This is a genomic window from uncultured Tateyamaria sp. (genome assembly GCF_947488715.1).
Taxonomy (GTDB): domain Bacteria; phylum Pseudomonadota; class Alphaproteobacteria; order Rhodobacterales; family Rhodobacteraceae; genus Tateyamaria.
Genome location: NZ_CANLAG010000005.1, coordinates 170,684 through 224,138 on the forward strand (window position 1 = coordinate 170,684; position 53,455 = coordinate 224,138).

The 53,455-nt window shown below is 62.2% G+C and carries 67 protein-coding genes and 1 tRNA gene (2 of these 68 cut by a window edge); 43 read left to right on the top strand and 25 right to left on the bottom strand.

Annotated features, from left to right (window positions below; translation table 11 throughout):
* The 5 genes in view from def (Q0936_RS13110) to Q0936_RS13130 are tightly spaced (at most 5 nt apart) and all read left to right on the top strand, a layout consistent with a single transcriptional unit that may run on beyond the window.
* Positions 1-204 carry the 3' end of a peptide deformylase gene (gene def, locus Q0936_RS13110; RefSeq protein ID WP_299295011.1) on the top strand. 321 nt of this gene lie to the left of the window's left edge, so 204 of the gene's 525 nt are visible here — the last part of the coding sequence; the start codon falls outside the window, past its left edge; its stop codon occupies positions 202-204.
* Positions 201-701 carry a peptide deformylase gene (def, locus tag Q0936_RS13115; RefSeq protein WP_299295009.1) on the top strand — a complete coding sequence of 167 codons (501 nt, stop codon included), beginning with the start codon at positions 201-203 and terminating at the stop codon, positions 699-701. The genes def (Q0936_RS13110) and def (Q0936_RS13115) overlap by 4 nt, the downstream gene beginning before the upstream one ends.
* Positions 701-1,201, top strand: coding sequence for a peptide deformylase (gene def, locus Q0936_RS13120; protein WP_299295008.1), 501 nt, complete (start codon positions 701-703; stop codon positions 1,199-1,201). Before def (Q0936_RS13115) ends, def (Q0936_RS13120) begins: the two co-directional genes overlap by 1 nt.
* Position 1,202: 1 nt before the next feature.
* Positions 1,203-2,120: a methionyl-tRNA formyltransferase gene (gene fmt / locus Q0936_RS13125; RefSeq protein ID WP_299295006.1), complete on the top strand. Its 918-nt coding sequence runs from the start codon at positions 1,203-1,205 to the stop codon at positions 2,118-2,120.
* A gap of 5 nt (positions 2,121-2,125) precedes the next feature.
* Positions 2,126-2,362 (top strand): hypothetical protein, encoded by a 237-nt coding sequence (locus tag Q0936_RS13130; protein ID WP_299142664.1) that lies wholly within the window; start codon positions 2,126-2,128, stop codon positions 2,360-2,362.
* A gap of 101 nt (positions 2,363-2,463) precedes the next feature.
* Here the strand turns inward: Q0936_RS13130 and Q0936_RS13135 are convergent, their stop codons facing one another.
* The 8 genes from Q0936_RS13135 to Q0936_RS13170 all read right to left on the bottom strand — a co-directional run bounded on the left by Q0936_RS13135 (position 2,464) and on the right by Q0936_RS13170 (position 6,687).
* Complete coding sequence (locus tag Q0936_RS13135) at positions 2,464-2,748, bottom strand: hypothetical protein (RefSeq protein ID WP_299142661.1); 285 nt, start codon at positions 2,746-2,748, stop codon at positions 2,464-2,466.
* A gap of 269 nt (positions 2,749-3,017) precedes the next feature.
* Positions 3,018-3,473 (bottom strand): ribonuclease HI, encoded by a 456-nt coding sequence (rnhA, locus tag Q0936_RS13140; RefSeq protein WP_299142657.1) that lies wholly within the window; start codon positions 3,471-3,473, stop codon positions 3,018-3,020.
* Positions 3,466-4,056 carry a class I SAM-dependent methyltransferase gene (locus Q0936_RS13145; protein WP_299295004.1) on the bottom strand — a complete coding sequence of 197 codons (591 nt, stop codon included), beginning with the start codon at positions 4,054-4,056 and terminating at the stop codon, positions 3,466-3,468. The genes rnhA and Q0936_RS13145 overlap by 8 nt, the downstream gene beginning before the upstream one ends.
* The gene (locus tag Q0936_RS13150) at positions 4,056-4,505 is read right to left on the bottom strand and encodes a DUF3429 domain-containing protein (protein ID WP_299295002.1); all 450 of its coding nucleotides are present in this window, start codon (positions 4,503-4,505) and stop codon (positions 4,056-4,058) included. The genes Q0936_RS13145 and Q0936_RS13150 overlap by 1 nt, the downstream gene beginning before the upstream one ends.
* Complete coding sequence (locus Q0936_RS13155; protein ID WP_299294999.1) at positions 4,502-4,954, bottom strand: YdeI/OmpD-associated family protein; 453 nt, start codon at positions 4,952-4,954, stop codon at positions 4,502-4,504. The genes Q0936_RS13150 and Q0936_RS13155 overlap by 4 nt, the downstream gene beginning before the upstream one ends.
* On the bottom strand, positions 4,951-5,565 hold the full coding sequence (locus Q0936_RS13160) for a LysE family translocator (protein ID WP_299294997.1): 615 nt from the start codon (positions 5,563-5,565) through the stop codon (positions 4,951-4,953). Before Q0936_RS13160 ends, Q0936_RS13155 begins: the two co-directional genes overlap by 4 nt.
* Before the next feature lie 277 nt (positions 5,566-5,842).
* Positions 5,843-6,259: a DUF6855 family protein gene (locus Q0936_RS13165; protein WP_299294994.1), complete on the bottom strand. Its 417-nt coding sequence runs from the start codon at positions 6,257-6,259 to the stop codon at positions 5,843-5,845.
* Complete coding sequence (locus Q0936_RS13170) at positions 6,256-6,687, bottom strand: SRPBCC domain-containing protein (protein ID WP_299294992.1); 432 nt, start codon at positions 6,685-6,687, stop codon at positions 6,256-6,258. Before Q0936_RS13170 ends, Q0936_RS13165 begins: the two co-directional genes overlap by 4 nt.
* Positions 6,688-6,762: 75 nt before the next feature.
* Here Q0936_RS13170 and Q0936_RS13175 point away from each other — a divergent pair, with 75 nt between their 5' ends.
* Positions 6,763-7,395 (top strand): HTH domain-containing protein, encoded by a 633-nt coding sequence (locus tag Q0936_RS13175; protein ID WP_299294990.1) that lies wholly within the window; start codon positions 6,763-6,765, stop codon positions 7,393-7,395.
* 49 nt (positions 7,396-7,444) lie between these two features.
* Positions 7,445-7,861 (top strand): VOC family protein, encoded by a 417-nt coding sequence (locus Q0936_RS13180; protein ID WP_299294988.1) that lies wholly within the window; start codon positions 7,445-7,447, stop codon positions 7,859-7,861.
* A 23-nt stretch (positions 7,862-7,884) separates the two neighbouring features.
* Here Q0936_RS13180 and ispH read toward each other — a convergent pair whose 3' ends face one another.
* The 3 genes from ispH to Q0936_RS13195 all read right to left on the bottom strand — a co-directional run bounded on the left by ispH (position 7,885) and on the right by Q0936_RS13195 (position 10,389).
* On the bottom strand, positions 7,885-8,835 hold the full coding sequence (gene ispH, locus Q0936_RS13185; RefSeq protein WP_299294986.1) for a 4-hydroxy-3-methylbut-2-enyl diphosphate reductase: 951 nt from the start codon (positions 8,833-8,835) through the stop codon (positions 7,885-7,887).
* 75 nt (positions 8,836-8,910) lie between these two features.
* Complete coding sequence (locus Q0936_RS13190) at positions 8,911-9,648, bottom strand: LuxR family transcriptional regulator (RefSeq protein ID WP_299294984.1); 738 nt, start codon at positions 9,646-9,648, stop codon at positions 8,911-8,913.
* A gap of 168 nt (positions 9,649-9,816) precedes the next feature.
* Positions 9,817-10,389 carry an NYN domain-containing protein gene (locus Q0936_RS13195; protein WP_299142613.1) on the bottom strand — a complete coding sequence of 191 codons (573 nt, stop codon included), beginning with the start codon at positions 10,387-10,389 and terminating at the stop codon, positions 9,817-9,819.
* Between the two features lie 100 nt (positions 10,390-10,489).
* On the opposite strand from Q0936_RS13195, the gene folK reads away from it, so the two are divergent.
* The 12 genes from folK (at position 10,490) to recO (ending at position 19,582) form a co-directional block, all read left to right on the top strand.
* Positions 10,490-11,101, top strand: a complete 612-nt coding sequence (folK, locus tag Q0936_RS13200) for a 2-amino-4-hydroxy-6-hydroxymethyldihydropteridine diphosphokinase (RefSeq protein WP_299294982.1) — start codon at positions 10,490-10,492, stop codon at positions 11,099-11,101.
* A 72-nt stretch (positions 11,102-11,173) separates the two neighbouring features.
* Entirely contained in the window at positions 11,174-11,527 is a 354-nt protein-coding gene (rpoZ, locus tag Q0936_RS13205; protein WP_299142609.1) for a DNA-directed RNA polymerase subunit omega, read from the top strand.
* 21 nt (positions 11,528-11,548) lie between these two features.
* Positions 11,549-13,699, top strand: coding sequence for a bifunctional (p)ppGpp synthetase/guanosine-3',5'-bis(diphosphate) 3'-pyrophosphohydrolase (locus Q0936_RS13210; protein WP_299294980.1), 2,151 nt, complete (start codon positions 11,549-11,551; stop codon positions 13,697-13,699).
* Between the two features lie 12 nt (positions 13,700-13,711).
* The gene (locus Q0936_RS13215; protein WP_299142605.1) at positions 13,712-14,371 is read left to right on the top strand and encodes a DUF2062 domain-containing protein; all 660 of its coding nucleotides are present in this window, start codon (positions 13,712-13,714) and stop codon (positions 14,369-14,371) included.
* A gap of 96 nt (positions 14,372-14,467) precedes the next feature.
* Positions 14,468-15,220 carry a pyridoxine 5'-phosphate synthase gene (locus Q0936_RS13220; RefSeq protein WP_299294978.1) on the top strand — a complete coding sequence of 251 codons (753 nt, stop codon included), beginning with the start codon at positions 14,468-14,470 and terminating at the stop codon, positions 15,218-15,220.
* On the top strand, positions 15,217-15,531 hold the full coding sequence (locus Q0936_RS13225; protein ID WP_299294976.1) for a Dabb family protein: 315 nt from the start codon (positions 15,217-15,219) through the stop codon (positions 15,529-15,531). The genes Q0936_RS13220 and Q0936_RS13225 overlap by 4 nt, the downstream gene beginning before the upstream one ends.
* Positions 15,528-15,935 (top strand): holo-ACP synthase, encoded by a 408-nt coding sequence (acpS, locus tag Q0936_RS13230; protein WP_299294974.1) that lies wholly within the window; start codon positions 15,528-15,530, stop codon positions 15,933-15,935. The genes Q0936_RS13225 and acpS overlap by 4 nt, the downstream gene beginning before the upstream one ends.
* Before the next feature lie 126 nt (positions 15,936-16,061).
* Positions 16,062-16,886 (top strand): signal peptidase I, encoded by an 825-nt coding sequence (gene lepB, locus Q0936_RS13235; RefSeq protein ID WP_299142597.1) that lies wholly within the window; start codon positions 16,062-16,064, stop codon positions 16,884-16,886.
* Positions 16,883-17,569, top strand: coding sequence for a ribonuclease III (gene rnc, locus Q0936_RS13240; protein ID WP_299142596.1), 687 nt, complete (start codon positions 16,883-16,885; stop codon positions 17,567-17,569). Before lepB ends, rnc begins: the two co-directional genes overlap by 4 nt.
* Positions 17,566-18,474, top strand: coding sequence for a GTPase Era (gene era, locus Q0936_RS13245; protein ID WP_299294972.1), 909 nt, complete (start codon positions 17,566-17,568; stop codon positions 18,472-18,474). The genes rnc and era overlap by 4 nt, the downstream gene beginning before the upstream one ends.
* Positions 18,475-18,525: 51 nt before the next feature.
* Positions 18,526-18,855: a DUF1491 family protein gene (locus Q0936_RS13250; RefSeq protein WP_299294970.1), complete on the top strand. Its 330-nt coding sequence runs from the start codon at positions 18,526-18,528 to the stop codon at positions 18,853-18,855.
* 1 nt (position 18,856) lies between these two features.
* Positions 18,857-19,582 carry a DNA repair protein RecO gene (recO, locus tag Q0936_RS13255; protein WP_299294967.1) on the top strand — a complete coding sequence of 242 codons (726 nt, stop codon included), beginning with the start codon at positions 18,857-18,859 and terminating at the stop codon, positions 19,580-19,582.
* On the opposite strand, the gene Q0936_RS13260 is transcribed toward recO, so the two are convergent.
* The 5 genes from Q0936_RS13260 to Q0936_RS13280 form a co-directional block, all read right to left on the bottom strand.
* A complete protein-coding gene (locus tag Q0936_RS13260; RefSeq protein WP_299142586.1) occupies positions 19,566-19,958 on the bottom strand; it encodes an META domain-containing protein in 393 nt (130 codons plus the stop codon). The two genes, recO and Q0936_RS13260, sit on opposite strands and share 17 nt — an antisense overlap.
* Positions 19,955-20,479 (bottom strand): TetR/AcrR family transcriptional regulator, encoded by a 525-nt coding sequence (locus Q0936_RS13265; protein ID WP_299142583.1) that lies wholly within the window; start codon positions 20,477-20,479, stop codon positions 19,955-19,957. Before Q0936_RS13265 ends, Q0936_RS13260 begins: the two co-directional genes overlap by 4 nt.
* A 123-nt stretch (positions 20,480-20,602) precedes the next feature.
* Positions 20,603-21,193, bottom strand: coding sequence for a LysE family translocator (locus Q0936_RS13270; protein WP_299165147.1), 591 nt, complete (start codon positions 21,191-21,193; stop codon positions 20,603-20,605).
* Between the two features lie 73 nt (positions 21,194-21,266).
* A complete protein-coding gene (locus Q0936_RS13275) occupies positions 21,267-22,955 on the bottom strand; it encodes an acyl-CoA dehydrogenase family protein (protein ID WP_299294964.1) in 1,689 nt (562 codons plus the stop codon).
* Positions 22,956-23,338: 383 nt separating this feature from the next.
* Positions 23,339-23,698, bottom strand: coding sequence for a helix-turn-helix transcriptional regulator (locus tag Q0936_RS13280; RefSeq protein WP_299142575.1), 360 nt, complete (start codon positions 23,696-23,698; stop codon positions 23,339-23,341).
* A gap of 155 nt (positions 23,699-23,853) precedes the next feature.
* Here Q0936_RS13280 and Q0936_RS13285 point away from each other — a divergent pair, with 155 nt between their 5' ends.
* Positions 23,854-24,777: a LysR family transcriptional regulator gene (locus Q0936_RS13285; RefSeq protein ID WP_299142572.1), complete on the top strand. Its 924-nt coding sequence runs from the start codon at positions 23,854-23,856 to the stop codon at positions 24,775-24,777.
* A 95-nt stretch (positions 24,778-24,872) separates the two neighbouring features.
* Positions 24,873-25,589 (top strand): hypothetical protein, encoded by a 717-nt coding sequence (locus Q0936_RS13290; protein WP_299294961.1) that lies wholly within the window; start codon positions 24,873-24,875, stop codon positions 25,587-25,589.
* A 46-nt stretch (positions 25,590-25,635) separates the two neighbouring features.
* Here the strand turns inward: Q0936_RS13290 and Q0936_RS13295 are convergent, their stop codons facing one another.
* Complete coding sequence (locus Q0936_RS13295; RefSeq protein ID WP_299142567.1) at positions 25,636-27,234, bottom strand: phosphoenolpyruvate carboxykinase; 1,599 nt, start codon at positions 27,232-27,234, stop codon at positions 25,636-25,638.
* A gap of 347 nt (positions 27,235-27,581) precedes the next feature.
* Between Q0936_RS13295 and Q0936_RS13300 the strand changes: the two genes are divergently transcribed.
* The 7 genes from Q0936_RS13300 to Q0936_RS13330 all read left to right on the top strand — a co-directional run bounded on the left by Q0936_RS13300 (position 27,582) and on the right by Q0936_RS13330 (position 32,913).
* Positions 27,582-28,283, top strand: a complete 702-nt coding sequence (locus Q0936_RS13300; protein ID WP_299142564.1) for a response regulator transcription factor — start codon at positions 27,582-27,584, stop codon at positions 28,281-28,283.
* A gap of 36 nt (positions 28,284-28,319) precedes the next feature.
* Positions 28,320-30,014, top strand: coding sequence for a sensor histidine kinase (locus tag Q0936_RS13305; protein WP_299294959.1), 1,695 nt, complete (start codon positions 28,320-28,322; stop codon positions 30,012-30,014).
* 6 nt (positions 30,015-30,020) lie between these two features.
* A complete protein-coding gene (locus Q0936_RS13310; RefSeq protein ID WP_299294957.1) occupies positions 30,021-30,446 on the top strand; it encodes an HPr kinase/phosphorylase in 426 nt (141 codons plus the stop codon).
* On the top strand, positions 30,443-31,324 hold the full coding sequence (gene rapZ, locus Q0936_RS13315) for an RNase adapter RapZ (protein ID WP_299294955.1): 882 nt from the start codon (positions 30,443-30,445) through the stop codon (positions 31,322-31,324). Before Q0936_RS13310 ends, rapZ begins: the two co-directional genes overlap by 4 nt.
* Complete coding sequence (locus Q0936_RS13320) at positions 31,321-31,716, top strand: PTS fructose transporter subunit IIA (RefSeq protein WP_299142554.1); 396 nt, start codon at positions 31,321-31,323, stop codon at positions 31,714-31,716. Before rapZ ends, Q0936_RS13320 begins: the two co-directional genes overlap by 4 nt.
* 3 nt (positions 31,717-31,719) lie before the next feature.
* Positions 31,720-31,989: an HPr family phosphocarrier protein gene (locus tag Q0936_RS13325; protein WP_299142552.1), complete on the top strand. Its 270-nt coding sequence runs from the start codon at positions 31,720-31,722 to the stop codon at positions 31,987-31,989.
* Positions 31,990-32,055: 66 nt separating this feature from the next.
* Complete coding sequence (locus Q0936_RS13330) at positions 32,056-32,913, top strand: lysophospholipid acyltransferase family protein (protein ID WP_299142551.1); 858 nt, start codon at positions 32,056-32,058, stop codon at positions 32,911-32,913.
* Between the two features lie 4 nt (positions 32,914-32,917).
* Here the strand turns inward: Q0936_RS13330 and Q0936_RS13335 are convergent, their stop codons facing one another.
* A complete protein-coding gene (locus tag Q0936_RS13335) occupies positions 32,918-33,793 on the bottom strand; it encodes a 3-hydroxybutyryl-CoA dehydrogenase (RefSeq protein ID WP_299142549.1) in 876 nt (291 codons plus the stop codon).
* Between the two features lie 150 nt (positions 33,794-33,943).
* Here Q0936_RS13335 and Q0936_RS13340 point away from each other — a divergent pair, with 150 nt between their 5' ends.
* Positions 33,944-34,765, top strand: a complete 822-nt coding sequence (locus Q0936_RS13340; protein ID WP_299142547.1) for a DUF6473 family protein — start codon at positions 33,944-33,946, stop codon at positions 34,763-34,765.
* Positions 34,766-34,825: 60 nt separating this feature from the next.
* On the opposite strand, the gene Q0936_RS13345 is transcribed toward Q0936_RS13340, so the two are convergent.
* The 6 genes from Q0936_RS13345 to Q0936_RS13370 form a co-directional block, all read right to left on the bottom strand.
* The gene (locus Q0936_RS13345; RefSeq protein ID WP_299294952.1) at positions 34,826-35,752 is read right to left on the bottom strand and encodes an FAD-binding protein; all 927 of its coding nucleotides are present in this window, start codon (positions 35,750-35,752) and stop codon (positions 34,826-34,828) included.
* A complete protein-coding gene (locus tag Q0936_RS13350; RefSeq protein WP_299142541.1) occupies positions 35,752-36,510 on the bottom strand; it encodes an electron transfer flavoprotein subunit beta/FixA family protein in 759 nt (252 codons plus the stop codon). The genes Q0936_RS13345 and Q0936_RS13350 overlap by 1 nt, the downstream gene beginning before the upstream one ends.
* A gap of 243 nt (positions 36,511-36,753) precedes the next feature.
* Positions 36,754-37,329 carry a cob(I)yrinic acid a,c-diamide adenosyltransferase gene (locus tag Q0936_RS13355; protein ID WP_299294950.1) on the bottom strand — a complete coding sequence of 192 codons (576 nt, stop codon included), beginning with the start codon at positions 37,327-37,329 and terminating at the stop codon, positions 36,754-36,756.
* Between the two features lie 4 nt (positions 37,330-37,333).
* Positions 37,334-37,540, bottom strand: coding sequence for a twin transmembrane helix small protein (locus Q0936_RS13360; protein WP_299142536.1), 207 nt, complete (start codon positions 37,538-37,540; stop codon positions 37,334-37,336).
* Between the two features lie 73 nt (positions 37,541-37,613).
* Positions 37,614-38,444, bottom strand: a complete 831-nt coding sequence (locus Q0936_RS13365) for an SDR family NAD(P)-dependent oxidoreductase (RefSeq protein WP_299294948.1) — start codon at positions 38,442-38,444, stop codon at positions 37,614-37,616.
* A 55-nt stretch (positions 38,445-38,499) separates the two neighbouring features.
* Positions 38,500-39,108 (bottom strand): SH3 domain-containing protein, encoded by a 609-nt coding sequence (locus Q0936_RS13370; RefSeq protein WP_299142530.1) that lies wholly within the window; start codon positions 39,106-39,108, stop codon positions 38,500-38,502.
* A gap of 238 nt (positions 39,109-39,346) precedes the next feature.
* On the opposite strand from Q0936_RS13370, the gene Q0936_RS13375 reads away from it, so the two are divergent.
* Genes Q0936_RS13375 through Q0936_RS13385 form a run of 3 tightly spaced genes read left to right on the top strand, consistent with a single transcriptional unit; the run spans position 39,347 to position 44,002 of the window.
* Positions 39,347-41,641, top strand: coding sequence for a DNA topoisomerase IV subunit A (locus tag Q0936_RS13375; protein WP_299294946.1), 2,295 nt, complete (start codon positions 39,347-39,349; stop codon positions 41,639-41,641).
* A 7-nt stretch (positions 41,642-41,648) separates the two neighbouring features.
* On the top strand, positions 41,649-42,920 hold the full coding sequence (locus Q0936_RS13380) for a DUF898 family protein (RefSeq protein WP_299295109.1): 1,272 nt from the start codon (positions 41,649-41,651) through the stop codon (positions 42,918-42,920).
* The gene (locus Q0936_RS13385) at positions 42,917-44,002 is read left to right on the top strand and encodes a M48 family metallopeptidase (RefSeq protein ID WP_299294944.1); all 1,086 of its coding nucleotides are present in this window, start codon (positions 42,917-42,919) and stop codon (positions 44,000-44,002) included. The genes Q0936_RS13380 and Q0936_RS13385 overlap by 4 nt, the downstream gene beginning before the upstream one ends.
* Here Q0936_RS13385 and Q0936_RS13390 read toward each other — a convergent pair.
* Entirely contained in the window at positions 43,999-45,363 is a 1,365-nt protein-coding gene (locus Q0936_RS13390; protein ID WP_299294942.1) for a cytochrome P450, read from the bottom strand. The two genes, Q0936_RS13385 and Q0936_RS13390, sit on opposite strands and share 4 nt — an antisense overlap.
* Positions 45,364-45,476: 113 nt before the next feature.
* Here Q0936_RS13390 and Q0936_RS13395 point away from each other — a divergent pair, with 113 nt between their 5' ends.
* From Q0936_RS13395 to Q0936_RS13445, 11 genes are all read left to right on the top strand, one after another.
* Positions 45,477-46,070: a hypothetical protein gene (locus Q0936_RS13395; RefSeq protein WP_299294940.1), complete on the top strand. Its 594-nt coding sequence runs from the start codon at positions 45,477-45,479 to the stop codon at positions 46,068-46,070.
* A 24-nt stretch (positions 46,071-46,094) separates the two neighbouring features.
* Positions 46,095-46,676: a hypothetical protein gene (locus tag Q0936_RS13400; RefSeq protein ID WP_299294938.1), complete on the top strand. Its 582-nt coding sequence runs from the start codon at positions 46,095-46,097 to the stop codon at positions 46,674-46,676.
* Between the two features lie 92 nt (positions 46,677-46,768).
* Positions 46,769-47,944: an elongation factor Tu gene (tuf, locus tag Q0936_RS13405; RefSeq protein ID WP_299378182.1), complete on the top strand. Its 1,176-nt coding sequence runs from the start codon at positions 46,769-46,771 to the stop codon at positions 47,942-47,944.
* A gap of 237 nt (positions 47,945-48,181) precedes the next feature.
* Positions 48,182-48,257, top strand: a tRNA-Trp gene (locus Q0936_RS13410).
* A gap of 294 nt (positions 48,258-48,551) precedes the next feature.
* Positions 48,552-49,238 (top strand): hypothetical protein, encoded by a 687-nt coding sequence (locus Q0936_RS13415; RefSeq protein WP_299378185.1) that lies wholly within the window; start codon positions 48,552-48,554, stop codon positions 49,236-49,238.
* 81 nt (positions 49,239-49,319) lie between these two features.
* Complete coding sequence (gene secE, locus Q0936_RS13420) at positions 49,320-49,517, top strand: preprotein translocase subunit SecE (protein ID WP_299142512.1); 198 nt, start codon at positions 49,320-49,322, stop codon at positions 49,515-49,517.
* A 166-nt stretch (positions 49,518-49,683) separates the two neighbouring features.
* Positions 49,684-50,217, top strand: coding sequence for a transcription termination/antitermination protein NusG (nusG, locus tag Q0936_RS13425; RefSeq protein WP_299142510.1), 534 nt, complete (start codon positions 49,684-49,686; stop codon positions 50,215-50,217).
* 295 nt (positions 50,218-50,512) lie between these two features.
* Entirely contained in the window at positions 50,513-51,718 is a 1,206-nt protein-coding gene (locus Q0936_RS13430; protein ID WP_299294477.1) for an OmpA family protein, read from the top strand.
* A 185-nt stretch (positions 51,719-51,903) separates the two neighbouring features.
* The gene (rplK, locus tag Q0936_RS13435) at positions 51,904-52,329 is read left to right on the top strand and encodes a 50S ribosomal protein L11 (protein WP_189370389.1); all 426 of its coding nucleotides are present in this window, start codon (positions 51,904-51,906) and stop codon (positions 52,327-52,329) included.
* A gap of 1 nt (position 52,330) precedes the next feature.
* A complete protein-coding gene (gene rplA / locus Q0936_RS13440) occupies positions 52,331-53,029 on the top strand; it encodes a 50S ribosomal protein L1 (RefSeq protein WP_299142502.1) in 699 nt (232 codons plus the stop codon).
* 128 nt (positions 53,030-53,157) lie between these two features.
* Positions 53,158-53,455 carry the 5' portion of a molybdopterin-dependent oxidoreductase gene (locus Q0936_RS13445; RefSeq protein ID WP_299294479.1) on the top strand. The gene runs 212 nt beyond the window's last position, so only the first 298 of its 510 coding nucleotides appear in the window; the start codon lies at positions 53,158-53,160; its stop codon lies beyond the right edge, outside the window.

Genomic DNA, 53,455 nt, shown 5'->3' on the forward strand with positions numbered 1-53,455 from the left:
AAACAGGTGCAGGTCCGCTGGATCGACCGCGACGGTGTGGAGCAAACCGAAGAGATGGACGGCCTCTGGGCCACCTGCGTCCAGCACGAGATCGACCATTTGGACGGCAAGCTTTTCATCGACTATCTCAAGCCGCTCAAGCGTCAGATGATCACGCGCAAGATGGTCAAACTGAAACGCGAACGCGCCCGCGAAAAGGCATGAGCCTGCGCCCGATCCTGACATGGCCACACCCCGGCCTGTCGGTCGTCTGCACCCCGGTTGACGCGATTTCCCCGGCGATCCGCACGCTGGCGGCTGACATGCTGGACACGATGTATGACGCACCGGGCCGTGGCTTGGCCGCCCCCCAGGTGGGCGAGACGCTGCGCATGTTCGTGATGGGCCCCGGTTGGAAAGACGGCGCGCGCACCCCGATGGTGTGCATCAATCCCGACATTCTCGACCGTGGCGAGATCCACGAGACGGGCGGCGAGGGCTGCCTGTCGCTGCCCGGTGTGACGGCTCAGGTCACGCGCCCGACAACCGTGCGCATGGTGTGGACGGACCTCGATGGGCTGGTCCACGACGAAACACTGACGGGTTTTGCCGCCCTGTGCGCGCAGCACGAACTGGATCACCTCGACGGCATCATGACACTCGACCGTGTCGACACGACACAGCGCGCCGCCCTCATCGCAGACTACCAAGAGGCCCCCTGATGCCCATCCGCCCCTTTGTCATGTGGCCGGACAAGCGGCTGCGCACCCCCGCCGCAGACGTGGCCGAAATCACCGACGACATCCACGCCATCTGGGCCGACATGGTCGACAGTATGGACGCGATGCCCGGCTCCGGCGTGGGTCTGGCCGCCCCGCAGATCGGCGTGATGCTGCGCCTTGCCGTGGTCGATGTGACCCCCGACCGCTCCCGCCGCATCCTGCTTGCCAATCCCGAAATTCTGAGCACCGGCCCCGACACCGCCAAAGGCACCGAGGCCAGCCCCTGCCTGCCCGGCGTGGACGCCCAGATCCTGCGCCCGACCACCGTGTCGGTGCGCTTTCTGAACGCTCAGGGCATGATCGACCGCCGCGACTTTTCCGGGCTCGAGGCACGCTCCGTCCAGCACCAGATCGACCACCTCGCCGGGCGGATGTATTTCGACAATCTGGGCCGGGTGAAACGCGACATGCTCCTGCGCAAAGCGCGAAAGGCCAAGTGACATGCGCCTGATCTTCATGGGAACACCCGACTTTTCCGTGGCCGCCCTCGATGCGCTCCACGGCGCAGGCCACGACATAACCTGCGTCTACACACAACCCCCGCGCCCCGCAGGCCGGGGGAAAAAGGACCGGCCCAGCCCGGTGCAGGCCCGCGCCGAGGCACTGGGCCTCACCGTCCGCCACCCGGTGTCCCTGCGCACCCCCGAGGCACAGGCCGAATTTGCCGCCCTTGATGCGGATGTGGCGGTGGTCGTCGCTTACGGCCTCATCCTGCCGCAACCGATCCTCGATGCGCCCGCGCACGGGTGCCTGAACATCCACGCCAGCCTGCTCCCGCGCTGGCGCGGGGCGGCGCCGATCCACCGCGCGATCATGGCCGGGGACGCCGAAACCGGCGTCTGCATCATGCAGATGGAGGCGGGGCTCGACACCGGACCGGTCCTGCTGCGCGACGCGATGCCCATCGGGGCCACTGACACAACCGCCGACCTGCATGACCGGCTGGCCGTGATGGGCGGGCGCATGATCGTGCAAACGCTCGACCAGTTGACCGACCTCACACCCACCCCGCAACCCGATGCGGGCGTCACCTATGCCCACAAGATCGACAAGGCCGAGGCCGCGATCGACTGGTCAGCCCCCGCCACGGATGTCGACCGCATGATCCGCGGCCTGTCGCCCTTTCCCGGCGCGTGGTTCGAACAGGACGGCACACGGATCAAGGTGCTGGGCGCGCGCCTTGGCACCGGCACAGGCACCCCCGGCACCGTGCTCGATGACGCGATAACCGTGGCCTGTGGCACCGGAGCGGTCCAACTGACCCGCTTGCAACGCGCAGGCAAAGGCGCGCAGGATGCAGAGGTGTTCCTGCGCGGCCACCCTCTGCCACCCGGCACCCGACTTCAGACCAAAGGATAACCCCCATGTTCCCCACCCTGATCGGCACCGTCGTTCTCGCAGGCATCGTGGGCTACCTGTCCGAGAAAACCCGCTTCACCCACAACGGCATCCTGCAATCCATCATCATCTGCATCGGTGGCGCGTTCCTGTTTTACTTTGTGCGGCTGATGTTCGGCTTTGGCTTTGCCAGCCCCGGCCTCAACGCCATTGCCGCGTCCGTGGGTGCGCTGATCATTGTGCCAACCCACTGGCGCAAATAGCGCCGCTGCAAATTACGAACGGCTCAAAAAGATAAACGGCCCAGAGTTGCCTCTGAACCGCCTACCTCGTGTGTGCTGAAACGGGAGGGGGGAGCCCTGGGTTAGAAGAGCTTTTTCAGCAGCAGTTTCTTCTTCAGGTCATGTTTGCTCACGTGCTTTTTCTTTTTCGGCGCGTGGTGCTTGAACCCGTGGTGTTTATAGCTGTGGTGCTTGAAGGCTTTGTGCTTCTTGACCTTCAGCTTGAAATTCGCAGGCACCACCTCGGCGACTTCGGTGTCGGCGCTGACCCAATAGGCATTGGCGTTGGCCGGGCCAAAGGTGGACAGGGTGACCGCGGTGGCCATGGCTGCAATCAAAAGCGGGGTTTTGCTGGCTGTCAGTTTCATTTCAAATTCTCCTCTGCGGGTCTGTGTGTAAATCGGCGTCGTTGCCGTTCGTCTTGCAAAAGAGATAGCGGAAAAGGTCTGTAACAATAAGGGACCAAACGGTCACAAACTGTCATGGAAATGGTAGCGATGTGTGAGCGTTGCAGCGTTGTTCTGCGAAATTAACCATCTAAAACAATGTCTTGATTGTCAGGAAACTTGTAACATTTGCCGTGAGACGATGGCCAAAGATCGTCAAAACAGGCGCAAAAACGGTTCGTGACCCGGCGTCACTTGCCCTTGAAGGGTGCCATGCCTGCACGGGCCAGCTCGTCTGCGCGTTCATTTTCGGGATGACCCGCGTGGCCCTTGACCCATTTCCATGTCACGTCGTGCCGCGCCTGCGCCTCATCAAGGCGCCGCCACAGATCGGCATTGGCGACGGGCTTCTTGGCGGCGTTCTTCCAGCCGTTGCGTTTCCAGCCATGGATCCAGCTTGTGATGCCGTTCTTGACGTAGTTGCTGTCGGTAACGACCGTGATGCTGACGGGTTTGTCCAGCGCTTCAAGCGCAGAGATCGCGGCCATCAGTTCCATCTTGTTGTTGGTGGTCTGCGCCTCGCCGCCCTTCAGCTCACGTTCCTTGACGATGCGCGCACCCTCCATCGCACGCAGCAAGGCACCCCATCCCCCCGGACCCGGATTGCCGGAACATGCGCCATCGGTATAGGCAAACAGGTCAGGCATGGGCTTGCACCACGATAAAGGGCGCGATCTCGCCGGACAGACCGGCCTCTTCGCCGGTGTGGCTGTAAGTGATGTTGAAACCGGTGGTGGTGAACAACTCGGTCAGCTCCGCCTCGGTCATGTAGGAATAGAGCCGCCCGATCTTGTCGCGCGACTGCCCCGCGCCCAGCTTGGTGCCAAAGTGGAACAGGCCGTCGGGCTTGAGGGCGCGGTGGATGGCGGCAAATTGCGCGGGCCAGTCTGCCAGCGGCGTGTGCAGCATCGAAAAGTTGGCCCATATGCCGTCATAGACGTCTGTTGCGGTCAGGTCCGCATAAGTACGTTCCTCTGCGGTCACTCCGGGTCGCGCGGCGGCCATGGCGACCATCTCGGGCACCGGGTCCCAGGCATGCGCCTGCATCCCTGCCGCCGCCATCGCCCCGGCGGCAAAGCCCGGACCACAGCCGATGTCCAGCGTGGTGGCCCCGCGGGGCAGAGCCTCGATGAACCGTAACAGTGTCGGGTCTGTGTCCGCGATCTTGACGAGGTCGGCATATTCGGCAGCCTTGGCCGCGTAGATGGACAGGGTTTCCGGGTCGCTCATCAGATCACCACCGTGGTCAGGCAGGCCACAACAATGGCCGTCAACAAAAGGCGCAGACGCATCCACCATTCAGGTGTCAGCCCCCAGCGGGCAAAGGCATAGTCCAGCATCAACAGCCCGACAAAGCCAAAGATCAGGTTCGTGGCCGCTCCGGTTGGACCACCCCCCGTCATGAAAAAGGCCCAGAGCGCGGGAATGACCGACAGGGCATAGCCGGTCGCGGCCTGCGGGCCGGTTGCGCGGGTGGCAAAGCCCCAGAGCACGCCGGACATGAACGACAGAATGACCGAGCCATAGAAGAGCTGGATATAGGGGCCGACAAAACGTGGGCCCAACAGGTCGGCGCCCAGGGTCGCCAGCGGTGTGCTGTACAGGGTCACGGCACCCCAGAGAAACGGGATCAGACCGGCAAGGCCAAGAAGGAGAGGGGCGCGTGGGATCGGGGTCATAGCTCGGAAATCAGGGCGGCAATACGTCTGGCGCGGGTGTCTGCTCTTTTGGCGCTGTTGACAAGATGCAAGCGACCACGCTGTTGTCCCGCGCTCAGCTTTGACCAGTCCGCCGTGCGACCGCTGGCATGAAGCGCAGCGGTGACGTCTTCGGGGACGTCGACCGCGTCCGGGTCAGCCGGCCTGATCCGTGCGTCGAAGGCGACGCCGGGTTCCAGGCCGCTGTCACGCAGAAAAGACTTGCCGGTATAGACAAACACACCTTCGAGGACGGGGGCCTTGGTCAGCGCGAGGTTCACGGGATGATCGCCAAACTCGCCCTCGACCCTCTTGGTGCGTTCGGGCAAACGGCGTGTCACGTCCGGCGGAATGCGCAGGATGGTGTAGGTGTTGCGGCCCCATTCCAGAGGTTCGATCATGCCCTCGAAGTCGATCCAGTCGGGTGTCATGCACGCTCCAGCGCGAGGCGGGCGGCCAGTGCGGCAAAGATCGCGGCAAAGCTGCGCGAGAGCCACTGCATCACCACTTCGGACCCGAGGATCCATTGCCGCGCGGCGGCTGCGAACACGCCGTAGAGCACGAACACCGCAAAGGTCATGGCCATGAACACGAGGCCGAGGGTTGCCATCTCGAGCGTCGCGCTGGCCGCATTGCCAGACAGGAAGGGCGGCAGGAGTGCCAGAAAGAAGATCGACAGCTTGGGGTTCAGGATGTTGATCAACGCCCCGCGTCGGGCGATGTGCCAGCCCGGTTCGGCCTTGGTGTCCGAAGAGATTGCCAACGCCCCGCCGCTGCGCAGGCTGCCCCATGCAAGATAGAGGAGGTATGCCACGCCCGCGAACTTGACCACGTTGAACAACAGCGCAGAGGTGTGAAGGATCGCGGCCAGCCCCAACGTCGCCGCCGCGAGGTGCGGCACAATCCCGAAGGTGCAGCCCAACGCCGCCCACAAGGCCGCGCGACGCCCTTGGCCCAGACCCAAAGCGAGGGTGTAGATGACGCCCGTTCCCGGCGCGATGACAACCACAAGCGCGGTCAGAAGAAACTGGAGAGACAGCATGAAAACCCACCTTTTGAGATGCGGTTAGGCTAGGGCGCGCGGGTGGGTTTGGCAATCTGTCCCCGCGGGGACAAGGCGTGCGGTGGAATCATAAGATATAGAGGTCTCGGTAATTTGCCTGTAAAGCGAATGGCTTGGCCGCCGTGCGGTTGCGTTACCGTGTGTTAAGCAGAGGCGGGACATGCTGCACACCGAAGGCAGGCGGCGCCCCGGCACACCCGAAACACGGGGGTGGCGGGGCGCCTGAACGCCGGGCCCGCCACCGCCCCATGGCGGCCTAGAGCGCGCGCAGACGGTTGTTGCGGGCGTTGTGCTCAAGCTCGACCAAGCCCAACAGTTCGAGCACGGGTGCCACGTAGTTGGCAAACCGGCCCCGGTACCCTTTGCGCAGGCCGTAATACCCGCCCACAGGGTTGTCGTCGGCGCGCGCCCACTGTTCGAAGGTGCCATCCTTGACCGGCTTGCCCTCGTCCGCATTGCCCAGCGGCATCCAGTCTCCATGGGACTTGAGCATCGTATGCGCGTCCACGATGCAGCGCAGTTGATAGGAAAGCTGGGTCTTGCCCACTTGCACCACCAGGGCGGGTGGGTCGCGGGTGTCGTCCTTCCATGCGAGGAACTCGGACGACAGGGGCGGGGTTTTGAGAATCCATGGATCGTCGGGGGTGCCGGAGCCGTAGGTGACGTCGGTCATGTGCGTTCTGCCTCTTGTTTCAGTGTGTTGGCAAATTTGACAAAGCTGGGTGTCAGGTCGGGGATGGAGCTGGAGATCACACCGGCCAGCGGCCCGGAAAACTGCTCGCGCATCTCGAACATGCTGCCGGTGCCGTCAGGTGCAATCGAAAATTGCCGGGTTCCAACAAAGAGGCCCAGCGGCATGCCCCCGCGCCATGTCATGCGGGTGGGGGCGTCGAAGGTGGTGACAGTCAGGGCAAAGGCCCGTTTGGGGGCAACCTCGGACCAGAGTTTGATTTTGGCACCAAGGGTCAGTGCCCCGTCCAGGCGCAGGATGCCGTAGTCTGTTGGGGCCTTGGGCATGGTCTGGGTCAGCGTGTGCCATACACGTGCGCAACTGGCGTTGATCTTGATCTGGGTTTCGTAGGTCTGCTTTGGGGTTTGCACTGGGTGTCCTCATCTTGACGCCCTGCGGGTCTAGCACCCCTAATATGACATCTTCTGTCATGTTAGGATTCGCTTGTGCGGGCATCTCGGCTTCTTCAGATTTTGTTGCTTTTGCAGAACCGTGGACGCCAGACATCGGTGCAATTGGCCGAAGAGCTGGAGGTCGCGCCGCGTACCATTTTGCGCGATGTGGATGCGATGACCGAGGCGGGGCTGCCGATTGTTGTGCATCAGGGCAATCAGGGGGGCATCGAGTTGGGGTTCAACTATCGGACCCGTTTGACGGGTCTGGCGCGGGATGAGGCGCAGGCGCTGGGCCTGATCCTGGCGGCGCAGAATCCGATGATTGCGGCGCTGGGGTTGGAGCAGGCGGCGCGGCAAGCGCGGGCCAAGTTGGTCGAGAGCCTGCCCGACACCACGCGGCGGCACAGTGCAGACGCCATGGCGCGATTTGTTTTGGTTGAGGACACACCGGTTGCCAATGACCGGGTGCGGGCATTGGCAAAGGCGGTGGCGGCGCGCACAGTGGCGCGGATCCGGTTTGCGACGCAGGCGGAACAGGTCATTCACCCGATCGGTCTGAAATTGGACGCCGCGTGTTGGTCCGTGCATGATGGCGCGACGGGCCTGCACATACCCGAAGCTGATTGGGGGCGCATCAACATGTCCAGCCAGCGGTTTGAGCCGCCAGATGCGGTGCCGCGTTGAGTGGGGCCGTCGGGTGGCGTAGGCAGGCAAAGCAAAGGAGCCGTGCAGCATGATCTCATATGTCACCGTTGGGGCCGACGACATGGCCCGCGCCAAGCGGTTCTATACCGCGTTCCTGCCTGCATTGGGCTATGGGTTGGAAGAGGGGGCTGAGGGCCTGAGCTTTGCCCTGCCGGTGGCAGAGGGGGAGCGGCCGGTGTACCCGGATTTCTACGTCAAGCCGCCCTTTGACGGGCAGGGGGCGACGGTTGGGAACGGGGCCATGGTTGCGTTTGAGGCGTCACGTCAGAGCGAGGTGCGCGCGCTGCATGCCGCCGCTGTTGCCGCCGGTGGAACGGATGAAGGGCCGCCGGGGTTTCGCGCGTCATACGGTGCGCATTTCTATGTGGGGTATCTGCGGGACCCGCAGGGCAACAAGATTGCGCTGTTTTCCAGTGATCCCAGCGAGCCGGGGCGCGACGACTAGAGCGCCCCTGTCGCGGAATACTGTCAGGCGGGTTCGCGCAGGACGCGGGGCACTTTGAATTCCACGTTCTCGACTGCGGTTTCCACCATCTCGACGGTCACATCGTAGCGGTCGCGGAAGGCGTCGATCACTTCGTTGATCAGCACTTCGGGGGCGGAGGCCCCGGCGGTGATGCCCATGGAGGTGATCCCGTCCAGCGCGCGCCAGTCGATGTCGGTGGCCCGTTGCACCAGTTGGGCATAGGCGCAGCCTGCGCGGGCGCCGACCTCGACCAGCCGTTTGGAGTTGGACGAATTGGGCGCGCCCACCACCAGCATCGCGTCGCATTTGGGGGCCATGGCCTTGACCGCTTCTTGGCGGTTGGTTGTGGCGTAGCAGATGTCTTCCTTGTGCGGGCCGACAATGGCGGGGAAGCGGTTGTGCAGGGCCGCGACGATGTCGGTGGTGTCATCGACCGACAGGGTGGTCTGGGTGACAAAGGCGAGGTGTTCGGGGTCGCGCACGGTGACCTGTGCCACGTCCTCGACCGTTTCGACCAGCAGCACGTCGCCGTCTGGCAGTTGGCCCATGGTGCCCACCGTTTCGGGGTGGCCCGCGTGGCCGATCATGATCATCTGGAGGCCATTGTCGGCGTGGCGCTGGGCCTCGATATGCACCTTGCTGACCAGCGGGCAGGTGGCGTCCACATAGATCATCTCGCGGGCCTGTGCGGCGGCGGGCACGGATTTGGGCACGCCATGCGCCGAAAAGATCACCGGGCGGTCATCGGGGCATTCGGTCAGTTCCTCGACAAACACCGCGCCTTTGTCGCGCAAGCCGTCGACCACGAATTTGTTGTGCACGATCTCGTGGCGGACATAGACGGGCGCACCCCATTTCTCGATGGCCATTTCGACGATCTTGATCGCCCGGTCAACGCCCGCGCAGAACCCGCGCGGGGCCGCAAGGTAGAGGGTCAGCGGTGGCTTGGTCATGGGACGTCTCCGGCAGTGTCGGCCCAGAGTTAAGGTGTCCGGGCGCAGGCGTAAAGGCGGGCGCGGCAATTGGGTCTAGGAGGGGTCGGCACCTGCATAGATCAGCCGGGCCACTTCGGCGCGGTTGCGCACGCCCAGCTTGCGGTAGGCGTTCTTGGCGTATTCGGCGACCGTGTGTTGGCTGATGCCGCAGGTGCGGGCGGCTTCCTTGCGGCTCATGCCACGGGCGAGCAGGTATATGATCTCGGTCTCGCGGGGGCTGAGATCCTGGAGCGAGATGGGCATGTCAGGCGCGATCAGGGCGGGCTCAGGGCTGGTGCCGTGGCCTGCGAGGTCTTCGAGGCGGCGGTGGATCAGCAGACAAAACAGCCGGAACTGTTCGGCCGTGGGCCACATCTGCGCCATGAAGGCATCGCGTTCCAGCGTCGTGCCTAGGTTAAAGCCGCCATAGCGCGCGGCCCCGCGCAGCCGGGTGGGAATGCCGAAACCGGTCAGGAACCCGTGCGCCCGCGCGGTGGCGATAAAGGCGCGCGACTGTTCGGTGAGGTAGTCGTAGGCGGGCAGAAATTCGGGGCCGGTCGCGGTGATGTCGTAGCTGTCGCAGCAATGCAGCAAGAACGGATCATCATCCGGGCGCGCGCCCTCGTAAAGCTCGGGAAAGGTGGTCAGGACGCGGGTGTCGCCCGCAGGCACACCAATCGCCGTGATGTAGATGACCTGGTGGATACCGTACCGCCGCAGGCAGTCGACAACACCGGTCCAAAGCTCTTCGATTGTTTCGGCTTGTTCCAGCTCTGCCGCGTCTTGATACATCTATCCCCCCAATTGGGGGGATGTTGGCACAACGCCTCACAAATTAGAACACAGTGTGGCGCAACGTCTTTTTGGCGTGCGCCGCCTATTTCAGAACCAAGACCTTTGAAACGACGACGGGCAGCGGATCGTGAGTGCCGCTGCCCGCTTCTGTCTTTTGGGGATGTGTCAGGTTTCGGCCTGCATCCGCATTTCGCGATCCGGCATCGGTTCGCGCGGCGGACGGCCAATCACATCCTTGAGTTCGTCCAACTCGATGAAGTTGTCGGCCTGACGGCGCAGGTCGTCCGAGATCATCGGGGGTTGGCTGCGGATGGTCGAGACCACAGAGACGCGCACGCCCTGGCGTTGCAGGCTTTCCACGAGGGGGCGGAAATCTCCGTCCCCGGAAAACAGCACGATGTGATCGACCCGTGGGGCCAGTTCCATCGCATCTACAGCCAGTTCGATGTCCATGTTGCCTTTGACTTTACGCCGGCCCATGGAGTCGGTGTATTCCTTGGCGGGCTTGGTCACCATGGTGAAGCCATTGTAATTCAGCCAATCCACGAGTGGTCGGATCGGAGAATACTCGTCGTTTTCAAGCAGCGCGGTGTAGTAAAATGCACGCAGCAACTTGCCGCGGCGCATGAACTCTTGTCGCAAAAGCTTGTAGTCTATGTCGAACCCAAGCGCTTTGGCTGCGGCGTAGAGATTCGAACCGTCAATGAACAGCGCAAGCCGTTCGTCTTTGTAAAACATAAAATGTCCTTCCGAAAATTCGGGTACCGCCTGTGATTTCCGTGAGTGAATGCGTAAAAGCGCGAAAAGACGGTATGCGGAAAAATAGGTGGTTTTTTAAATGTCGCAAGACGCAATACAGAGCCAATCCGGCGGAAACCTGCCTCAAAACCAATCAACTCTGCTGATTGCCCTTGGGTCAAACATGTCATCTGACGTAGGGTCACCCGCCGAAATCCTACATAAAGCTGTCACCGAGATCGAAAATGCGGGTGCAGTGATTCGGTCAAAAAGCGCGTTTTACAGCACGCCAGCGGTGCCCGCGGGCAGCGGCCCGGACTTTGTAAATGCAGCGATTTCTGTGGCTGCGACATGGGCGGCACCGGAGGCGATTGCCATTTTGCATGGGATCGAGGCCCGTCTTGGGCGGCGGCGTGAGGTGCGTTGGGGGCAGCGGATCGTCGATCTGGACCTGTTGGCCGTTGACGGTCTGGTGCGGCCAGACGTTCCGACGTTGCGTCACTGGATGAATTTGCCACTGGAAGAGCAGCGCGAAAAGGCACCCGGACAGTTGATCCTGCCGCATCCGCGTCTGCACGAGCGCGCCTTTGTGCTGGTGCCGCTGGCGGATGTGGCGCCGGATTGGGTGCATCCTGCGCTGCGCAAGACGGTTGTGCAGTTGCGGGATGGCTTGCCCGCTGCGGATCTGAAGGCCATCACCCCGCTGCAATAGCGGCTTGTCATTCTGGCCAATCGGGCCTAGATACACGCCTTCTATCCCTTATTGCTGATCTGGAGCATCCCCATGGCCCGCGTGACCGTTGAAGACTGCGTTGACAAGGTTCCGAACCGTTTCGAGCTTGTGATGCTCGCCGCGCATCGCGCCCGCGAAGTGTCGTCCGGTGCGCCGATCACCGTGGATCGCGACAACGACAAGAACCCCGTCGTGTCGCTGCGTGAGATTGCCGAAGAGACACAGAGCGCCGACGAGCTGCGCGAGCGTCTGATCGAATCGAACCAGAGCCAGATCGAGGTGGACGAGGCCGAAGAGGACGCCATGGCGCTTCTCATGGGTGCCGAGCAGGACAAGCCTGACGAGGACAGCATGTCCGAAGAAATGCTGCTGCGTCAGCTCATGGCGGCTCAGGGCCAGGGTTAACCCCATTAAGGTGCGGACTGGATGATCTCTGCCGACGATCTGATCGCGCTGGTCCGCAACTACAATCCCAAGACAAACGAAGACCTGATCCGCCGTGCCTATGTGTTCGGCGGCCAGATGCACGAGGGCCAGTTCCGCCATTCGGGCGAGCCCTATTTTACACATCCCGTCGCTGTTGCCGCCATTCTGACAGAGCAGCAGTTGGATGATGCGACCATCGTCACCGCCCTGTTGCACGACACGATCGAGGACACCAAGGCCAGCTATTCCATGGTGTCCGAGCAGTTTGGCGAAGAGGTGGCCAAGCTGGTGGACGGGGTCACCAAGCTGACCAATCTGCAGTTGTCGAGTGTCGAGACCAAGCAGGCCGAGAACTTTCGCAAGCTGTTCATGGCTATGTCAAAGGACATGCGTGTCATTCTGGTCAAGCTGAGTGACCGGCTGCACAACATGCGCACGATCCGGTCGATGCGCGCCGAAAAGCAGACCCAGAAGGCCCGTGAGACCATGGACATCTTTGCCCCGCTGGCCGGGCGCATGGGGATGCAGTGGATGCGCGAAGAGCTGGAGGATCTGGCCTTCAAGACGTTGAACCCGGATGCGCGGTCTTCGATCATCCGGCGTTTCATCACCATGCAGCGCGAGACCGGCGACGTGATCCAGCGCATCACCGGCGACATGCGTCACGAGTTAGAAAAAGTGTCGATTGTGGCCGAGGTCTTTGGCCGCGCCAAGAAACCCTATTCGATCTGGCGCAAGATGCAGGAAAAGGATCAGTCCTTTTCCCGGTTGTCGGACATCTACGGCTTCCGGGTTGTCACCGACAGCGAAGAGGATTGTTACCGTGCGCTGGGCGCGATCCACCAGCGGTGGCGGGCGGTGCCGGGGCGGTTCAAGGATTACATCAGCCAGCCCAAGACCAATGGCTATCGGTCGATCCACACCACAGTGTCGGGCCGTGATGGCAAGCGGGTCGAGGTGCAGATCCGCACCCGCCAGATGCATGACGTGGCCGAGACAGGTGTGGCCGCGCATTGGTCTTACCGCGACGGGGTGCGGTCGCAGAACCCCTTTGCCGTGGATCCGGCCAAGTGGATTGCGCAACTGACCGAGCAGTTTGACGGCGAGGACGATCACGAGGATTTCCTCGAGGCGGTCAAGCTGGAGATGTATTCGGACCAGGTGTTCTGTTTTACGCCCAAGGGCGAGGTGGTGAAACTGCCGCGCGGGGCGACGCCCATCGACTTTGCCTATGCAATCCACACGCGGATCGGCAACGCCTGTGTGGGTGCCAAGGTGGACGGGATGCGTGTGCCTCTGTGGACGCGGGTCAAGAACGGGCAGTCGGTCGACATCATCACTGCCGAGGGGCAGACGCCGCAGGCCACGTGGCTGGAGATTGCCACCACCGGCAAGGCCAAGACCGCCATCCGTCGGTCCCTGCGCGAGGCGGACCGCGAGCGGTTCATCACGCTGGGGCGCGAATTGGCGCGTTCGGCCTTTGCGCATGTGCGCAAGAAGGCGACCGACAAGGCGCTGGAGGCCGCGTCCAAGCAACTGCGTCTGGGCGGGGTGGATGACGTGCTGGCGCGGCTGGGATCGGCGGAGTTGACCGGACGCGAGGTGGTCCAGTCCATCTATCCGGACCTGACGCCGAAACCGGGCAAGGAAGTTGACGCGCGCCGGGCTGTCATAGGCCTGCTGCCGGGGCAGAATTTCCAACGGGCCAAGTGTTGCGAGCCGCTGCCGGGTGAGCGGATTGTCGGCATCACCTTTCGGGGCGAGGGTGTGGTTGTCCACGCCATCGATTGTGGCCGTCTGGTCGAATACGAAGAACAGCCCGACCGCTGGGTGGACCTGCACTGGCACGAGGGTGCGCACCCGGCTGTTTACGGGGTGACGCTGGAACTGACGATCGGGAATGACGCGGGCGTATTGGGGCGTATTTGCACATTGATTGGCGAAACGCGGGCCAATATCTCGGACCTGGAATTTCTGGATCGCAAACCTGACTTTTACCGACTGCTGATCTATGTGGAATTGCGGGACGCGCCGCATCTGCATTCGCTGATGGGCGCGCTTCAGGCCGAAAGTGATGTTGCAACCATCGGGCGCCACCGCCGTATTGTGCCGCCAGACGCACAGGCGAGCGCCGCGTCGCAAGGCGAATAAGAAAGGCAGACAGTGGTTTTCAAGCGCCGCGACCCCAAACCGTTTCTGCGCGCCGTGCTGGAGTTCCTCTGGCCACGGGGCGGATGGGCGCGTGCGTTTCAATACGTCAAACACCGGGTCCGCCGGCTGCCCGACACGCCAGAAAAGATCGCGCGCGGCATCTGGGCGGGCGTTTTCACCACGTTCAGCCCGTTTTATGGCATGCATTTCTTTGTCGCGGCGTTCATCGCCACGGTGATGCGGGGCAATATCCTGGCCTCGTTGATGGCGACGTTTTTCGGCAACCCGCTGACCTATGTGCCGATTGGCATCATCTCTTTGCAGACCGGCCACTGGTTGCTGGGCTCGGAGATGCAGGAAGGAACGACGCGGTCCTTTGGCGGCAAGTTTGTGGATGCGGGCGAGGATTTGTGGCTGAACCTCAAGCATATGTTGCTGGGTGAGCCGCGCGACTGGACCGGATTGTCGACCTTTTACGACGAGATATTCTTTCCCTACCTGGTGGGGGGGATCGTGCCGGGCATCATTGCGGCCACGATTTGCTATTACCTGTCGGTGCCGGTGATCCGCGCCTATCAAAAGCGGCGTCGCGGCGCGATCAAGGCCAAGTTCGACGCGCTCAAGGCCAAGGCGGCGGCCAAGGCCACAGAAATCAAGAACAAGGCGGACTGAGCGCGCGGCTTGGTACAATTTTCGCGCTTTGTCGGCATTTCCACGCGCGGTGCGGCGCACTAGGTTGCGGGGCAAGGATCACAAGGGACTGATGCCATGACCTCTCCGTTGGGCCGCCTGAGACTGGGCGTGAACATTGACCACGTGGCGACCGTGCGCAACGCGCGCGGCGGCGACACGCCGGACCCGTTGCGCGCGGCCAAGATCGCCGAGGCCGCAGGGGCCGACGGGATCACCGCGCATTTGCGTGAGGATCGCCGCCATATCTCGGATGCCGACATTGAGGGGCTGATGGATGTGCTGGAGGTGCCGCTGAATTTCGAGATGGCCGCCACTGACGAGATGCAGGCCATTGCGCTGCGTCACAAGCCGCACGCAGTGTGCATCGTGCCCGAAAAGCGCGAGGAACGCACCACCGAGGGGGGCCTCGAAGTGGCGCGCGAGGAAAACCGGCTGGCCCATTTCATTGCGCCCCTGCGCGATGCCGGGTGCCGGGTGTCGATCTTTATCGCCGCAGATAAACGCCAGATCGAGGCGGCGCACCGGATTGGCGCGCAGGTGATCGAGCTGCATTCGGGGGCCTATTGCGACGCCCATCATGAGGGCCGGTTCGAGGACCGCGACCGTGAGTTGGATGCGATGCGCGAGATGTCCGCCTTTGCGCATGGGTTGGGGTTGGAGGTGCATGTGGGCCACGGGCTGACCTATGAAACGGTTGCACCCGTTGCGGCATTTCCCGAGGTGATGGAGCTGAACATCGGGCATTTCCTGATTGGTGAGGCGATTTTTCTGGGCCTGGACCCTGCGATCCGCGAAATGCGCCGTCTGATGGACGAGGCGCGCGCATGATCCGGCATTGTGTGATGTTGCAGCTGGCGGCGGATGCGGACCGGGCGGTGTTGGACCGGGTGATGCTGGATCTGGCGGACCTGGTTGAGCGGCTCGAGGGCTGTGGCGGTTTTTGTGCCGGGCCAAACCGGGATTACGAGGGCAAGACGCCGGGGTTTGTCTACGGGTTTACCTTTGATGCGGACAGCCCGGCGGCATTGGCGGCCTATGCGGTGCATCCCGACCACGTTGCGCTGGGCGCGGAGCTGGTGGCGTTGTGCGATGGCGGTGGCGCGGGCATCCGCGTCTATGACATCGAGGCGCCGGCGTGATCCTGGGGGTCGGCACGGATCTGGCCAATATCGAGCGGATACAGGGCACGTTGGACCGGTTCGGCGACCGGTTCCGCAACCGTGTGTTTACCGATGTGGAGCAGGCCAAGGCCGAGCGGCGCAAAGACGTGGCGGGCACCTATGCGAAACGCTGGGCCGCGAAAGAGGCCTGTTCCAAGGCGCTGGGCACGGGGCTGCGCATGGGGATCAGTTGGCGGGACATGGCCGTCAGCAACCTGCGCACCGGGCAGCCGGTGATGGCGGTGACAGGTTGGGCCGCCGAGCGTTTGGCCGAGATGACGCCGCCGGGCCACGAGGCGATCATTCACGTCACGCTGACCGATGATCACCCCTGGGCGCAGGCCTTTGTGGTGATCGAGGCGCGCCCGTTGGGTCAGGGGTGAAACGCGGCTGACCTGTTCAATCCCCTGTGATGGCCATGGAGGCCACGCGCTCAGAGTGGTGCGCGCCTTGACACCTTGGGTTGTCACCCGCATGTAGCCTGAAACAACCTCGAGCAGGAGCGCCCCATGGCCGCCAAGGAAAAATCGCAAAACGGCGTGGTCGAGACGATCAAGACTGTTGTGTACGCGCTGTTGATTGCGGGTGTGTTCCGCACGCTGTTCTTTCAGCCGTTCTGGATCCCGTCAGGGTCGATGAAAGAGACGCTGCTGATTGGTGATTTCCTGTTCGTGAACAAGATGGCCTACGGCTATTCCTATGCCTCTTGCCCGTCGATCCCGATCATCGGGTTGGATGCCAAGAAGCTGTGCGGGTTCATTGACGGCGACAACACACGTATTCTGGCGGGTGAGCCTGAGCGCGGCGATGTTGTGGTGTTCCGCCACCCGGTGTCGGGGTCGGATTACATCAAGCGCCTTGTGGGCCTGCCCGGCGACACGGTTCAGGTCAAGGATGGTCAGATCATCCTGAATGGCACGCCCGTGCCGCAGGACCCCGCTGGCACGTTCACCGAGATTTTTGACCGTCAGGGGCCGCAGGGCCTGCGCCCGCGTTGCGAAAGCGGCGCAGTGGGTGAGGGTGCGGAATGCACCAAGGCGCGGTTTGTCGAGACCTTTCCGGATGGCAGCAGCCACGTTGTGCTGAATGTCGGTGTGCAGGGGTCGGACAACACGTCCGTCTACCGTGTGCCCGAGGGGCATTACTTTTTCATGGGGGACAACCGCGACAACTCGTCCGACAGCCGGTTGGCGCAGGTCGCGGGGGGCGTGGGGTACGTGCCTTACGAAAACCTGATCGGGCGCGCGGATCGGATCATGTTCTCGTCTGCGGGGCGGTCGATGCTGTTCTTCTGGACGTGGCGCGGGAACCGCTTCTTTAAGGGTGTTGAGTGAAACTGGGCGCGGATCTCAGGGCCTTTGAGGCGCGGATCGGCCATGTGTTTGCCACACCGGACTTGCTGATCGAGGCGGTCACGCATGCGTCGATGTCGTCGGCCACGCGGTCGGACAATCAGCGGATGGAATTTCTGGGTGACCGGGTGCTGGGGCTGGTGATGGCCGAGGCCCTGCTGGAAGCCGACACCGGTGCGGCCGAGGGGCTGCTGGCCCCACGGTTCAACGCGCTGGTGCGCAAGGAGACCTGCGCCGATGTCGCGCGTGAGGTTGGATTGGGCGATGTGCTGCGGTTGGGCCGGTCCGAGATGATGTCGGGCGGGCGGCGCAAGCAGGCGCTGCTGGGTGATGCAGCCGAGGCGGTGATTGCCGCCGTGTACCTTGATGCGGGCTTTGCCACGGCGCGGGACATGATCCTGCGGCTCTGGGGTGATCGTATCACGCGGGTCGAGCAGGACGCGCGCGACCCCAAGACCGCGCTGCAGGAATGGGCGCAGGCGCGCAAACTGGCGCCGCCGCGCTATGTGGAAACGGCGCGCAGCGGGCCGGATCATGCGCCGGTCTTTACCATCAGCGTGCAACTGGACACCGGGGCGGCCGCAGAGGCCACCGCCGGATCGAAACGGGACGCACAGCAGGCCGCCGCAAAGGCGCTGTTGGCGGAATTGGAGCAAGACACATGAGCACGCGCGCCGGTTTCGTCGCCCTGATCGGAGAGCCCAACGCGGGCAAGTCCACACTGCTGAACCGCATGGTCGGGGCCAAGGTCAGCATCGTGACCCACAAGGTCCAGACCACGCGTGCGCGCATTCGGGGTGTGGCCATGGAGGGCGAGAGCCAGATCGTGTTCGTGGACACGCCGGGCCTGTTCCAGCCGCGCCGTCGTCTGGACCGCGCGATGGTGGCCGCCGCGTGGGGTGGGGCCGCCGATGCGGATGTGGTTGTGCTGATGGTCGAGGCGCATCGCGGCGTGACACCGGGGGTGGAGCGCATCCTCGAAGGGCTTGCCGACATTGGCAAGGGCCGCACCGTTGCGCTGGCCATCAACAAGATCGACCGGGTCGAGGCGCCCGTTTTGCTAGGCCTGACCGAAAAACTGAATGAGGCCTATGATTTTGCGGAGACGTTCATGATCTCTGCCGAAAAGGGCCACGGGGTCGACACGTTGCGCGGCTGGTTGGCGGGGCAGGTGCCGGAGAGCCCATGGCTGTACCCCGAGGATCAGATTGCCGATCTGCCCATGCGGATGATTGCCGCCGAGATGACGCGGGAAAAGCTGACCCTGCGCCTGCATCAGGAACTGCCCTATCAGTTGACGGTGGAGACCGAGAACTGGGAAGAGCGCAAGGATGGGTCGGCCAAGATTGACCAGGTGATCTATGTCAGCCGGGATGGCCACAAGGGGATCCTGCTGGGTCACAAGGGTGAGACGATCAAGGCGGTGAGCCAGGCGAGCCGCGCCGAGCTGACCGAGTTCCTGGGCCGTAAGGTGCATCTGTTCCTGCAGGTCAAAGTGCGCGAGAAATGGCAGGAAGATGCTGAGCGCTATTCCGAAATGGGGCTGAATTTCAAAGATGGAAACGCCTGACATCTGTGCGGACCGACCCTCCGGGGGGCATATTGGGAGAACAATGAAGCCATGGCGCGCCTGACCTCTCGGTTCTGGGTGGATGCCTATTTGGCGCGGCTGCGGCTGGCGGATATTCCGGCCTTTGTCGTGGCGCATGGCGATGACACTGGCGGTGCGGTGTTGGTCAAGTTGAACACGCTGGACGGTCAGTGCGTGTTGTTTCAGCGGTCTTTTGATCTGATGTCGGACACGCGCGTCTGGGCCACGCTGGCCGAGGGTGCAGAAGCGGATGTGGATGCGGCCATTGCGCGGCAGCGGGGGTTTGATCCGGATGTCTGGGTGATCGAGGTTGAGGACCGGGCCGGGCGGCATTTGCTGGATGAGCCGGGGTTGACCTGAGATGGAGTGGCGCGACACGGGCATTTTGTTGAGTGTGCGCCGTCACGGTGAGACCAGCGCCATTATCGATGTGTTCACGCCGGATCGTGGGCGGCATGCGGGCGTTGTGCGCGGTGGCACCAGTCGCAAGATCGCCCCGATCCTGCAGCCGGGTGCGCAGCTTGACGTGGCGTGGCGGGCGCGGCTGGAGGATCATATCGGCAGTTTCGCCGTTGAGCCGGTGCGCAGTCGGGCCGCCTTGGTCATGGGGGATCGTTTGGCGCTGGCCGGGTTGAACGCGGTCACGGCGCTGTTGGCGTTTTGCCTGCCCGAGCGCGAGGCGCATCTGCCACTTTATCGCCGGACGGAGCAGTTGCTGGACCTCTTGGGGCAGAACGAGGTTTGGCCGCTTGCCTACCTGCGTTGGGAGTTGGCATTGCTGGAAGAGATGGGGTTTGGTCTGGACCTGTCCTGCTGTGCGGTGACGGGTGGTGTGGATGATCTGGCCTATGTGTCGCCCAAGTCCGGGCGGGCGGTGTCGCGCGCGGGCGCCGGGGATTGGGCGCAGCGGTTGTTGCCCCTGCCGCCGGTGTTGCGGGGTGAGGGCGATGCGCCGGACATCGAGATTGCGCAGGGGTTCGAGACCACGGGATATTTTCTGGCGCACCATTTGGCGCCGGATCTGGGCCAGCGCCCCTTGCCCGAGGCGCGGGGGCGGTTTGTGGACGCGTTCAGCCGGGGCTTGTGAACTTCATCTCCTGGCCTGCGTCGTTGCGCAGGAACAGCGTGTAGGGTCGGACCTCGGATTGGGTCATGGCGGCAAAGGCCGTGAAGAACCGCGTTTCGGCGTCGAGGTCGGGGCAGGCCCGTTTGGTCGCGGCGATGGGCGACAGTTCGAACCACGGATAGGGGACCAGATTTGTGGTGGTAAAGCTGTTGCAGGGCGCTTGGCCCGCGATCGGACCGCCGTCGGCAAATTCCAGCGTGACGCGCGCGTCAAAGGGTGCGCCATCCAGTTCCACCAGCGTCCATGTGACGCCACCGGCCCCGTAGCGCGCGACGGTTTCATCCGCCTCGCAGGCGGGGATCAACCCCACCAGCAGCAACGCAGACAGGCGGATCACTTGAGCGCCATCACCAGATCGACCAGCGCGGCAAAGGCCACCAGCGCGTCACCATCGTCCGAGTGCATCTGCTTGAGGCCCACCAACGCGCCGTAGGCCGCCTTGGCAAAGTCCTCGTTCGTGACGCCGATGCCGGACATCAGGGCGATCAGGCGGGTCATGCGGGCAGCGTCGACCTGGGCCACGGCCTTGGACACGGTGGCGTCGGCGTGCGCCCATGCGCGCAGTGCGGGGCCTGCGGTGTCTTCCTGTACGGATTGGCCAAAGCGGATCATCTTGTCCGTGTCGGACCCGTCCATGCCTGCATCCGTTTCCAGTTGCGTCAGGGCGCGTGCCTTCCACTCGGCCAGAAGGGCCTCTTGAAAGGCGGGGACGTCCTTGAAATGCCAATAGAACGAGCCCTTGGACGTTTTGAGGTGCCGGGACAGGGGTTCTGCGCGCAGGGCCAGGGGGCCCTCTGCGGTGAGCTGTGCCAGACCGGCGTCGATCCATGTTGCGGGGGAGAGGGGTGTCTTTGCCATGGGTCCGCGATACGTCCGAGTATGCTGGGGCGCAAGGGAAAGGCGGGGCGGGGTCCGGTTTGGGCGCTTTGTCGCACATTCCGGCGGCGGGCATGCGCAGATTTGCGGCAGGGTGGGACGCGGTCAGAACGCGGACAGCACCGCGAGCCCCACCACCAGCAACATGGAGGCAGCCATGGCGTAGTTCACTGTTCTTTGGCGGGCGGGGGGCAGGTTGAGGGCCTTGAGCCGTCCGCCGAACCAGACCCAAAGCACGTGGATCGGGATCCAGACCGCGTTTACGACAAAGAGTTTCCACAGGGCCTCGGCCACCAGCGCGTCCGGAAAGATGGAAAAGCCGGAAAAGAGGGCGGTGTTGACGGCGTAGGCCTTGGGATTGATCGGTTGCAGCAGGATGCCCGCCAGCACACCGGGTTCGGACGTGGCGGGCTGAAAGGCCAGTTTCGAGCCGGCGAAGGCGATGCGCAGCGCGAGGTAGAGCAGGTAGGCCGTCGACAGCACAAAGAGGGCGGTGCGGATGACCGGATCGGCCAGTACCAGCGCGGCCAGACCAGAGACGACGGCGAGAATCACCAGGTTGTTGCCGATGAACAGGCCCAGCACATAGCGCAGGCCCGGCTGCATCCCGTAGGCCGCACCCACCCCCGCGGCGGACAGGACGCCGGGACCGGGTGTGATGATCAGGAAAAAGACGGCAGCGGCAAAGGCGATCATGCGCCCAGATTCAGGGTTTTGCCGACCACGTCAATGGGCGCGCATGGTGGAACACGCGCGCCCGAAGTTTTGTTCACCCGAGCAGACGGCGGGCGATGACCTGAGCCTGAATTTCGGCGGCACCTTCAAAGATGTTGAGGATGCGGGCGTCGCACAGCACGCGGGAAATCTTGTATTCCAGCGCAAAGCCGTTGCCGCCGTGGATTTGCAGCCCGTTGTCCGCAGCCGCCCACGCCACACGCGCGCCGAGCAGTTTGGCCATGCCCGCCTCGACGTCGCAGCGGCGCCCCTCGTCCTTTTCAAAGGCGGAGAAGTAGGTGAGCTGCCGCGCGACCATGATTTCGACCGCCATCATCGCCAGCTTGTTGGCGACGCGGGGGAAGTTGATCAGGGACTTGCCGAATTGTTTGCGGTCCAGCGCATATTGCATCGAGATGTCGAGCGCGGATTGGGCGACACCGATGGCACGGGCCGCTGTCTGGATGCGCGCGGATTCGAACGTTTCCATCAACTGCTTGAAGCCTTTGCCCTCTTCGCCGCCCAGCAGGTTTTCACCCTTCACATGGAAGTTGTCGAAGCCCAGCTCGTATTCCTTCATGCCGCGGTAGCCCAGCACTTCGATCTCGCCGCCGGTCATGCCCTCGGTGGGGAAGGGTGCCTCGTCCGTGCCGGGCGTCTTTTCGGCCAGGAACATCGACAGACCTTTGTAGTTGGTTGTGGCGGGATCGGTGCGCGCCAGCAGGGTCATCACCTGCGTCCGGGCGGCGTGGGTGATCCAGGTCTTGTTGCCGGTGATCTTGTAGTCGCCGTTCTCGTCCTTGACCGCGCGGGTGCGCAGGCTGCCCAGGTCAGAGCCGGTGTTGGGTTCGGTAAAGACAGCCGTGGGCAGGGTTTCGGCGCTGGCCAGTTGCGGCAGCCATTTCTGTTTCTGCTCTTCGGTGCCGCCCGCAATAATCAGTTCAGCCGCGATTTCGGACCGGGTGCCGAGCGATCCGACACCGATGTAGCCGCGCGACAACTCTTCAGAGACGACGCACATCGACGCTTTGGACAGGCCAAAGCCGCCGTATTCCTCGGGGATGGTCAGGCCGAACACACCCATTTCGGCCAGTTCCTCGATCACCTCCATGGGGATCAGTTCATCGTTGAGGTGCCAGTCGTGGGCAAAGGGTTCGACCTTGTCCACGGCGTAGCGGCGGAACTGTTCGCGAATCATTTCCAGTTCGTCATCCAGACCGGACGCGCCAACGGTGATTTCGGCGCTGCGTTCCTGCATCAGCTCAACAAGGCGCATCCGCGCGGCCTGTGTGTTGCCGGATTGGGTCAGGGTCATCACGGCGGGGTCCATCATGCCGCGCATGTCGTCCTGGGTCAGGCCCATGTCCTGCAGGCGCAGCACTTCGCCCTGGTTCATCTGGATGCCGCCATAGACCTGCCAGAGGTATTCGCCAAACGTGATCTGGAGAATCAGCGCCTCGACCTCGCCAAATTTGGACTGAGCGTCGAGGTTGGTGGCCCATTTGTGCATCTGGCGCAGCGATTCCGTGTAGGTCGCGAGCCATGCGAGGCCGTGGGCGGCGGTCTGGTGTTCCTCAACCAGCGCGCCCGAGACGCGACCATCAACGCTGAGTTGTTCGCGCAGGCGGGTGCGGGCAAGCTCTGTTATGGATTCGACCGGGGCGATGGCCTGTCCGGTTAGAGCAAGAAGATCATCAAGTAATATAGGTGTCATTCCACCCAAATCCTGTCCGTCATGTGCCATGGCGCTGCTCCCTGTTCGCGGTGTCACGCCTGACTATCTACTTTGCAGGTGCAGCGCAATTAATATTCATTCTACTGCGGCCATTTGTTCTATTCTTGCGCGGGTATTCCGCTGCATTGCGGCGCACGGCGGCAGGCCTATCGCTGTTGATCGCGTACTATAGTGCAACAGACATGCGTCTGGCGCCAAGGGAATTGGGGCGATGCAGCGGGCAAGTGATGTGGTGGAGATCGGGAAAGATGTCCGCCCAGCCTGGAGGTATCACACGGGCCATTCTAGGCCACAGGCTGAGCGAAACATCATATAGTGCAATGAGATAGGCACCTTTGGCACGGTCCCGGCCGTGCCGTGAAGACAGGGAACAGGCCCCTGCCGCCGGTGTTTCAGGACGCGCGGCGGGCCACGGTCAGGCCGGACACGTCTTCGATGAACGTCACTATACGCGACTTGATCTTTTCATCTTCGATGGCGGCCAGCGCGTTCACGATGTCCATGCCGTTGTCGCGGCGCGGCGCGGGATCGGCATCCAGCAGACCTTCGAAGAAGTAGGACGTTGGGACGTCCAGAATGCGCGACAATTCGAACAGGCGGCTGGCTGCGATCCGGTTGGATCCGATTTCGTATTTCTGGATTTGCTGAAAGGACAGTTCCAGGCGTTTGGCCACATCGGTCTGCGACATGCGGCGCAGCGTGCGGATTTGCTTGAGACGTTTTCCTACGTGGACGTCGACGGGATGCGACATGAAATGGTTACCTCCGGTTGTTTCAACCAGAGTGATCGGCGATCCGCGATATTGGTTCAATTGAGAAGATATAACTCAGAACCACACGTAAATGTTGCATTGTTGTATGATTGGTTTACCCTTATGGTGTTACCAGTCATACATTGAGGCACTGCGTGAACGCTCCTTTGACCAATCTTGCGGATACAAACCACCCTCTGTTGTTCGAGATGATCCGCTCGTTCACGACGCTGGCGCGCACGCTGAACCTGTCGCATGCGGTGTCGGAGTTGAACAGCACGCGCCAGACGGTGCGGCGGCACATTGCACAGCTTGAGGTGATGCGCGGTCAAAAGCTGTTTCGGGTCAATGACAGGCGGTACGAATTGACGTCAGCGGGGGATGCGGCGTTGCCTGAGGCGCTGGATCTTTTGATGCGGTCCAAGGTCTGGTCGCGCGGTCAGACGGGGTCGCATGGCGCGTTGCAATACCTCAAGGCGCGCGAGGGCGACTGGGTGTTTTACCAGCAACAGCAGCCCATGGGCAGCATCTGGTCCGACGAATCGGTTCTGTTGCGCGAGACGTACCGCGCCTGGATGATGGCGGCGTCACAGATCGAGAGCCCGGCGTTGGCCCATGTGCGCCCCTATCTGATGGTGTATCGGCACGGCGAGGCGGGGTGGATCTGTGTCGAGTTTGGCGAACAGTCGGCCTATGTGAACTGGTTCGGGCGCGACTATGCCCGGTCCAGCATCGGTCGGCCGATTGCCCGCCTGCCCGCGGGCGAAGAATTTGGTCGGATGCTCGACCAGTCCTTTCACGACATCCAGACCACGCAAATGGCGCGTCTGGACCACGTTTATACAAGGATGCCCGAGCGTTACGACGAACGGCAGGCCACGATGGTCTACCAACGTCTGATGATGTCAGGGTTTTTTCCGGATGGCTCGCCTGCGGTGATGACACTGGTTGTGCCGACGGCAAAGGTGAATATCGCCGACCTCGAGGACGAACAGCGGGACGCCATCACCGACATTGTCCCCCCGAACTTCGACCCGGCCAACGCCGTTTTCGAGGTCGCTGCAAAGGAGTGGCAATAGGGCGCATTAAGCATCACCACCTTTACGAGAGATAATTACGGGTAATTTTCATCGCATTGTTCTAAATTTGTCCTGTGTGGCAAAGGAGACATGGGATGACGATTCAATTTTCGGGAAATGCGGCCCCGTTCATAGCGACCAGTCGCGATATTCTGGTGGCGCAGGGCATCAAGCTGACCATCGGGACGGATTTCGAGGAATATCGGGATATCGTCGCCGAGGAGCGCCCGATGCAAAAATTGGGTGCCCCCTTTGATCCGTCGCAGCACAGCCTGACATCGGCCAATGCGTTCTGGCTGATTGGCCGATCCGAAGACGGGACGTTGATCCACACGCAAGCGGCCAAGCGCATCCGTCTGTCGGGCCGTCCGCTCAGCAGTTACCTCTTGCGCCAGTTCCGGGCATTTCCGCCGCCCCTCAAAGGCGTTGATCAGCGTCGGTCGCGGTTCCGCGCGACCCCAGGCACACACCGGATCGAGGGTACGGTCGCGTATCACGGCGAATTCTGGGTGGCCCCGGAACGTGGCAAATACCGTGGCGTCGGATTGGCACCGGTGCTTGGCCGTACGGGCATGCTCGAAATGATGCAAAAGTGGGACCCGGACTGGATCTACGGGTTCATCCTGAACGTGGTGGCGTTCAAAGGGTTCGCAGCCCGCATCGGGTATCTGCATCTTGAGCCGAGCGTTTTGAAATGGGTGGTCGATGGGCGGGACGCGCCGATTGACACGTTCCTTGCCTACAACAGCCGCGAAGACCTGGAATACCTGTTGGATATTCCGCTCAACGACGTCTTGCCGGAAGCGGCCTGATGAAAGACTGCCAGAGGCTGCGACATGCGGCCTCTGGCGTGGTTGTTCAGCCAATCGCGGCGGCGCGCACGTCGTCGTCGATGTGGGGCAGGTACTGGGCAAAGTTGTTCGAGAACATGTCCACCAGCTTGGCCGCCTGTGCGTCATAGGCCGCACCATCATCCCAGGTGCGGCGCGGATCGAGCAGGATGTCCGCCACGCCCGGCACCGACACCGGCACGTCAAAGCCAAAGTTGGGGTCCTTGCGGAATTCACCCTTGGCCAAAGTGCCGTCCAGCGCCGCGGTGAGCAGCGCGCGGGTGGCGCGGATAGGCATGCGGCTGCCTGTGCCGTAGGCGCCGCCGGTCCAACCGGTGTTCACCAGCCAGCAGGTTGCACCGTGCTTGGCGATCTTGTCTTGCAGCAGTTTGCCGTATTCCTCGGGACGGCGCGGCATGAACGGCGCGCCAAAGCAGGTGGAGAACGTGGGCTCAGGCTCGGTCACGCCGCGTTCTGTGCCTGCTACCTTGGAAGTAAAGCCAGAGAGGAAGTGGTACATCGCCTGCGCAGGCGTCAGGCGCGTTATCGGAGGCAGCACACCAAAGGCGTCGCAAGTCAGCATGATGATGTTCTTGGGGTGACCCCCCAGCGCGCTGGACGACGCGTTCGAGATGTATTCCAGCGGGTAGGCGCAGCGCATGTTGGCGGTCAGGCTGTCATCCTCGAAATCCAGTTCCATCGTGTCGGGGTTATGGACCATGTTTTCGATGACCGTGCCGAATTTCTCGGTCGTGGCGTAGATTTCCGGCTCTGCCTCGGCGCTCAGGTTGATCGTCTTGGCATAGCAGCCACCCTCGAAGTTGAAGGTGCCGCGGTTTGACCAGCCATGTTCGTCGTCGCCAATCAGCGTGCGACCGGGATCGGCAGACAGGGTCGTCTTGCCGGTACCGGACAGGCCAAAGAACACGGCCGTATCGACAGGGTTGCCGTGCGCGTGGTTGGCCGAGCAGTGCATCGGCATCACGCCTTTTTCCGGCAACAGGTAGTTCAGCAGCGTGAACACGGATTTCTTGTTTTCACCGGCGTATTCCGTGCCGCCGATCAGGATCATCTTGCGGTCAAAGTTCATCGCGATCACGGTTTCGGACCGGCAGTTGTGCTTGGCCGGGTCCGCCTGGAAGGACGGGCAGTTGATCACGGTGAAATCTGCGATGAAGTCGGCGAGGTCCTCGGCATCGGGACGGCGCAGCATGTGGCGGATGAACAGGCCGTGCCAGGCCAGCTCTGTCACCATACGCACGTTGATCGAATAGGATGGGTCCGCACCGCCCACGAGGTCCTGAACGTAGTATTCGCGCCCTTTCATGTGGGCGATCATGTCTTCGTAGAGGGCGTCGAACCCTTCGGGCGTCATTGCGGCGTTGTTTTCCCACCAGATGTGGTCTTCGACGCTGGGCGTTTTGACGACATGTTTGTCCTTGGGCGAACGACCGGTGAACTTGCCAGTGGTGACCAGAAACGCGCCGCCCTTGCCCAATGTGCCCTCGTCACGGGCCAGGGCCCGTTCGATCAGCGCGGGTTCGATCAAGTTATAATAGACATCGCCCAGCCCTTTGATCCCTTGATCTTCGAGGCGGAACTGCGGGTTTACCCGTCCAAATGTCATGTGAACTCTCCTGATGCCGCGCTGCGGCTTTGGTGTCAGAGGTGGGGCATGGCGCCCGGAAACGACATCATGTCGCTCCGTTCCGGCGTCTTAACATGCGGATTCTGCACATGAACAGATGGGGGACCTCAGGTTAGCGCCACCATGACGACCGGTTGCGCAAACAGGGTTTCCATTAGGCACACTCAGGACGCGAATGTGCGGCAATTTAGCCATTCCTAACCAATTTCTGGCGAGTCTAGGGCGGCAATCACGCCCTGATTCGCACTTATTGATTGATTCGAAAGGCCAAAAACGGAACAATGGCGGAAAAATCAAAAATAACGAGCAGCACAAGGAAACAGGCAATGTCAAAGATTGCATTGGTGGATGACGACAGGAATATCCTGACGTCCGTCTCCATGACTCTCGAAGCCGAAGGGTTCGAGGTCGAAACGTATAACGATGGTCAAGCCGCTCTCGACGCATTCAACAAGCGTCTGCCGGATATGGCTGTTCTCGACATCAAGATGCCGCGCATGGACGGGATGGACCTGCTTCAGCGGTTGCGGCAGAAAACCACGATGCCGGTGATCTTCCTGACGTCAAAGGATGATGAGATCGACGAGGTGTTGGGCCTGCGCATGGGCGCCGACGACTACGTCAAAAAGCCGTTTTCCCAACGGCTTCTGGTGGAACGCATCCGCGCGCTGTTGCGTCGTCAGGATGCCGTGGCCGGGGATGTGGTTGGCGACACCGAAGAGACCAAGGTGATGGAACGCGGCGATCTGCGCATGGATCCGTTGCGTCACGCGGTGTCCTGGAAGGGGCGCGATGTGTCCCTGACGGTCACCGAATTCCTGCTGTTGCAGGCACTGGCACAGCGTCCGGGTTTCGTAAAATCGCGGGATCAGTTGATGGACGTCGCCTATGACGATCAAGTCTATGTGGATGACCGGACCATCGACAGCCACATCAAGCGTTTGCGCAAGAAGATGCGCAGCGCGGACGATGATTTCTCTGCGATTGAGACACTGTACGGCATCGGCTATCGTTACAACGAAGACTAGGACGATGCCGGAATGGCTCTGGTCGAGGGGACCATCATGCGAGACATGAGCACCCCACCATCGCGCGACGGAGATGTCGTGCTGGGTGAGGATTGGGTGGCGCCGGAAACAGCCAGCTCCTCAGAAATGAGGGATGGTCGCGCCCGGCGCGGCCTCATGTCGTTGGGGGGATCGCCTCTGGCGCGCAAGATCATCACATTCAACCTGATTGCGTTGAATGTGCTCGTCGCCGGTATCCTGTACCTCAATTCGACCCGCGACAGTCTGGCGGTGCAACGCATCTCCGCCCTTGTGGCGCAGGCCGAACTGGTGGCCGACGTGATCGAGGCCAAACTCCCCAGCGGATCGCCCGTCGATCTGGCCACGGGCGACGCCATCGACATGGAGGCCACGCTGGCCGAGATGGACGTCCGGGAACGGCACGAAGTGTTCGTGTTCGACACGCAGACGGACCTCGTGGCCCAGACGCAGGGGACGTTGGCGCCGCTGCAACCCACCAACGAGGGCGAAGATCTGGCGCTGCTGACGGATAGCCTGAGCTGGGTCTGGAACATCGTGTCGCGCCCCTTTGCGTCCGAACCCGAAGACACCCCATCTGTCGAAGACCAGTTGCGCCCGCTTGTGGATCGGTCATTGGCCGGCGAAACGCAGGTGAGTGAAGGCATCGACGGCGCGGGTGGGGCGCTGTTCAGCGTCGTGACCCCGATCCAACTGGACGGTGCCGCCGTTGGCGTTGTCGCACTGACCAGCGCCTCAGGCGAAATCGACGCGATGGTGCGCAACGAACGCGAGCGGGTGCTACAGATGTTTGTGATCGCAACGCTTGTGTCCATCGGCCTGAGCCTCGTGCTGGCCTCCACCATTGCCAACCCGCTGGCTGATCTGGCCGCCGCGGCCGAGCTGGGCCGGGACAAGAACGCGCGCAAGGTCAATCCGGGCCGCATCCGCATCCCCGACCTGACTGCGCGGCCCGACGAGATCGGACGCCTGTCCGGTGCGTTGCGCGGCATGATCGCGGCGCTCTACAACCGCATTGACGGCAATGAACAGTTCGCGGCCGACGTGGCGCACGAGATCAAGAACCCGCTGGCATCCCTGCGGTCTGCCGTTGGCACGTTGCGCATGGTCAAGCGCGACGATCAGCGCGAAAAGCTGCTCGATGTGATCGACCATGACGTCCGACGCCTGGACCGTCTGGTGAGTGATATTTCCAACGCCTCGCGGCTCGACAGTGAGCTTGTCAAAGAGGAAGAGGAATCCTTTAACCTGCTCACAATGCTGGGCAATCTTGGCCAGTACCTCGGCGAAGATGCGCGCGGCAAGGGGATCGAATTTATCACTGATCTGCCAGACAATCCAATTGATGTGCAGGGCCTCGAGGCGCGATTGGCGCAGGTTTTTGTCAACCTGATCACCAATGCGATTTCCTTTTGCGAGGATGGCGACGCGATCCGCATCTGGGCGCGCAAACGTGAAAACCGGGTACTTGTCGTCGTCGAGGACACCGGCCCCGGCATTCCGGATCAGGCCCTGACCAAGATTTTCAAACGCTTCTACAGCCAACGTCCCGAAGAGCATTTTGGCAACAATTCCGGCCTTGGCCTCGCGATTTCGAAACAGATCGTCGAAGCGCATGGCGGCGTCATCTGGGCCGAAAACATTCGTCCCACCGATGCCGACATCACGTCTGAACCGCTGGGCGCGCGCTTTGTCGTGGGCCTGCCCGTCTGATCGGGCATGGTCGAGACGCTGCGTGTCCATGCCAGTGCCGTCGCGCTGGGGGATCGGGGTGTCTTGATCACGGGCGCGTCGGGGACGGGCAAATCGTCGCTGGCCCTCTCGCTCATGGCCTATGGCGCGACGCTGGTTGCCGATGATCAAACGGACCTCTGGACGCAGGATGGCGCGCTTTGGGCGCGTGCGCCGCACACCATCGAAGGGCTGATCGAGGCGCGCGGCACAGGCCTTTTGACCGCAGAGGCATCGCCCGCACGAATGGTCGTCGTGGTGGACATGGACAAAACCGAGCAAGAGCGCCTTCCACAATGGCACGAGGCGCGCTATCTCGGGCATGTCCTGCCCGTTCTGCACAAAGTCGAGAGCCCCGCTTGGCCGGCGGCGATCCTGCAATATCTCAAGGGTTCACGAAGGGATCCGCATTGACCCAAGCCCGCCGCCTTGTTCTTGTCACTGGCCCATCCGGGGCAGGACGATCCAGCGCCATCCGCGTTTTGGAGGACCTGGGCTATGAGGCCATCGACAACATGCCGCTGCGCCTGATCCGGGCGCTGTTGGACAACCCGATGCCGGACAAGCCGGTCGCCCTCGGGATTGATCCGCGCAACCGGGATTTCTCGATCACGGCGATCATGGACGCGATGGGGCAGATTGCGGCGCTGCCGGATGTTGTGCCTGAGCTTTTGTACCTCGACTGTGGCACGGACGTGCTGTTGAACCGGTTTTCGGAAACGCGCCGCAGGCATCCGCTGGCCGAGGCCGACCGGGTCGAGGCGGGCATTCAACGCGAATTTGAGCTGCTGGCCCCGTTGCGCGCGCGTGCGGACGTGTTGATCGACACTTCCGATCTGAATGTGCATCAGTTGCGGGCAGAGGTGGAACACTGGTTTTCACCAGGCGATCACAGCCAGCTTGCCGTGTCCGTTCAAAGTTTCAGCTACAAACGCGGTCTGCCCCGGTCGGTGGACATGGTGTTCGATTGCCGGTTCCTGAAGAACCCGTTTTGGGAGCCGTCGCTGCGCAGCGGCACCGGCCTGGATGCGGCGGTGCGCGCGCATATCTGGACCGATCCGCGCGCGCCCGAGTTCGAGCGCAAAGTGCGGGAAATGGTGCTGTGGTTGCTGCCCGCCTATCTGGATGAGGGCAAGTCGCATCTGTCGGTCGCCTTTGGCTGTACCGGCGGGCAACACAGGTCGGTTGCAATGGCAGAAACTCTGGCAGCGGCCCTTGCAGAGGCGCGCTGGCAGGTGTCTATTCGGCATCGCGAACTGGATCGCCGCAAACGGGAAGAGGCATCAGCTTGATCGGAATCGTGATCGTGGCCCATGGCGGGCTGGCTGGCGAATACCTCAAGGCCATCGAACATGTCGTTGGCGCCCAACCCGGTGTGCGCGCCATCGCCATTGAGGCCGATCACAACCGAAAAGACAAAGAAGCAGAGATTTGCAAAGCCGCGGATGACGTTGATTCCGGCGATGGCGTGGTGCTGGTCACGGACCTTTTTGGCGGATCGCCCTCAAACCTGAGCCTGCTGGCCTGCCGTCCGCAGGATAGGCGGATCCTGTATGGTGCAAATTTGCCCATGCTGATCAAACTCGCCAAAAGTCGCCAGATGGGCGTGGCGGATGCGGTGCGGCTGGCGTTGGACGCGGGCAAAAAGTATATCGACACACAGAATGTAAGTGCAGACAGATAGATTATGACCCAACGCCGACTTGAAATCGTGAACATCAAGGGCCTGCATGCGCGCGCCTCTGCCAAGCTGGTCGAAGTCGTGGAGGCGTTCGACGCCCAGGCCACGGTGGACAAGGATGGCATGTCTGCATCAGGCGACAGTATTATGGGCCTTTTGATGTTGGCAGCACCGATGGGAAGTTTTATTGACGTTGAAACCTCGGGTCCAGACGCTGACGCACTGGCCGAGGCAGTGTCGGCCCTGGTGGCGGACAAGTTCGGAGAAGAGGCCTGAGCCGTCGGTGGACCGCGCGGCTGGGCAGAAGAAGGTGGCGCACCCTTGGTCGATAGCACGCATAACATGACCAAATTGTCAGAGCCCGAAACCGTGAGCTTTGCCAAGTATGACCGGCGCAGCCTGTCCTATGCGTCGACGTTCGAGGACCCCTGGAAGGCGTCCTTTATCCGGGTGATGGAAGCATTCACTGGCAAGCTGACGATCCTCCGCCTGATCCGCAAGTTTGAACGCCAGGGCGCGCCGCAGGGCCAGGCGTTTTGGCGTGCGGCCCTGGATGTGATGGGCATCGACCTGACCACCCCGCAATCCCAGCTGGACCGCATCCCCAAGGAAGGGCCGGTGATCGTTGTCGCAAACCACCCGCATGGGATGGTCGACGGCATGATCTTTGCCGATCTGATTGGCCGCGTGCGCCCGGACTACCGCATTCTGACCCGGTCGCTGTTGACGGCGATCGACGAAGTGGCGGGCAGCTATATGATCCCCGTGCCGTTCCCGCACGAAGAAGACGCACAGCGCAAAGGCGTCGAGATGCGCGCAAAGGCGATGTCGCACCTCAAGGATGGCGGCGTTGTGGCGCTGTTTCCGTCAGGCGGTGTTGCCGCGTCCGAAACCTATTGGGGGCCAGCGGTGGAGGCCGAGTGGAACGTCTTTACCGCGCAGTTGATCCGCCGGTCGGGTGCAACGGTTGTGCCTATGAAATTCCCCGGTCAGAACAGCCGCGCCTATCAGATCGCAAACAAGCTGTCGCCGATGCTTCGGCAGGGGCTGTTGCTGCATGAAATCGTGCATTCGCTCAACAAGCCGCAGGGCCCGATCGTTGGCCATCCCTTGCCGCAAGAAGATGTGGCCAAGTGGAAAGACGATCCGCGCGGGTTCATGGCTTGGTTGCGTGATCACACTCTGTCGTTGACCGACTAGACGGTCAGCGTGTCGGCACGGGCGTGTCGCCCCGGTAGTCATAGAACCCGCGTTTCGTCTTGCGCCCCAGCCACCCGGCCTCGACGTATTTGGTCAACAGCGGGCAGGGCCGGTATTTGGTATCTGCCAGCCCATCATGCAGCACGTTCATGATCGCGAGACACGTGTCCAGACCAATGAAATCGGCCAATTCCAGCGGCCCCATCGGGTGATTGGCGCCCAGTTTCATCGACGAATCGATGGACATGACCGACCCGACACCTTCGTAGAGCGTATAGACCGCCTCGTTGATCATCGGCATCAGGATGCGGTTCACGATAAAGGCCGGGAAATCCTCGGCGGTGGCAGCGGTTTTGCCCAGGTTCGCCACAACGGCCTTGCAGGCCTCGAATGTCTCGGAATCTGTGGCGATGCCGCGGATCAGCTCGACCAGTTGCATCACCGGCACCGGGTTCATGAAGTGGAACCCCATGAACTTTTCCGGCCGGTCCGTCCGGCTGGCCAAACGGGTGATCGAAATCGAAGACGTGTTCGACGTGAGGATCGTGTGGGGTTGCAGGTGGGGCAACAGGTCTTCGAAAATGGCCTGTTTGACGGTTTCGCGCTCTGTCGCGGCCTCGATCACCAGATCGGTGCGGCCCAGCTCGCTCAGGGTCGGTGTTGTCAGAATACGGCCCATGGCGGCCGCTTTTTCGTCGGCGGAAATCTTTTCGCGGCTGACCTGACGCTCGAGGTTGCGGTCGATCACCGTCATGGCTGTCTTGAGCGCCTCGTCAGAGACGTCGTTCAACAGCACGTCATACCCGGCCAGTGACATCACGTGGGCAATGCCATTGCCCATTTGTCCTGCGCCCACGATTCCTACGGTCCTGACGTCCATGATTGTCCTTTCTGACGGTGGTTGCACCATAGGGGCAGGGCCGATGCGGGGGCAAGTGTTGCCGTTGCCCCAAAATGGTCACTTTCCATTAGGGAAATGGCAATCGGCTGCTGGCAATCTGGTGCTGGGTAAAAATTGAGAGTGGGTCTCATGAGTTTTGAAGCACTGGGTCCAGGCGGGCTCGACTATCTGCCGTGCAGGTATGGCAATTCCAAGGTTTTGTTCCGCGGGCCGCGACGGTCACTGGATGCGCCGTTCATCGCGTTTTTTGGCGGCACAACGACATATGGCAAGTTCATTCGGACGCCGTTTGCCGAGTTGGTGGAGTCCCGGATCGGGACGACATGCGTTAACTTTGGCAGCGTGAACGGAGGCGTGGATGTTTACGCAACCGACCCGTATCTGCGCGAGGTGACGGGCATGGCGGCGGCGACGGTGATCCAGATCACCAGCCCGCGTAACATGTCCAATCGGTTCTACCGGGTGCATCCGCGCCGCAATGACCGCTTTGTCGAGGCATCCGCGCTGCTGCGTGCGATCTATCGCGACATCGACTTTACCGAGTTCAACTTTACCAATCACATGCTCAAACGGCTGTGCCTGGTGTCGCCGGAAAGGTTCCAACCGGTCATCGAGGAATTGCAGACGGCGTGGGTCGCGCGGATGCGTCTGGTGCTGAGCCAGATACCAGGCAAGACGATCCTGCTCTGGGCCAGCGACGTGGCCCCCGAGGATGTGGGCGAGGACATTGATGCCGATCCGGCCTTTGTCACGCGGGCGATGCTGGACAAGGTGGTGCCGATGGCCACGGATTACGTCGAGGTTGTCGCCTCGGAGGATGCCATTGAGGCGGGGACAGACGGCATGGTGTTTTCCGAAACCGAGGCACCGGCAGCGGCGCAGATGCTGGGGCTGCACGCCCATCACGAGATATCCCGCGCGCTGGTTCCGGCCCTTGAGGCGCTGCGATGAATGCAAAAGGGCCCGCGTCGATCATGACGCGGGCCCTTTGTTTTACTTGTCTCTGTGCGATCAGAGTTTTTCGATCATCTCTGGTACGGCGTCGAACAGGTCAGCCACCAGACCGTAGTCTGCGACCTGGAAGATCGGCGCTTCTTCGTCCTTGTTGATGGCGACGATGACTTTGGAGTCTTTCATGCCTGCAAGGTGCTGAATGGCGCCCGAGATGCCGACGGCGACATAGAGGTCGGGTGCAACCACTTTGCCGGTTTGGCCAACCTGCCAGTCGTTCGGCGCATAGCCCGAATCGACCGCAGCACGGGATGCTCCGACGGCGGCACCCAGTTTGTCGGCCAGTTTCTCGATCAGGGCAAAGTCGTCTTCGGACCCGACACCACGACCACCGGACACAACCACACCAGCCGATGTGAGCTCGGGGCGGTCGCTTGCGGCAACCTTGTCTTCGACCCAGGACGACAGGGCGGGATCTGCGGCGGCGGCGATGTTCTCGACCGAGGCAGAGCCACCCGTGGCCGCCGCATCGAATGTCGATGTGCGGAAGGTGATGACTTTCTTGCCGTCACCCGATTTCACGGTCTGGATCGCGTTGCCCGCATAGATCGGGCGTTCGAATGTGTTGGCGTCGACCACGGCTGTGGCGTCCGAGATCACCATCGCATCGAGCAGGGCCGCGACGCGCGGCATCACGTTCTTGGCGTCGGTGGTGGCAGGGGCGACGATGTGTTCGTAGTCACCCGCCAGCGACACGATCAGATCGGCCACAGGCTCGGCCAGACGTTTGCCGTACACGGCGTCTTCGGCGCACAGCACCTTGGACACACCGGCGATTGTTGCGGCCTCTGCGGCGGCGGCGGCGCATGTGGCACCAGCGGCCAGCACAACAACGTCACCCAATGTGGTCGATGCCGTCACGGCCTTGGCCGTTGCGTCCATCGCCAGTTCGCCATCGTTGATTTCTGCGAGAAGTAGAACAGCCATTACACAGCCCCCGCTTCTTTGAGTTTCGACACGAGTTCTTCGACCGAACCCACCTTGATGCCTGCGGCGCGTGCCTCGGGCTCTGTCGTTTTCACGATCTCAAGGCGCGGCGCTGCGTCGACGCCGTAGTCGGCGGCGGTTTTCTCATCCAAAGGCTTTTTCTTGGCCTTCATGATGTTGGGCAGCGACGCGTAGCGCGGTTCGTTCAGGCGCAGGTCGACGGTGATGACGGTGGGCATGTTGACCTCGATGGTCTGCAAACCGCCGTCCACTTCGCGTGTGACCTTGGCCTTGTCGCCTGCGATCTCGACGTCCGAGGCGAATGTGGCCTGGCTCCAGCCCATGAGGGCGGACAGCATCTGGCCGGTGGCGTTCATGTCGTTGTCGATCGCCTGCTTGCCGCACAGCACGAGGCCGGGCTGCTCTTCGTCGATGATGCCTTTGAGGATCTTGGCAACGGTTAGCGGCTCGATGTCGGTGTGGACGTCGTCGGCGGCAATCACCAGGATTGCGCGGTCGGCGCCCATCGCCAGTGCCGTGCGCAGTGTTTCCTGCGCCTGCTTGACGCCCACCGAAACGGCGACGATTTCGTCGGCCTGACCGGCTTCTTTCAGGCGGATGGCCTGTTCGACGGCAATCTCGTCAAACGGGTTCATCGACATTTTCACATTGGCGAGATCCACACCCGATCCGTCCGCTTTGACGCGCACTTTCACGTTGTAGTCGATCACGCGTTTGACAGGCACCAGCACCTTCATGAACGTTCCTCTCTTCTATATTCAGACCGTCCAGAACGGCCAGATTTCGACTCATCTTCGCCAAGCGAGATAATTGGTCCCGGTTGGTTTACCCAACCCGTCGTTACGGCAACAGGACAAAATCGTCACGTCACGCAACAACGACGCCGCGTTTGGGGTTTAAAGGGAAAGAATGTTTCCCAAGTGTGTCGCCGCACGCCGAACATGGGCAGCGTGCCGCGCGGTGTTTTGTGACCCGTTGCCTCAGCCGCGGTTCGCACCCGGAACCCACAACACGTCGTCCTTGCCGCCATTGTTGGCGATGCGCGCCGCCACAAAGAACCAGTCGCTGAGACGGTTGAGGTATTTCACTGCGGCGGGGTTGATCGCCTCCATCGTCGCCAGTTCCACGGCCAGACGTTCGGCACGCCGCGCCACGGTCCGGCACACATGCAGATGCGCCGACAACGCAGACCCGCCCGGCAGGATAAAGCTGCGCAGCGGCTCAAGCTTGGCGTTCATCGCGTCGATCTCGCTTTCCAGCCGGTCCACCTGGGCATCGACCATCCGCAGGGGTTGGTATTCGACCTCGGCGTCCTTTTCCATGTCGGGGCGACATAGATCCGCTCCCAGATCGAATAGGTCGTTTTGAATGCGCCCCAGTGCGGCGTCCACATCCCCGGTGGCCGCCAATCGCGCCACCCCGAGAAAGCTGTTCAGCTCGTCCGCCGTCCCATAGGCCGTCACGCGCATCGCATGTTTGGCCACGCGCGCGCCGTTGCCCAGTGCGGTTTCACCGGCGTCGCCGGTCTTGGTATAAATCTTGCTCAGGACAACCACGTGCCTAACCTCCGTTATTGCGCAGCAGCACGTAGAGCATGATCAGCAGGACGGCCACAAATTGCGCCCCGATCCGGTAACGCATCAACTTGTTCGAGTTTTTCTGCGCCCAGCCGGAGCCCTTGGCAAAACCGCCAAGCCCCAGCATCAACACGGCCACAACCGCAAGGCACACCAATGCGATCAGGATAAACAGCGGGTCTTGCCCCATTCCTTCGGTCCCCTCTACCTCTGCCTAGCGCAGATGTAGCGGGCGGGCGGACAAAAGCGAACGTGTCGTTCGGTCACCCCCGTGACAGCACCCAATCCAGCGCACGGGTGGGCAGGACGCGGCGCAGCGTGCCCATGATGTAGGTGGGCGTAGTCACATAATATCGCGGACGGGGGCGGGCGGCCTCAACTGCGTGCCGCAGCTTGCGCACCACCGCTTCGGGCGGCAATTCGAACGTGTCGGGGCCGTTGTCCTCATAAAGACGTTTGCGCAAACCGGTGCGGTACTGTTCGGCCCTTGGCGAGGCCTCCCAATCAATCCAGCGTTCGAAATGCGGAATGGAATTGGCGCGGATGCGGCTGGTGACAGGACCGGGTTCGATCAGCACCACGTGGATGGGTGTGTCGCGCAGCTCGATCCGCAGGGTGTCACTGAGGCCTTCAAGGGCGAACTTGGTGCTGTTGTAGGCCCCGCGCCAGGGCATCGTGACAAAGCCAAGCACCGACGAACATTGAACAATCCGACCGTGCCCCTGCGCTCGCATCACCGGGATCACGGCCCGCGTCAGCGTGTGCCAGCCAAAGAAATTCGCCTCGAAAATCGCGCGCAAGGCGTCCGTGGGCAGGTCTTCGACGGCGCCGGGCACACCGTAGGCACCATTGTTGAACAGCGCATCAAGCGTGCCACCGGTGGCGGCCAGCACGTCGGACAGGCCCTGTTCAATTGTATCGGGGGCTTCATAGTCGATCAGCGGGCTTTCAAACCCGTCCTCGATCAGGCGGTCGCAGTCGGCCTGCTTGCGGCAGGCGGCAAACACACGCCACCCCGCGTCGCGCAATCCAAGTGCCGACGCATAGCCGATGCCAGACGAACACCCGGTGATCAGTATGGATTTCTGAGGCATGGCGCATCTCCGCTTTGAACAGGCGCTGTGTAGCGCCCGCAAAGGTCGATGCCAATCAGCCTTCGCTGAGAAGGAAATCCGCCATCCAGCCGACGGGGCCACCTGTGACCGGGCGCATCTTGACCCAACCCTCGCCGGGATCTTGCAGGATCTCGACCTCGGCACCGCGTGTCAGGCGCGACACGATGGAATAGCCTGTGCCAGGGCCGCCACGCACATTGACACGGTTGCCGGTGACCGACCGCACGGTGGCATCTTCATTCACTGCAGGGCGCGCGCCGGTGGCACCAAATTCGACCGGGGTGATGATCGCAGCATCGGTCACAAGGCTCGGCAGGATGATCGCTGGGGTCTCTTCGCTCAACGCTTCGGTCACAGCGGCCTCGACGGCAGGTGTCACCTTGGCCGGGGTTGTGCGCAGGGTCGGTGCGGGGCGCAAAACTTCATCCACAGCCGTCAGGTTCAGCGCAACGCGCGTGACGTTTTCGGGCACCGGCGCAGGCTCGGCGGCGACAATCACCGTCTCCAGCTTTTCTTCCTCGACGGTTACGGGGGCGTCAATGCGGGCGAGGCGTGTGGCATCAGGGTCGAAATCCGCCCCACCACTCATCTCGTAAAAGGCCCAGGCCATGAATACGAACGACACAAAAATGAACCTGGCCATACCAGTTACTCCCCCAACATAGTCTCATGTGCCGCGGCAGTCGTTGATGGCACATCTATTTGTTAACAGACCGACCGATTCACATCACTGTTAAACTTCGCCCGCTTTTCCCCCTGAGCCGCCTCTGTTGTCACCGGGCAACGCGTTGTTCGGGGCCAAGCGGCGGCACAGCACGGTAACTGTGGGTAAATTGCGTTCGCGGCTTGTTCGGCCCGCACCTGCCCGCTACACAGCATCTATGTCAGATCAGGCCGACACACCCAATATGGACCTATCCGAACCGTTGCGCCGCGCGCTGGGCGAACGGTATCTGACCTATGCGCTCAGCACGATCATGCACCGAGCGTTGCCCGATGCGCGGGACGGTCTCAAACCCGTACACCGTCGGATTCTGTTCGCGATGCGGGAATTGCGCCTGGCCTCGAACGGTGGGTTCCGGAAGTCGGCCAAGATTTCGGGCGACGTCATGGGCAATTATCACCCCCATGGCGACGCCGCGATTTACGACGCGATGGCGCGATTGGCGCAGGATTTCAATGTCCGCTACCCACTGGTCGACGGCCAGGGCAATTTTGGCAACATCGACGGCGATAACCCTGCCGCGTCGCGCTATACCGAGGCGCGGATGACGTCTGTGGCCGAGGCGTTGCTGAACGGGCTGAACGAGAACGCGGTGGATTTCCGCGAGAATTACGACGGCACGCTGACCGAACCCGCGGTGCTGCCCGCCGAATTTCCGAACCTGCTGGCCAATGGCTCCAGCGGGATCGCGGTGGGGATGGCGACGAATATCCCGCCGCACAATATCTCTGAACTCTGTGATGCCTGTCTGCACCTGATCAAAACGCCCGATGCGCGCGATGACACGCTGTTGAACTATGTGCCGGGCCCCGACTTTCCCACGGGCGGCATCATTGTCGAACCCGCTGAACAGATCGCGCAGGCCTACCGCACGGGCAAGGGCGGCTTCCGCCTGCGCTGCCGGTACGAAGTCGAGGATCTGGGCCGGGGGCAGTGGCAGATCGTTGTCACCGAGATCCCCTATCAGGTTCAGAAATCCAAGCTGATCGAAAAGCTGGCAGAGCTGATCCAGACCAAGAAAATTCCGATTCTCGCCGATGTGCGCGACGAATCTGCTGATGACATCCGGCTGATCCTCGAACCACGATCCAAGAACGTGGCACCCGAGGTGCTGATGGGGATGCTGTACCGCAATTCCGATCTTGAGGTCCGGTTCAGCCTGAACCTCAACGTGCTGATCGACGGGGTTACACCCAAGGTCTGCTCGATGAAGGAAGTGCTGCGCGCCTTCCTCGATTTCCGCCGCGAGGTTCTGATCCGCCGCAGCCATCACCGGATGGAAAAGATCGACCACCGCCTCGAGGTGCTCGAAGGGCTGATCGTCGCCTTTCTCAACCTCGACCGCGTGATCGACATTATCCGTTATGACGACGAACCCAAGGCCGCGCTGATGCGCGAGGATTGGGGCAAGGATCATGCGCGCGCCATGTCCGGGGCCGACTATGTGGGTCCACCACCGGGTGACGGTGAACTCAGCGATGTGCAGGCCGAGGCGATCCTGAACATGCGCCTGCGCAGCCTGCGCCGTCTCGAAGAGATCGAGCTGTTGCGCGAACAGGCCGCATTGATGGAAGAACGCGCCGGTCTTGAGGACCTGCTCGAAAGCGACGACCTGCAATGGCGCACGATTGCTGACCAGTTGCGCGAGACCAAAAAGACCTTTGGCAAGGACTATGCCGGTGGCGCGCGGCGCACGACCTTTGCCGATGCGGGCGAGATCGAAGACGTCCCGCTTGAGGCGATGATCGACCGCGAACCGATCACCGTGGTGTGCAGCCAGATGGGCTGGATCCGCGCGATGACGGGCCATATCGACCTGGGCCGCGAGCTCAAGTTCAAGGATGGTGACGGCCCGCGCTTTATCTTCCACGCCGAGACGACGGACCGGTTGATCGTGGTGGGCACGAATGGGCGGTTTTATACCCTGTCCGCCTCGAACCTGCCCGGCGGGCGGGGCATGGGCGAGCCGTTGCGCCTGATGGTCGACCTGCCCAACGAGGTTCAGATACATTCCCTGCTGACGCACAAGCCGGGTCGCAAGCTGTTGGTGGCGTCGACGGCGGGCGATGGCTTTGTCGTGCCCGAAGACGATGTGATCGCCCAGACCCGCACCGGCAAACAGGTGCTGAACGTGCGCGGCGACGTCCAGATGGCCGTGTGTCGACCTGTCGATGGCGACGCCGTGGCCGTGGTGGGCGAGAACCGCAAGGTGCTGGTGTTCCTGCTGGACGAACTGCCCGAGATGGGCCGTGGCAAAGGCGTGCGCCTGCAAAAGTACAAGGACGGGGGTCTGAGCGATGCAACCACCTTCACCCTGGCAGAAGGGCTCAGCTGGCGCGACCCAGCCGGACGGACCCGAACCGAAACCCAGCTCGCCGAGTGGCGCGGAAAACGGGCCGCAACCGGGCGCATGGCCCCCAGGGGCTTCCCACGCGACAACAAGTTCACCTGACGGAGCGCTGACCGTTGGTTTCACCGGGCGCAAGGGCGCGGTGTTCTGGCTGGCGCTCAAGCTGGGGTTTTGGTCGATCCTGACCCTGGGTTTTTATCGCTTCTGGATGAAAACCCGCCTGCGCCGCTATTTCTGGTCATCCATCCGTCCCGGCGGACACCCTATGGAATATGTGGGCGACCCTTGGGAAAAGCTGTTGGGCTTCTTCATCGCGGTGGTGATCCTGACCTTTTACATCGGTGTGGTGAACCTGCTGCTGATGTTTGTCAGCTTTTCACTGTTTGACGGCAATTTCGCGGGCTACCTCCTCAGCTTTATCGGGGTGATCCCACTGTGGTTCTATGCCCGATACCGTGCGCGCCGTTACGTGCTGGGACGCACCCGCTGGCGCGGTGTACGCTTTGGGTTGGAACCGGGGGCGTGGGGCTATGCGGGGCGCGCGTGCCTGCACTGGGCGCTGACCCTCTGCACCGCCGGGCTGTTGTGGCCGCGCATGACGTTCCTGCTGGAGAAATACCGCACGGACCGAACCTTCTTTGGATCTGCGCGCCTCACCCAAGAGGGGCATTGGACCATGCTCTACCGGCCTTTGATGCCACTGATACTGGTCGTCGCGGCCTGTGGTCTGTGGACGCTGTGGGTTATGGTGTTGCACCCGATTGGACCCGCCTTTGACCTGTTTGTGCGGGGCTTTATCGCCGGGGCGACGGGCACCACGCCAGACCTGGAAGGCGTGGGAACCGACCCGACGGTGGGGCTGTGGCGGATGTGGCTGATGCTGCCGCTGTCCTTTGGTCTCTACTACGGGGTGGTGCACTATATCTTTGGCGCGCGCCGCATGATGGCCGATCACAAGACTGCGCCGGGCATTACCTTCGCTTCCAGCTTGCGGACGGGCCGCGTGGCCTGGATCTATGCGGGTGGCACGATACTGGCCTATCTGGTGCTGGTCCTCGGCATAATCCTGATCATGCTGCTCATGATGCCGGTTCTGGGCGCGTCCATTCTCAGCCAGATGGGCGGCGTGGATGTCGGAGCGTTCTCGACTGTGCCGCGCTGGCTGTCGATCCTGATGTCTGTCGTGCTGTATTTCGCGGTCTTTCTGATGTGGTCAGTGGTCTACAACACCTTTGTGACCTTTCCGCTGATGCGCCACATGGCGTCCACCCTGTCACTGCCGACCCACGATGGGCTGGCTGATGTCAGCCAACGCGCCCGTGACGAATTTGCCGAGGCCGAAGGCTTTGCCGAGGCGCTGGATCTGGGGGCCGCCATATGACCCGACACGGTACATATTTCGATGGCGACCGCGCCCTTGGCCGCGCCGTCACCCTGACCCTGCCCGGTGATGCCAAGGCGCTGGTGATGACGGACGATACCGGTGACACGGTGTCCTGGCCCATTGCGGGCATCCGGCAGGTCAAGGATCACGCCGGTGCGCGGGATGCGGTTCTGCGGCTCAAGGATGACCCATTGGCGCGACTGTACGTACAGGATCTGAACGACCTGCCCCGTTGGCCGCATCTGCAAAAATCTGCACCGCCCAAGGGGCGCGGTCGGCTGGCGATGTGGGCTGCCGGGGCTGTGGCGGCTGTGGCCTTGCAGATTGGCGTGCTGATCCCCCTGATGGCGGACCAGTTGGCCAATATCATCCCGGCCCGTGCCGAAAGCGCGCTGGGCGATGCGACGTTCGAACAAATCCGCTCCGCTCTGGGCAGTGACGCCCTTGGCCCGCTTGGTCTGTGCGAGGACACTCAGGGCCATGCCGCACTGACCGCCATGAAAGCCGCCTTTGAACCCTCGATGCCCGAAGGGACCGAGGTGTCGGTCTATGTGCTCAACCATCCGATGATCAACGCCTTTGCGCTGCCCGGTGGCAACGTGGTGTTCTTTCGAGGGCTGATCGACGCCGCCGAAACACCCGAAGAGGTCGCCGCCGTGTTCGCGCACGAACTGGGCCACGTGGTCAGCCGCGATCCCACGCGCCACGCCTTGCGCTCTGCGGGCAGCATCGGTGTGTTGGGGTTGCTCTTTGGTGACTTTGCCGGGGGGGCGGTGGTCCTGTTTCTGACTGAACGGCTGATTGACGCGCATTACTCGCAGGCGGCAGAGGCGGCGGCGGACACCTTTGCCTATAAGCTGCTGGAAAACGCACGTGTTTCTCCGGCGGCACTGGGTGACATGTTTGAGCGACTGCGGGCGGAGCACGGCGATCAGTCTGGCGTCGTTGCGCATTTCCTGACGCATCCGACGCTGTCCGACCGCATCGACGCGGCCCGTGCGGCGGAGCCGGGGGGCGTGACATGGGATCCGATCATCACCGACGCGCAATGGGCCGACCTGCAGACGATCTGCGACTAGGCGGGGTCTGCGGTCAGCCAGACGCCGCCATTGGGGCGCAAGGTCAGGATCATAACGGGGTCCGGATCACGGCCCTGCACCGGTTTGAACCGGAACCGCGACAACAGCGTGGCCAGGATGATGACCGCCTCTTGCAACGCAAATGACGCGCCGATGCAGATGCGCGGGCCGTCGCCAAAGGGCAGGTAGGCATAGCGGTCGATGGCCTTGCGGTCTGCGAACCGCTCGGGGTGGAACGCATCCGGGTCTTCCCACAACAGCTTGGACCGGTGCAGCGCATAGATCGGGATCATGCAGGTATCGCCCTTGCGCACCTCGTGTCCGCATAGCGTGTCGTCTGCCATGGCGGTGCGCGACACCAGCCCGGCCGGTGGATAGAGGCGCAACGCCTCGTCCACGATCTGGCGGACAAAGGGCAATTGCGTCAGGTCGTCCCCGGTGGCCGCACGGCCTTGCAGGCAGGTCTGCGCCTCGACCCGCGCGCGGTCCTGCACATCCGGGTCAAAGGCGACCAGATACATCGACCACGCCAGTGTCAGCGCCGTGGTTTCATGCCCTGCCACGATGAAAGTCAACAGGTTGTCGCGCAATTCAGCGGTCGACATCTTGCGCCCGGACTTGGGGTCTTCGCCCGCCAGCAACAGGTCCAGCAGGTCCGGGATGTCACCCGCGCCGCGCGCCATGCGCGCCTCGATCGCGCGGTCCGCGAGGACCTTGGTGTCGCGCATGGCCTTGCCTGCGGTCATCCGCCCCGGACGTGGCACCCAATCCGGTGCACCCAGAACATCCAGCAGGGAAATCTTGCCCGCCTCGGCGATATAGTCGTCGATCGCATTGTGCACCCCGTCACGGTCCATGCCCGCCCCACCGGAAAAGGTCACATCCGCAATCACGTCAAATGTGGTGGTCACCATCTCGTCCAGCATGTTGACCGCGCGCGGCCCCGCGGCGGCCACCCGTGCAGCACTGCGTTCGGCGGCGGCTGTCATGATCGGGGACAGGTTCATCATGTTGCGATGGGTGAACGCAGGCGCCGCCGTGCGCCGTTGCCAGCGCCAATGCGCGCCCTCCGCGATAAAGAGCGACTCGCCAATGGCAGGGCGCAACAGGTTCTTGGTGACCAGAGACTTTGGGTAATTGTCCAATTGATCCAGCAGCATGTGCCGAATGCCACCGGGGTCCATGACCATGTGCCACCGCTTTCCGGTGCGCCCCGACAGGATCGGCTCGGATGTGGCGATCTCAGGGATCAGGCGCAGGACATTGCGCCGCCCCTCGCGCAGGCTCTTCCAGACACCCCATGTGCCGTTGACCAGCGGGACACGGACGGGCAGGCGGGTCGGATCGGCTGTGTCGGACATGATGCCCTCCTTGGCTCCTTGGCAACATATCCGACAGACCGTCACCGGGACAATTGCACCTGTGTCGCACCTGCGCTATCGGGTTAAGGCACTGGATGTGGGAGAGATCTGTGATGTTGCGTGCTTTGTTTGCCTTGGTGATGCTGTCGGTTGTTGCGGCCTGTAGCGGTGCAAAGGACCTCGATCAGCCACCCGTTCCGCTGGGTGACTTCCGCCTGGAACACAACATCGTCCTGGCCGAAAGCGCACAGCGCGGCCCGCTCAGCCGCCCCGCGACCGAAGAGCAGCTGACGGCCTCGGTCAAGGACGCCGTGACCGCACGCTTTGGTCGCTACGAAGGCACCAGCCGCTATCACTTTGGCATCTCTGTCGAAGGCTACGTGCTGGCACAGCCCGGCATCCCTCTGGTGCTGGCGCCGAAATCCGCGCTGATCCTGAACGTCACCGTCTGGGATGATGCCGCGGGCAAAAAGCTGAACGACGAGCCCGAGCAGATCACCGTGCTCGAAACCTTTGGCACCGCGCCAATCATCGGCACCGGCTACACCATGACAGCCGAAGAGCAACTGACCGAGCTCAGCGAAAACGCGGCCAAGGCCATCGAACGCTTCCTCGTGCGGCAACAAAACGAACAGGGCTGGTTCGCGCCAGACGCACAGAACGCGGCCCCGGTTGCCGCCGAAGGCGCAACTGCGCCTCCCACCTGATTTCTCTACAAAAAGGCTGATGACATGACCCTGCTGCGATCTCTTGTTTTCCTTGGCGCTGCGGGCATGTTGACCGCCTGTGATGAACCCACAGCCACTACTGCCGCTGCAACGCCACCCGCGCTGACCGCCAACGTGGACGCCGCCGAACCGCCAGTGATTGCCGCACCGCGCGTGATCGAGGCCAATACCGTCATCGTCGATACATCTGCCTTTACTGGCATCGAGGGACGCGAATTTGCCCTGCCGCCCGAACGTGTGGCGGGTGACCTGCGGACCGCCGTGGCCCGGCAACTGTCGTCCACAGGCACCGTTGTCGCCAATGTCACGGTGCGGCTGAAACGTGTGGTGCTGACCTCGCCGGGATCTGCCTTTGCCTTTGGTGGCCCCAGCGCCATCGAGGCCGAGATCACGGCGACGGATGCGCGCACCGGTGCGGTGTTGTTTGGGCCCGAACCGCTGCGTGGAACGTCGGCGACCGTGCGCCTGCCGGGCGTGATCGGCGTGGCCACCAGCCCCTCTGCCGAACGGGACTACGACCAGACCATCCTCGGCTTTGCCGCAGCGGTGCAAACCACGCTCAACCCGCCTGATGACGCGACCTAAGGGTCCTTGATTTTCCCAGCCAATCGCAATACATGCCGCGCGGAGTGAATCCGGGCACGCAGCCCACAATTTGAAAGAGGGCGTCTGAGAAGATGGCAAAGGAAAAGTTTGAGCGTAACAAGCCGCACGTTAACATTGGCACGATTGGCCACGTTGACCACGGCAAGACGACACTGACAGCGGCGATCACGAAGTACTTTGGCGACTTCCAGGCCTATGACCAGATTGACGGCGCGCCCGAAGAGAAAGCGCGTGGGATCACGATCTCGACGGCGCACGTGGAATACGAGACCGACGCGCGTCACTACGCCCACGTCGACTGCCCCGGCCACGCGGACTACGTCAAGAACATGATCACCGGTGCCGCCCAGATGGACGGCGCGATCCTGGTTGTGAACGCCGCCGACGGCCCGATGCCGCAAACGCGCGAGCACATCCTGCTGGGCCGCCAGGTTGGCATCCCGAAGATCGTCGTGTTCATGAACAAAGTGGACCAGGTCGACGACGAAGAGCTGCTGGAGCTGGTCGAAATGGAAGTGCGCGAGCTGCTGGACAGCTACGAGTACCCCGGCGACGACACGCCCATCATCGCGGGTTCCGCGCTGGCGGCGATGGAAGGTCGTGACGAAGCGATCGGCGAAGAGAAGATCAAAGAGCTGATGGCGGCTGTGGACGACTACATCCCGACGCCTGAGCGTGCTGTGGACCAGCCGTTCCTGATGCCGGTCGAGGACGTGTTCTCGATCTCCGGTCGTGGTACGGTTGTGACCGGTCGTGTCGAGCGTGGCGTGATCAACGTGGGCGACGAGATCGAAATCGTCGGCATCAAGGACACCCAGAAAACGACCTGCACGGGCGTTGAAATGTTCCGCAAGCTGCTGGACCGCGGTGAAGCGGGCGACAACATCGGCGCGCTGCTGCGTGGTATCGACCGTGAAGCGGTTGAGCGCGGCCAGGTGCTGTGCAAGCCCGGCTCCGTGAACCCACACACCAAGTTCGAAGCCGAAGCCTACATCCTGACCAAGGAAGAGGGTGGCCGTCACACGCCGTTCTTCGCCAACTACCGTCCGCAGTTCTACTTCCGTACGACGGACGTGACAGGCACGGTTGTTCTGGCCGAGGGCACGGAGATGGTGATGCCGGGTGACAACGTGTCGTTTGGCGTTGAGCTGATCGCCCCGATTGCGATGGAAAACGGTCTGCGCTTTGCGATCCGCGAAGGCGGCCGCACCGTCGGCGCCGGCGTCGTGTCGAAGATCACGGACTAAGTCTGCGCCCGTCGTGGCGGGGTGAACCCCGCCCTACGGCAATGACGACCCGTTCGGTGGGGGCCACCCGCGCCGCGCATTGGAATTCAGGAAAGGCCGCTCTGAAACGAGCGGCCTTTTTTTGTTCAGGTTACCTCCTGATGCGCCCGCTGGTGCAAAGTGCACGATTTTCGCACCCGCCCAGTGTCAAACAGCCCTTGATCTTGCGCAGACCATCGCATATCCCGCCTCCACCGCAGGGGTATAGCTCAGCTGGTAGAGCGACGGTCTCCAAAACCGTAGGTCGCGGGTTCGAACCCTGCTGCCCCTGCCAAAATCTAATCCGGACAATTCGAATCAACTGCACGTCTTCGGGACGTATGGCCCGTTTCTGCACGCCGTGGGCTGTGCAATTGCGCGTCTCCCATCCCTCAATCCTGACACTTGGGCATCACTGTATCCAAACCGCCAACAGTGCCACATTTTCGCCATATCCCTGACACCCCGCGCACAAAGTGCCGCCGTACCTCTGCCCCATCCGCCGCAATGCGGACACGTAACAAACGGCCCGTTCTGCGCGGGTTGGTAAACAGAAGGCCCCACCGTTTGAGGGGCAAGGATGCTGCTGATGACTTATACTTTGATCCCCGGTCAGTCCCACGAAGCCAGTGAGGAAGAGACCATGTCGATGATCCGTTCCCTGCTGACCGAAGACGTCGCAGCCCCGGCCAAACCTGCGCCGGTCAAGGCGCAAGCGACAGCACCCGAAGAGACGCCACCGGCCTTTGTCTCGCGCAGCGTTAGTGATGCGCCCCGTCGGCGTGCCACCGATCTGCCGGACTTGCAGGACAACGCCGAGACAGCGCCGCGCAAACGCCGTCTGGCCCTGCCGAATGTCACCGGCATCATCCGGGCGCGTCTGGTGCACCTGCGCGCGTTCCGGCCCTCGACGCGGCACCTTGCACTGGTCAGCACGCTCTTGCTGTTGGTTGTGCGGCCGCATTGGTTCGTGATTGGCCTCGTTCTGACCATCGCCGTCGTGACCGGCGCTTTTATGACGCTGGGCGCGGACCGCATCTGGCGCGGCGTTCTGAACTGGCTCGACCGTGTGGCGGCGCGTGATCCTGCCCGTGCACAACAACTGCGGGTCCGGCTCGACCGTTTTGCCTGCCGCTGGGATGGTGTACTGGACATGTTCCCCGACGGTATGGTCGACGGGCTCTATATGCCCGACTTCCAGGGCATGCAGGACGCCGAGGCGGCGCATATCGCCGCCATGGGCCACCGTTTGGACCGGATGGTGCAAGAGGGCTGAGGCCCCTTGCGCATTCCATCCTTGAACTTGGACCCTGTGGTCGTTACATCCCGTCCATCCGCATCAGGGAACCCGTAGATCATGGCCACAACCAATCCGCTCCAGTTCATCCAGCAGGTCCGCTCGGAAGTCGCCAAGGTCGTTTGGCCCACCCGTCGTGAGGTGCTGTTGACCACTGTGATGGTCTTTATCCTTGCGGCACTCACCGCGGTGTTCTTTGCGATCGTCGACATCTTGATCCGGGGTGGTCTGGAACAGATCCTGACGATCTTTGGCTAGGACCGGAAAACCGGCCCACCTCTTGCACTTTGAAATCACGCGGAGTATTCCGCAGGCCTGACCTGACAGAGGCGCGCGGCGATTCGAGCCCCGCGCCGATTTTTATTCAGGGCAGGGTGCGCAGGCACCAAAACGACAACGGAACAGGCAAGGGGCCAAGAGACACATGGCGAAACGGTGGTATTCGGTCAGCGTGCTTTCGAACTTCGAGAAAAAGATTGCAGAGACAATCCGCACCTCGGTCGCAGAGAATGGCCTCGAGGATGAAATCGACGAAGTGCTGGTGCCCACCGAAGAGGTCATCGAGGTCCGGCGCGGCAAGAAGGTCACCACCGAACGCCGCTTCATGCCCGGCTACGTGCTGGTGCACATGGAAATGTCCGACCAGGGCTATCACCTGATCAACTCGATCAACCGCGTTACCGGTTTCCTGGGCCCGCAAGGTCGCCCGATGCCGATGCGTGATGCCGAGGTGAACCAGATCCTGAACCGCGTTCAGGAAGGCGAAGAAGCACCGCGCACGCTTATCCACTTTGAGGTCGGGGAAAAGGTCAAGGTCAACGACGGCCCGTTCGAGGATTTCGACGGCATGGTCGAAGAGGTCGACGACGACAACCAGCGCCTCAAGGTCACCGTGTCCATCTTTGGCCGCGAAACACCGGTCGAGCTGGAATACACGCAGGTCACTAAGCAAATCTGACACCCGAAACGGTGAAATTTTGAAAACCCGCCCAGTTTCGGCGGGTTTTTCTATGCCGGAGCGATGTTGGATATTCTGATTTTGAATATCCCGAAAATGCGAATAGGCAGGTTTTGTAAGAAATTCAGAGCCTTGATCCCGCACGTCTTCACGTCCGCTTTCGGAATGTCACAAATCCCCAATAAAACCTTCAAGAACGGTTGACGAATGCGGCGGATTCACGCCTACTTATAGTCAGTGGCACACGATATAGATGTGCACCGCAGAGCTGAGCAGCTTATCTTGGGGGACGATTATGATTTTGAAATACGTGAGGGACAGCCTGCCGTGGCTGGTCCCGTCCGCAGCAATTGCATTCGCAGCATCCGGTTTTCTGGACCGTGGCAACGACACACAGGTTGCTGAAACAGCGCCCGTACCCGTCTATGTCGCGCCAGCCGTGCAACCCGCCGCAGTGGCCGCGCCTGCCAGCGCACCACAGGCGGTCAGCACGCAAATTGCCGCCGCTGCCCCGCTCGTCGCACAGGAAGAAGTCGTGGCACGTCAGGCAACCGGCACCGACGCTCTGGGTGGTCTGCAACCCGCAGTGGAGCCGTTGACGCAGCCTCTGGCCGCCGCTCCAGCGCCCGCGCCAGCGGTCCCGGAACAAACCACCGAAGAGCGCCTCGCCGCGCTGACCACGACCCAGCCCTCCACGCAGTTCTTTACTGCGGGCGGTGCCGCGTTGCAGGCCAAGGAACAGTGCATGGACGACCTGCGCAACCTGGCAGGCCAGGCGCGCGTCTACTTCCCCAGCGGCGGGTTGACCGCTGATGAGGGTGGCATCGAACAGGGCCGTCTCTTGGGTCTGGTCGCGCAATCCTGCCCCGGTGTGCAGATCCGCGTCGAGGGGCACTCGGATCCATCGGGTGATCCCGCCGCCAACCTCCGCCTGAGCGAGGCACGCGCCCAGCAGGTGATCCAGCGCATCGGTGCCGGTGGCATCGACACCAGCATGTTCTTTGCACAAGGCATGGGCGATCAACGCCCCTCCGGCATCGTCGGCCCCAAGCCCAGCTCGTTCTATGACCGCCGTGTCGAATTCTCGATCGTCGAGGAAGTGACCCGCGTGGCCGTGCGCACGCCCGTCGCCCCCAAGCCATGGGCCAACGCCTCTTGCGTGGTCGAGCTTGAGCGCGCCGTTCAGGGCACCGCGCTCTTCTACGCGCCCCGGTCGGTATCGCTGCATGCGGATGATCTGGAAACCGCGCTGAGCCTCGCAAACCTCGCGATGGCATGCCCCCATGCCCGTCTGCGCGTTGTAGGCCACCACTCGTCCGACATTCAGGCTCGCGAAGGGTTCCACACCGGTCTCCTGCGCGCCAAGGCCGTGATGGCCATGCTGGTGGGTCGCGGTGTGGCACCTGAGCAGATCATCATCGCCGCGCCGTCTCGTGCGCTCAGCGGTGCGGGGCTGCCCGGCAGCCGTGTCAACTTCGACGTGATCCTCGAAGAGGGCTAAACCGCCCTCCATTGTCGCGGGCCAAGATTGGCCTTGAAATCATAGCAGGAGCGCTGTAATCGGCGCTCCTGTTGCGTTATGCAGCATCCCATGTGGGAGGCGAGGGCCACGCGAGGCTCGGACCACACCACATCAACATAGGCCAAGGGACGCGTCCCACGGCTGTTTGAACAGGAGATTGGCACATGGCCAAGAAACTCGCAGGCACCATGAAATTGCAGGTGCCCGCCGGTCAGGCAAACCCTTCCCCGCCGGTTGGTCCGGCACTGGGTCAGCGCGGCATCAACATCATGGAATTCTGCAAGGCGTTCAACGCCAAGACCGCAGACATGGAGCCCGGCGCCCCATGCCCCACCGTGATCACCTACTACCAGGACAAATCCTTTGCCATGGATATCAAGACGCCGCCCGCGTCTTATTATCTGAAGAAAGCGGCCAAGGTGAAATCCGGCGCGAACAACCCTTCGCGTGAAACTGTGGGCACCGTGACAGCGGCCCAGGTCAAGGAAATCGCCGAAGCGAAGATGAAAGATCTGAACGCCAACGACATCGAAGGCGCAATGCAGATCATCCTGGGCTCCGCCCGCTCCATGGGCATCGAGGTGAAGTAAGATGGCAAAGCTTGGTAAACGCACAAAAGCGGCCCGCGAAGCATTCGCCGGCAAATCGAACCTCAGCGTCGAGGACGCGGTGGCACTGGTCAAAGGCAACGCAAAAGCCAAATTTGACGAAACCATCGAAATCTCGATGAACCTGGGCGTTGATCCCCGCCACGCGGACCAGATGGTGCGCGGCGTGGTTGGTCTGCCCAACGGCACCGGCAAAGACGTGCGCGTCGCCGTGTTCGCCCGTGGCCCCAAAGCCGAAGAAGCCCAGGCCGCAGGCGCGGACATCGTGGGTGCCGAGGACCTGATGGAAACCATCCAGGGCGGCACAATCGACTTTGACCGCTGCATCGCGACACCCGACATGATGCCCATCGTGGGTCGTCTGGGTAAGGTGCTTGGCCCCCGTAACCTGATGCCCAACCCCAAGGTTGGCACCGTGACCATGGACGTGGCGGATGCCGTCAAGAACGCCAAGGGCGGCGAGGTCCAGTTCAAGGTGGAAAAAGCGGGCGTGATCCACGCCGGTGTTGGCAAAGCATCCTTTGACGAGGCAAAGCTGGTCGAAAACGTGCGTGCCTTTGTGGGCGCCGTGGCCAAAGCCAAGCCTGCTGGTTCCAAAGGCACCTACATGAAAAAGGTCTCGATCAGCTCGACCATGGGTCCGGGCGTGAGCGTGGACGTGGACAGCGCGGTCACCGAATAAGCGACCCCGCATCGTCCAGTCATTGAAAGGCGCGCCCGAAACGGCGCGCCTTTTTTGGTTTGGGATAACCCAATCTTAGCAAATGCTGCCGTATCCCCGCTGTGTCTGCACCGCAGTGAGGGGGCGCTATGTCAAAATTCTGGTCCGTCTGGGCGTCCACATTGGTGGCGCTGTGTATCACGATGACTGGCGCAGGGGCGGCATCGCTGGCTGCACCGTCCGGTGGGACAATCCTCGTGGTCAGTGGGGCGATCACCAACCACAATCACGCCGATCATGCCGCGTTTGATGCCGACATGCTGCGCGCGCTCGATTGGGTCGAGGTCGAGACGTTTACCTCATTTACCGAGGGGCCGCAGGTCTTTGCCGGGCCGACACTGGCTTCGCTGCTTGATGCCGTTGGGGCGCAGGGTGGCACGTTGCATG

Coding starts and splice junctions, on each gene's coding strand:
- Q0936_RS13400 (WP_299294938.1), top strand. CDS start 46,095: ATGACCCTGCTGCGATCTCTTGTTTTCCTTGGCGCTGCGGGCATGTTG.
- Q0936_RS13340 (WP_299142547.1), top strand. CDS start 33,944: ATGAGTTTTGAAGCACTGGGTCCAGGCGGGCTCGACTATCTGCCGTGC.
- Q0936_RS13365 (WP_299294948.1), bottom strand. CDS start 38,444: ATGCCTCAGAAATCCATACTGATCACCGGGTGTTCGTCTGGCATCGGC.
- Q0936_RS13150 (WP_299295002.1), bottom strand. CDS start 4,505: ATGACCCCGATCCCACGCGCCCCTCTCCTTCTTGGCCTTGCCGGTCTG.
- Q0936_RS13375 (WP_299294946.1), top strand. CDS start 39,347: ATGTCAGATCAGGCCGACACACCCAATATGGACCTATCCGAACCGTTG.
- Q0936_RS13430 (WP_299294477.1), top strand. CDS start 50,513: ATGATTTTGAAATACGTGAGGGACAGCCTGCCGTGGCTGGTCCCGTCC.
- fmt (WP_299295006.1), top strand. CDS start 1,203: ATGCGCCTGATCTTCATGGGAACACCCGACTTTTCCGTGGCCGCCCTC.
- folK (WP_299294982.1), top strand. CDS start 10,490: ATGTCGCAAGACGCAATACAGAGCCAATCCGGCGGAAACCTGCCTCAA.
- Q0936_RS13250 (WP_299294970.1), top strand. CDS start 18,526: ATGGCGCGCCTGACCTCTCGGTTCTGGGTGGATGCCTATTTGGCGCGG.
- Q0936_RS13190 (WP_299294984.1), bottom strand. CDS start 9,648: ATGTATCAAGACGCGGCAGAGCTGGAACAAGCCGAAACAATCGAAGAG.
- Q0936_RS13385 (WP_299294944.1), top strand. CDS start 42,917: ATGACCCGACACGGTACATATTTCGATGGCGACCGCGCCCTTGGCCGC.
- Q0936_RS13330 (WP_299142551.1), top strand. CDS start 32,056: ATGACCAAATTGTCAGAGCCCGAAACCGTGAGCTTTGCCAAGTATGAC.
- Q0936_RS13390 (WP_299294942.1), bottom strand. CDS start 45,363: ATGTCCGACACAGCCGATCCGACCCGCCTGCCCGTCCGTGTCCCGCTG.
- Q0936_RS13270 (WP_299165147.1), bottom strand. CDS start 21,193: ATGATCGCCTTTGCCGCTGCCGTCTTTTTCCTGATCATCACACCCGGT.
- Q0936_RS13135 (WP_299142661.1), bottom strand. CDS start 2,748: ATGAAACTGACAGCCAGCAAAACCCCGCTTTTGATTGCAGCCATGGCC.
- Q0936_RS13360 (WP_299142536.1), bottom strand. CDS start 37,540: ATGGGGCAAGACCCGCTGTTTATCCTGATCGCATTGGTGTGCCTTGCG.
- Q0936_RS13280 (WP_299142575.1), bottom strand. CDS start 23,698: ATGTCGCATCCCGTCGACGTCCACGTAGGAAAACGTCTCAAGCAAATC.
- ispH (WP_299294986.1), bottom strand. CDS start 8,835: ATGACCAAGCCACCGCTGACCCTCTACCTTGCGGCCCCGCGCGGGTTC.
- Q0936_RS13310 (WP_299294957.1), top strand. CDS start 30,021: ATGGTCGAGACGCTGCGTGTCCATGCCAGTGCCGTCGCGCTGGGGGAT.
- Q0936_RS13220 (WP_299294978.1), top strand. CDS start 14,468: ATGACCTCTCCGTTGGGCCGCCTGAGACTGGGCGTGAACATTGACCAC.
- rplK (WP_189370389.1), top strand. CDS start 51,904: ATGGCCAAGAAACTCGCAGGCACCATGAAATTGCAGGTGCCCGCCGGT.
- Q0936_RS13305 (WP_299294959.1), top strand. CDS start 28,320: ATGCGAGACATGAGCACCCCACCATCGCGCGACGGAGATGTCGTGCTG.
- Q0936_RS13210 (WP_299294980.1), top strand. CDS start 11,549: ATGATCTCTGCCGACGATCTGATCGCGCTGGTCCGCAACTACAATCCC.
- lepB (WP_299142597.1), top strand. CDS start 16,062: ATGGCCGCCAAGGAAAAATCGCAAAACGGCGTGGTCGAGACGATCAAG.
- def (WP_299295009.1), top strand. CDS start 201: ATGAGCCTGCGCCCGATCCTGACATGGCCACACCCCGGCCTGTCGGTC.
- Q0936_RS13265 (WP_299142583.1), bottom strand. CDS start 20,479: ATGGCAAAGACACCCCTCTCCCCCGCAACATGGATCGACGCCGGTCTG.
- Q0936_RS13350 (WP_299142541.1), bottom strand. CDS start 36,510: ATGAAGGTGCTGGTGCCTGTCAAACGCGTGATCGACTACAACGTGAAA.
- Q0936_RS13160 (WP_299294997.1), bottom strand. CDS start 5,565: ATGCTGTCTCTCCAGTTTCTTCTGACCGCGCTTGTGGTTGTCATCGCG.
- tuf (WP_299378182.1), top strand. CDS start 46,769: ATGGCAAAGGAAAAGTTTGAGCGTAACAAGCCGCACGTTAACATTGGC.
- rnhA (WP_299142657.1), bottom strand. CDS start 3,473: ATGCCTGACCTGTTTGCCTATACCGATGGCGCATGTTCCGGCAATCCG.
- Q0936_RS13180 (WP_299294988.1), top strand. CDS start 7,445: ATGATCTCATATGTCACCGTTGGGGCCGACGACATGGCCCGCGCCAAG.
- nusG (WP_299142510.1), top strand. CDS start 49,684: ATGGCGAAACGGTGGTATTCGGTCAGCGTGCTTTCGAACTTCGAGAAA.
- Q0936_RS13300 (WP_299142564.1), top strand. CDS start 27,582: ATGTCAAAGATTGCATTGGTGGATGACGACAGGAATATCCTGACGTCC.
- def (WP_299295008.1), top strand. CDS start 701: ATGCCCATCCGCCCCTTTGTCATGTGGCCGGACAAGCGGCTGCGCACC.
- Q0936_RS13145 (WP_299295004.1), bottom strand. CDS start 4,056: ATGAGCGACCCGGAAACCCTGTCCATCTACGCGGCCAAGGCTGCCGAA.
- Q0936_RS13395 (WP_299294940.1), top strand. CDS start 45,477: ATGTTGCGTGCTTTGTTTGCCTTGGTGATGCTGTCGGTTGTTGCGGCC.
- recO (WP_299294967.1), top strand. CDS start 18,857: ATGGAGTGGCGCGACACGGGCATTTTGTTGAGTGTGCGCCGTCACGGT.
- Q0936_RS13195 (WP_299142613.1), bottom strand. CDS start 10,389: ATGTTTTACAAAGACGAACGGCTTGCGCTGTTCATTGACGGTTCGAAT.
- Q0936_RS13155 (WP_299294999.1), bottom strand. CDS start 4,954: ATGACACCCGACTGGATCGACTTCGAGGGCATGATCGAACCTCTGGAA.
- Q0936_RS13295 (WP_299142567.1), bottom strand. CDS start 27,234: ATGACATTTGGACGGGTAAACCCGCAGTTCCGCCTCGAAGATCAAGGG.
- Q0936_RS13290 (WP_299294961.1), top strand. CDS start 24,873: ATGACGATTCAATTTTCGGGAAATGCGGCCCCGTTCATAGCGACCAGT.
- Q0936_RS13130 (WP_299142664.1), top strand. CDS start 2,126: ATGTTCCCCACCCTGATCGGCACCGTCGTTCTCGCAGGCATCGTGGGC.
- Q0936_RS13345 (WP_299294952.1), bottom strand. CDS start 35,752: ATGGCTGTTCTACTTCTCGCAGAAATCAACGATGGCGAACTGGCGATG.
- era (WP_299294972.1), top strand. CDS start 17,566: ATGAGCACGCGCGCCGGTTTCGTCGCCCTGATCGGAGAGCCCAACGCG.
- Q0936_RS13335 (WP_299142549.1), bottom strand. CDS start 33,793: ATGGACGTCAGGACCGTAGGAATCGTGGGCGCAGGACAAATGGGCAAT.
- Q0936_RS13275 (WP_299294964.1), bottom strand. CDS start 22,955: ATGGCACATGACGGACAGGATTTGGGTGGAATGACACCTATATTACTT.
- rplA (WP_299142502.1), top strand. CDS start 52,331: ATGGCAAAGCTTGGTAAACGCACAAAAGCGGCCCGCGAAGCATTCGCC.
- Q0936_RS13325 (WP_299142552.1), top strand. CDS start 31,720: ATGACCCAACGCCGACTTGAAATCGTGAACATCAAGGGCCTGCATGCG.
- Q0936_RS13370 (WP_299142530.1), bottom strand. CDS start 39,108: ATGGCCAGGTTCATTTTTGTGTCGTTCGTATTCATGGCCTGGGCCTTT.
- rpoZ (WP_299142609.1), top strand. CDS start 11,174: ATGGCCCGCGTGACCGTTGAAGACTGCGTTGACAAGGTTCCGAACCGT.
- Q0936_RS13225 (WP_299294976.1), top strand. CDS start 15,217: ATGATCCGGCATTGTGTGATGTTGCAGCTGGCGGCGGATGCGGACCGG.
- secE (WP_299142512.1), top strand. CDS start 49,320: ATGGCCACAACCAATCCGCTCCAGTTCATCCAGCAGGTCCGCTCGGAA.
- Q0936_RS13415 (WP_299378185.1), top strand. CDS start 48,552: ATGACTTATACTTTGATCCCCGGTCAGTCCCACGAAGCCAGTGAGGAA.
- Q0936_RS13165 (WP_299294994.1), bottom strand. CDS start 6,259: ATGACCGACGTCACCTACGGCTCCGGCACCCCCGACGATCCATGGATT.